Genomic DNA, 57,671 nt, shown 5'->3' with positions numbered 1-57,671 from the left:
AATAAAATCAACAATTATCGTCTATACTACAAACAGCGGAGCTCTGACCTGATGATTCCTTGTCCACTGTAATAAAAAATGAAATAAGAAGAAAGCCCTGGAAGCTGCAACTTCGAGGGCTTTTGATTTTTTTGTTATAAACACTTTAATTCTTTTTTGCCTGCGAGCATTATAGCATATGCGATTTTTCTTCGCAATATACTCTGTATACTTTTTAAGATGTTTCTGTTTTTACTGAACTCTTTGCTTCTATCATTGCAATAACTTTCTCCGCTGGTTTCCCAACTAGACATGTGATTGTTGGTATTCTTTAACCTGTTTTCACTTACCGCTTGTACCGCAACATACCATTTTTCAATTCAATAAATTTTCCGTTAAAGATTTCCTGCAACACCTGTCTGCATGGTATCCGTTGCAATCTTCTAACCTCAGACGCTTCCATTACTCGGAAAGTAGTTTGGTGATGATCTTGATAAAATGCAATGAGCGATTCAATATACGGCTCAGCATCTTCAAACGTCCAGTTTGCTTCCTCCTTCAAACGCGAGAATACCGATACCAGACTAATACATCGAACATCTTCAAAATTTGTAGCGCCATTCCGAGCATTTCGGTCATCGGAGCAGAACACATAAATCTGCTCCCCAAGCATCACCGACAAGACCTGCAACAGCACAAAAGACTTGATTTCTCCAAGATTATTTTTCTTGCCCACTTCGATATCGAGTCGTTCAAGCTCTTTCAAATAATCCTCTCTCGATATCGCCGTGTAATCAGCATCTTCCAATGCTCGATAATGTTCCGAAAAGTAATCTTTAGAAAAAACATCACAGGCCAATTTTAACATCTGTGTATAAGTCGCACACGCCAGCGGCCCTCGTACATGTGACAGGCTTTCAAGAATTTCTTGATCCGTGTAGCTTTTTATCTTTTGCGCGCCAATCTTTTCGCTCAACCAGATTGGCGCATCAGCATTATACCGATTAAGTTCTGTTACGATTTGCGCATGACAAAAGAACACATATTCCGGCAATTCCATGACCCGGTCAATCAAATGATTATCGCCGCCATCTTGAACAGAGTGCGTTTTGGAAATGAAATCGGTATCTAGCAGTGCATATTTTTTCACTTCGCTTTGACACCCCTCAATCCAAACCGTACTCTTTTTTCAGTTGAGTAATGTAAGCCACATCGTCATTTTCTCTGGATTCTGTCAGATACTCATGCTGTCTGTTATACTCAACTTTCTCAAGGAGTGTGCCAAAAGATTCTGTTCCCCTGCCATCAAGCTGCCAGCGCTTTGCCTTACCTATCAGTGATGCCCTTTTCATTACATTCGCAGAACTTATCTCCAGCAGCTTTTCAGCCTGCTGGTGGGATATGTTTCCACTTTCAAACAAGCGCAGTACAACTGCCTTGTAGGGCATAGCAAACATATCCATAAGTATCAAAACGGAATCTACCGAAACCAAATCTTTATCAATTCCATACAGTAGAATTTGCTCATGGAGAAGTTGATCCGGCATCAAAAGCAGACCTGCGAAGGCATTAGCTTCCAAGTCCTCCTGTGTTCTTCCTGTTTCATCACCTGTTGCCGAATCCAGCATAGAACCATTTTTTATATAGCTCTGGTCTGCATTTTCTACATAACAGTAGATATGATACAATTCATGCGACGCAGCGAAAAACTGCTTACATAGTGGAAGTGCCGTATTTACGCACACAAAAATCGTATCCTGCTTCAAAAAAGTCAATGCCCATAATTCATCATCATGAATTGGAAAACGAAGCAGTTCCAGTGCAATTTCTTTCTTTCTTGCATAGTTCTGTATAACAGCAAAAATATTATCTTTGATAATAGAATTACCGACATACTCTGCCGAAAACTGCCTGACAACAGATTGAATTTCATCAAATTTCCTGTTTTGGCTTACAAAAAGGCTATCTTTCAGAACATTGTTCATCACTTATCCTCCCAGAGCTGCTCCATCTTTTTGCCATTCTCGCATGCCCTAGTGTGGAACAGAATCATGTCGGACAGTTCATCCGCAAGCCGGATTCCCTTTCTTGCTTCTTCTGTTTTAACACGCCCCATAAACGCATGAATCACATTCGTATCCATCGGCTTTTCTGGCATCTTCATCAGAGAATCCATCGACACATGCAGATATTCAGAAATCTTATGAAGTTCAATCGCATTGATTGCTCTTGCACCATTCATAATTTTGCTCATTGTCTGTTTGGAGACTCCAATTCCTTCTGCCAGATCAACCTGCTTTTTGTTTTCTTTTTTCAGTTCAGCCTGAATGTTGTTTGCAATTATCATATTTACATCCAGCATATAATCGCCTCCTGTTCTTGTACTTATATTATACGCTCTTTCACATAGAATATCAATTATTTAGAGACTGATCTTAGTTTTTAATTTATTTTGTCGCTATTTTAGTTACAAGTCATCGCTAACCTTCAGAAGAGTGGTTTACACTAACGCTATAAACCTGTATTTTCCTCATTCAAAAGACCTTCTACAACCTCAACAGAGAGATTTCTATGATAGAACAGCTCATTGCCGAAGCAACAAAATTTGATTTCAAAGTTGCTCTCAAAACGAATCCACCAAAAAACCGGTTAAAAAACACCCCATTGCTTTGGTATGCTACCCTCATATAGGACAATGAAATATAAAAGTCCTATATGGGGGTATTTTCATGTTCAGAAAGAGTAAGATAGAACCAGTAGAAAAAGTAAAAATAGTCGAACGCTACCTTGCAGGAGAAATTGGCATACAGCAAGCAGGAAAAGAATTGGGAGTTGACCGTCATAGTATTCGAAATTGGATTTCTATTTATCAGTATGATGGACCAACTGGATTACTCAATCAACCGAAAAACAAATCTTATTCAAAAGATTTAAAAATATCTGCTATAAATGATTATCTTAACGGAGAAGGATCTCTTCAGGATATTTGCACAAAATACGGAATTCGTTCACACAGACAGCTTTCCGATTGGATTAAGGTGTATAATTCTGGTGGAATATTAAAAACATCCACTGGAGGTGCTTACATGAAAAAGGCAAAGAACACTACACTTGATGAGAGATTAAAAATAGTAACAGATTGTCTTGCAAATGATAAGAATTATGGTGCAATGGCACTCAAATATGATTGTTCCTATCAACAAGTTCGCAATTGGGTAATACGATACGAAAAGATGGGTCAAGCGGGTCTGGAAGACAGACGTGGACGTCGTATAGCTTCTCTTCCAAGCAGAACACCTGAAGAAGAGCTACGTGACAAGATAGCTGAACTGGAAAGAAGAAATCTAGACTTACAAATGGAGAATGATCTGTTAAAAAAAGTCAGAGAACTGGAAAGGAGGGGTCGCTATCTTTAATCCATCGGTTAGCCGAATATGAAGCCATCCAAAAACTATCGTCTACTAAGCATTATCCCATAGATAGACTTTGTAAATATCTTAATGTTACACGTTCTGCGTATTACCGCTGGGGAAAATATCCGAAAAGTAATAATGAACTTCGAAACGAAAGACTATCCACTGAAATCCAAAGGATTCATCACCAGCATCCAGATATGGGATACCGAAGGATTCGTGATGAATTAGATGGACATAAAGGAATTCATGTGAATGATAAACGAGTACTTCGTATTTGTAGGAAATACGATATAAAATCAAATATTAAATGGAAACCTAAGAGTTGTACCAGAGGAGACAGAAATCCTGATCACATAGCAAAAAACTATTTACACCGTGAATTTCACGCCGAAAAACCGAATGAAAAGTGGCTTACAGATGTTTCTGAATTTAAATACTACAACGGAATAGAAGTTCATAAAGTTTATCTGAGTGCTATTTTAGATTTATATGATAGAAGGATTGTTTCCTTTAAAATCAGCGATCATAATGATAATCCATTAGTTATGGACACGTTTGATGAGGCTGTTCGTCAGGAGCCAGATGCACACCCATTAGTTCATTCTGATCGAGGCTTTCAATATACAAGCGCACAGTTTTATACTAGATTAAAAAAACATCATATGAAGCAGAGTATGTCTAGAGTTGCCCACTGTATTGACAATGGACCAATGGAAGGGTTTTGGGGAATTCTAAAACGAGAAATGTATTATAAACAGCGTTTTAATGACAGAAGCTCTTTGATTACTGCGATAGCTAATTACATAGATTACTACAACAACCAACGACTTCAAAGGAAACTGCATGTAATGACACCAATGAAATATCATGAGCAATATACAAAAGCAGCATAAAATATCGCCAGCCATAGCATGGCTGACGATACAAAAATTTATTATTTTTTATTGTCCTCTTGACGGGGAGCATACCAGCTTTTCCAACGAGGCTTGTAATTGTTGCAGGTCGACAAAATGCTTGTTTCTACACCCCTTGACCTTTCCTTCTTGTTTATAATGAGAAAGAAAGAAAAAGAAAGGAAAGGCAACCTTTTCAAATCTGGATCGAACTGACAGAAGAGATTATCCAGAGGATGCAATCAGAGAATCTTTACTGAACAGCATTGTTCACCGTGATTACTCTTTCAGCGGAAGCAATCTGGTCAATGTCTATGAGGATAGAATCGAATTTGTCTCCCTTGGAGGTCTTGTATCCGGTCTGGAACTGGAATCCATGCCTTTTAGATTTTCTTCGCAATCGTAGACAGCTCCGAAAAAGAGCCTCATGACGGTGAAGAAAAAATCCAGAGCTGTGTTTCTTTCCACTTAGCCTTCGTTAGTTTCTTTCTGTCCCGAACACACCTTTTACCTGAATTCTGAAATCCAGCTTGTTGTTGGTCAATCCCTGCATGAGCTACACATTCTTATATCTGGGCAGGAAGATTGGACTGATAGACTGAATATCTTGCTCATTAATACAATGAGCCGTCATGAACTTTTTCGTCATATGGGGCTTTATATCTGACAGTACCTGTGACATAGAATCCTTTTTTTCTTCTATCACTCATCTATATTTTCCTATCATTGGTCAGTCAGTGACTTGCTCCCACTGGGCCCAAAAGCATTTTGCTGGAGCTGTCATATTCTTTTCCAGTGAGTTCAGACCGAACAATATCATCATTCAACATTTTAATAAATGCCGCTGCCTCTTTTTGTGAAGAAATCACAATATGATCTTCTTCAAACTTGAACATAGTTTTGTAGCGAGAATGCTTTTTCAGATTCTCTAACAAATCGTTCTTTTTCATCTGCAAAACAGGCGAATTTTTTGCCTTTAATAACTTCTTTGCATTTGTCAACTTACTTTTATTTTCAAACGCAACAAACTTTTCAAGGCTATCTACAATATCCAGATCGCGAATAATCTCAATCGTCTTCTGTGCCCCCGCTCGTATGTATTGCTCAAATCCAAAAAATCTCTGCATAAGATCCATTTTTGCCGTAACAACACTTGAAGAAAAGATAATTACATCTGCTCGTGAATCTATCTGCACAATATCGCTATCAATTTCATCGTATGTATCACCAACAAATAGGGCTATAACATTTTTACTTCGATCAATTCTTGATACAGAGTATATATGTTGATAAACCCAAAAGTACTTGTCATTCAAATTGATTCTAAAAAGAAATCCAGACAGTTTATTTCTATCGCTTTCCGAGTAGTACTCCGTACGCTTTTCAGCATCATCAAGAAAAGTAAAGGGTCTATAGTTCTCTATCAGACTAATCTCATAAAATTCTTTCTTATTGTCTGCAATATTTTCTGATGTATCAAATTCGGCATCATCTGCAAGATAGGTACAATTGATAAAACCTGCCACCTTATCTTTTGTGCTAGAAAGCAACTTATCTGTTGCTCTGATTTTTTTGGTTTGATATCCACTTTCATCGCGTAGGCAGGCATATATTTCAATACCGCAAACTGAACCAGAAAACATTATCGACTTAATCGATGCCTGAATTTCTTCCTTGGTCATTTGTTCATCTCCTTCATGTAGAGGACTGTATCATTAATCACTTTATATTCTACTGTACTAGGATTTTTTAAAAACCTGCCTTTAACTACAGCCAAACAAATTTCATTATTAGTAAAACTGGGAAGAGGAGTTTTGTATTGTCCATGAATGCTCCAAGGAACAAAACGCCATGTGAACCAAATATCTTTTCACCCCAGTTGTCGATTTTCCAGTAATGTAATTTGTGATCCACTTCTGGTTCTTCAAACTGGTTCCAATATTCAACATCACGTAGATATTTATCGATATCAGCCTTGGTCTTTTCCAACGCTTGCCCCTTCGCCTCTCTACTTTCTGTAATACAGATATTGAACTGCGATAACAGCCCTGCCAAGCTCATCAAAGACTTCAAATAACTATTGATTTTTACCGCACGGACGATATAAGTCAGATATCCCTGTTCATTGATGAACTTTGTAATTCCTTCACGATCTATTGTTGGAAGCATCGACATCTGCGATACAGCCGGTGTTAGCACTGGCTGCTCAGTTTCGTACCTTACAGCCATAATATAGCGATTTTCTTTTGTGAAGTGGTCGCATAGAAAACGACATTTCTTTGTCCTTATGCCCCGATCAGGCTCTGGTCAAAAGCAAACAATGCCTCGTTGATTTCATACACATTGTAGTTTCCCCGTTCGACAAAATATTCTACAATGATATCGAATTTGCTCGAGTGGGAAAGAGTAAATCCTGCCTTGCCGAGCATCTCCTGCATCTGGGCAAGCGGCAACTCCAAAGCGAGAGCAAATGCCAGCACTGTTGGTTTGGATGGCTTATAGAATTTATCAGAGCGAATTTTGGAAAAGAGTTTCCGGTCAATGTTTGCCTTCTTGTAACACTGGGCATCCGTCATGCCGCTTTCGTCAATCTTCCGCAGCAGCATTTCCGAAAAGCTCTCATCAATCTGCCCCAGTGCCTCCTCCAGAGATTGACTGCTGCAAGATTTACAGATTACTTCGGACGGCAGCGGGGCAGATGCAGCTTCAAAGCAGGATTCCTCTGACAGCGCTTCAAGCCGCCGTCTCTGTTCTACTCGACTGTCGGTATGTTCATCCACATACCAGTCATCTATGTACGCCGCGATATCAGCAAACAGTTTTCCGCTAATCTGATATGCCTTCTTATCAAAGATAACGATGTAGACCATCATCTCATTTTTCAGCAAGAATGCACTGATGGTATCGACTGCAACCTTCAGAGCCTGGTCTTTTGGATAGCCGTAGATGCCGGAGGAAATCAGCGGAAAAGCCACCGCCTGACAGCCATTTTCTTTTGCCAGGTTCAAAGATGTCCGATAACAGGATTCCAGAAGCTGTTGTTCCTGATGCTTGCCATCTCGCCAGCGCGGGCCGACTGCATGAATCACATATTTGCAGGGCAGGCGATATCCCTTTGTGATTTTTGCGCTGCCAGTCTCGCAGCCATGCAGCGTACTGCATTCTGCAAGCAGTTCCGGTCCGGCGGCACGATGAATGCAGCCGTCCACACCACCGCCGCCCAAAAGAGAAGTGTTGGCAGCATTGACGATTGCGTCAACGCGCATTTTTGTAATATCGTTTCTGATAATCTGTAACGGCATGAAGCATACCTCCCATTCGTCCGATCAGAGTCCTTGTCTGATCAAATATCTATTAAAGTGTCTCATACATTGCTTTCAATTTTTTCGGCGCTACACTGTTCCTGCAAATACACTGCCATAAAGGGCAAATATATTTGCTTCCCGTCCGTATTGTTCTATGCTATAATACTATTGTTGTCCAACCGAAACCCGGCAACGGGAGGAGGTGAACGTTATAGACACTTTAATTACCTTTATCATCACTGTTGCGGCAGGTGTTACTTGCCATCTCATCTGCAAATGGTTAGACAGACATGATAGGGACAACAAATAGCCTAGTGGTTTCTTATCCACTATAATAAAATAAGAAGAAAGCCCAAGAAGCTGCAACTTCAAGGGCTTTCACTCTTTTTGTTATAAACACTTTAATACCTTTTGCCTACTGGCATTATATCATACGCAATTTTTCTTTGCAATATACTCAATATATTTTTTAAGGTGTTTTGTGCGCTACGTGTGTTCTACACTTCAAAATCGCCCACTTTTTTAGAAAATCCAAGAACTTTCAGGCATAAAAAAACCCCGGAAAATCAAAAATTTCCGAGGTTTTGATAAATTTCCGTATTCGATTGGAATTATCGCTTGCTGAACTGCGGTGCGCGACGAGCAGCTTTGAGACCGTATTTCTTACGCTCTTTCATACGTGGATCACGTGTAAGGAATCCAGCAGCTTTAAGAGCTGGTCTGTAGTCTTTGTCTGCCTCAAGGAGTGCTCTGGAAAGACCATGACGGATTGCTCCAGCCTGTCCTGTGTATCCACCGCCGTGAACATTAACGATCACGTCGAATTTACCCTCTGTCTCTGTTAAAGCCAGTGGCTGACGAACGATAACCTTCAGAGTCTCAAGTCCGAAGTACTCATCGATGTTTCTTTTATTGATAGTGATTTTACCTGTTCCAGGTACCAGGTAAACTCTTGCGATTGATTTCTTTCTTCTTCCTGTTCCGTAGAATTTTGCGCTAGCCAATGTTTTCTACCTCCTATTAAAATGTTAAAACTTCAGGCTTCTGAGCCTCATGTTTGTGCTCTGGTCCTGCGTATACGAAAAGTTTCTTGTTCATAGCTCTTCCAAGAGGTCCTTTCGGAAGCATTCCCTTAACTGCGAGCTCGATAACCTTCTCAGGTTTCTTTGCTAACATTTCTTTTAATGTGGTTTCTTTCATTCCACCAACATAGTCGGAGTGGTTATAATAAATCTTCTGCTCAAGCTTCTTGCCTGTAACTTTGATCTTATCAGCGTTTACAACGATTACATAATCTCCTGTGTCAACGTGCGGTGTAAACTGAGGTTTGTTCTTTCCTCTTAAAACACTTGCAACACCGGATGCCAGACGTCCCAGAGTGCAACCCTCTGCGTCAACTACATACCATTTTCTTTCGATTTTATCCGGATTAGCCATATAAGTCTGCATGGTCCTACCTCCTGTTATTTATCAACGATAATGTTTCTCAAACCGCGGTACTTCCGCGAAAAAAAGTAAATGGAAACGCGGGTGCAAAATAAATCGCGGAAATGTCCGAAACCGCTGATAAAATGCCGTCGCCGGGGCTATTGGCTCAAGCATCTTCGCACTACGTCACATTGAGTTATTATATTATAAGGCACCTTGCCTGTCAACTGTTTTTTCTTGTAATTTTCAACAAAATTCCTGTTTTCAGAAAAACTCGATTCCCATCAGTGTCAGACCCTGAGCCGGAGCTGTGGGGCCTGCTGCCCCGCGGTCACAGGCTTTCAGGATCTTATCCATGCGTTCCGGCGGATACTGCCCGTTTCCGATCTCGATCAGGGTTCCGGAAATGATACGCACCATATTGTAAAGGAAGCCTGTTCCTGAAATGCGGATGGTCACCATGTCACCATCTCTCCACACGTCCATGGAGGTCACGGTACGGATGGTGGTCTTCACCTGTGCGCCGGAGCCGCAGAAGCTAGCAAAATCATGGCGTCCGATCAGATAAGATGTTGCTTCCTTCATCTTATCCACATCCAGTTTATAATGGTAAAAATAAGAGTACAAACGCTCCGTTGGCACCGGAAAACGCCGGTTCAGGATACGATATTCATATGTTTTTTCACTGTCACAATAACGGGGATGAAAATCCGGCTCCACCTCCTCAGAAAGCTGGATACGGATATCCTCCGGAAGTCTCTGGTTCAGTGCATAGGAAAATTTTTCCCCGGGGATCCTGGATTCGGTATCAAACACCGCCACATTTCCAAGAGCGTGCACTCCTGCATCTGTACGGCTGGCACCGATGGTCTCGATTTTTTCCCCAAGCAGCTCACTTAAGGTATCGTTTAAAACGCCCTGAATGGTGATTCCATTTGGCTGTGTCTGCCAGCCTGAGTACTTGGTTCCATCATAAGCTACAACAAGTCCTACTCGTTTCATAAAATATATTCCCTCCTGATACAGACATCCCTGCAGTACTTTCTATCCCAAAACAGACATACCGTCCTGCAAAATGCCTGCCTGATCCGGTTACAGTTCCGCTGTGCAAAATGCAACGCTTCGGACCGTTCCATGTCTGAGTACCGGCAGGATTTGGCTACAGTCCCGCCACACGGAATGCAACACCCACCGCAAGATATGCCACAAGGATCCCATAGGCCGCATAATCTCTTTTTTCATAATGCAGCGGCTTCATTTGAGTTCTGTGCTCTCCACCATGGTAACACCTTGCTTCCATGGCCATTGCCAGATCATTGGCGCGACGGAACGCCGAAATAAACAGCGGCACAAGAAGGGGTACCATATTTTTCGCCTTCTGGATCAGGTTTCCGTTTTCGAAATCTGCACCTCTGGCGATCTGTGCCTTCATGATCTTATCCGTCTCCTCCAGAAGGATCGGGATAAAGCGAAGGGCAATGGACATCATCATGGCGATCTCATGTACCGGCACCCGGATCTTGTTCAGCGGACGGAGCAGTCTCTCCAGACCATCTGTCAGCTGATTCGGCGTGGTAGTCAATGTCATGATGGAAGATCCGATCACAAGGTAAACAAGACGGATCGCCATTCTTCCTGCAAGAACAAGGCCTTCCCTTGTGACCTTGATGATCCCGAAACGCCACAGCACTTCGCCAGGCGTCAGGATGATATTGAACACAACCGTGATCAGAAGGATCATAACGATAGCCTTCAGACCCTTGAACATGAATTTCACCGGAACCTTGGATATTGCGATCATAGCTACCAGAAATGCTGTTGCCACCGCATATCCGAGAAATGTATGGAACAGGAACACAGAGATCAGAAATCCCAGAGTTCCCAGAAATTTGGTCCGTGGGTCCAGTCTGTGAAGAACGGATTTGGCCGGATAATACTGGCCAATGGTAATATCTCTGATCATTTTTCCGCCCCTCCTTTGTTCAGTAATGGAGAGTTCGCCTGCGCAAGTGCGGCAAGGATACTGTCTCTGGCTTCCTCCACCGTTGTGGCATCTGCATCCACATGCAGCCCATGTCCCTTCAGCGCATGCATGATATAAGTGATCTGCGGTGCGGCAAGTCCCATGGTTTCCAGTTCCTTATAATGGGAAAAAACCTTCTTCGGCTCATCATCAAATACAGCTTCTCCGTGATTCATAACAATGAGGCGCTCCACGTATTTCGCAATATCCTCCATGCTGTGGGAAACCAGAACAATGGTTATCCCTCGCACCTTATGAAGCTCTGCGATCTGATCCAGGATATCATCCCTGCCCTTCGGGTCAAGCCCTGCTGTGGGCTCGTCCAGGATCAGAATCTTCGGGTTCATGGCAAGAACCCCTGCAATAGCTACCCTTTTTTTCTGGCCTCCGGAAAGCTCAAAGGGTGATTTTTTGAAATTGGACTCTTTTACTCCAACCTGAGTCAGAGCCTGCTTCGCTTCTTTCTCTGCTTCTTCCCTGGAAAGTCCCTGATTCATAGGTCCGAAGCATACATCCGAGATCACATCATTTTCAAACAGCTGATGCTCCGGGTACTGGAACACCAGACCAACCTCGCTGCGGAGCTGTTTCCGGTCATATTTTTCTGCCCACACATCTTCTCCGTTATACAGAACCTGGCCGGATGTTGGCTGTACCAGCGCATTCAGATGCTGGATCAGCGTGGATTTTCCGCTTCCTGTGTGTCCGATGATCCCGATAAACTGGCCGTCCGGGATCACAAGGCTGACATCCTTCAGCGCATGGCTCTCATAGGCTGTCCCGGGGCTGTAGGTATAGGTTACATTTTTTAATTCGATTGACATAATGCGCTCACCAGCTCCTCTGTAGTCAGTATTCCATCCGGAACATCCACGCCGGATTTCTTCAGTTCATATGCAAGAAGTGTTACCTGTGGTACATCCAGTCCATACGCCTTAAGAGTATCCACCTGGGAAAAGATCTCTTTGGGATTTCCCTGCATCACAACATTTCCGCTGTCCATGACATAAACACGGTCAGCATGGATCACTTCCTCCATGTAATGGGTGATCAGAATGACTGTTACCTTTTCCTTACGGTTCAGCTCCCGCACTGCCTCCAGGACTTCCTTTCTTCCGTTAGGATCCAGCATGGCGGTAGGCTCATCCAGAATGATGCACCGCGGGCGCATGGCCATCACGCCTGCAATAGCCACTCTCTGCTTCTGCCCTCCGGAAAGCTTGTTTGGGGACTGATAACGATAAGCTGTCATACCGACTTTTTCCAGGCTGTCATTCACCCGTTTCCAGATATCATCTGTAGGAACTCCCATATTTTCCGGACCAAAGCCTACATCCTCTTCCACAACGGTTCCTATGATCTGGTTATCCGGATTCTGAAATACCATTCCTGCCTTCTGGCGTACCTTCCAGAGTTTGGTCTCTCTGGCGGTATCGATCCCGTCCACCAGCATCGTTCCCTCTGTTGGGATCAGAAGCGCATTCATATGCTTCGCCAGTGTGGATTTTCCGGATCCGTTATGTCCCAGAACTGCCACAAATTCTCCTGCTTTAATGTCCAGGTTCACATCATTGACTGCACGCTGCATGTCTACCACATTGCCGTCATCATCGTATCTCTGATAGTCAAATCCCAGCTTAAGCGCCTTGATAATTCCCATCTTTTCTGCTCTCCTTAATCCTCTGTAGCTGCCGGTTCACCAAGGCCGGTCAACTCATCGATCAGTGCCCATATCTCGTCTCTTCCCTGCTTCGTCTCCGCAGAAAACGGAAGGATCTTTCCCTCTTTCGGAAGGCCCAGTCCGATGCGGATCTCCTTCAGGCTTTTTGCCACCTGGCTGCGTTTCAGCTTGTCAAGCTTGGTTGCGATGATCACCGGCTCATATCCGTTGTGACAAATCCAGTCATACATCTGCTTGTCATTGGCGGAAGGCTTGTGGCGAATATCCACCAGGAGAAAAACCGCACGGAGCTCTTTGGAATTATGAAGATAGCCCTCGATCATTTTTCCCCATTTTTCCTTCTCTGCTGCAGAGACCTTGGCGTAGCCGTAGCCCGGCAGGTCTACGAGATACATTGCTTCATTAATGTTATAAAAATTGATCGTCTGTGTTTTTCCCGGCTGTGCGCTGGTTCTTGCCAGGGCCTTGCGGTTCATCAGACCATTGATCAGGGAGGATTTCCCTACATTTGATTTTCCCGCAAAAGCTACCTCCGGCCTTCCTGTGTCCGGGATCTTGCTTGTGATGCCGCAGACGATATCCAGCGATACGTTTTTGATTACCATTCGTTATTCCTCCCTTTTCTTTTAAAAGCCCTGTCCTGAAGGTCAGGGCAGGGTTTTTCTGTTTTTTGTTTATGCAAGAGCTTCACCGAGAACTTCTTTCATGTTATCCACAAACCGGATATCCAGTCCCTGGATGATCTCTCTGTCCATCTCCTCGATATCCGGACGATTTTTTTCCGGAACAAGGACTTCCTTGATCCTGGCATATTTAGCTGCAAGCAGCTTCTCTTTCAGTCCGCCGATCGGAAGCACACGGCCTCTTAAGGTGATCTCACCGGTCATGGCAAGATCCGCACGTACCGGTTTTTCGATAATTGCAGACAGCATGGCAGTTGCCATTGTAATACCGGCGGACGGGCCATCCTTCGGAACGGCACCCTCCGGAATATGTACATGCATATCATGCTTCTGGAAAAATTCCGGATCGATCTCATATTGGTCAGAAACCGAACGGATATAGCTGATACCTGCCTGTGCAGATTCCTTCATCACATCTCCAAGCTGTCCGGTAAGAAGCAGCTCGCCTTTTCCGGGCATGATATTGACTTCGATCTGCAGGGTATCACCGCCTACCTGTGTCCATGCAAGACCGCGGGCGATCCCGATCTCATCCTTCTCATTGGCCATTAGATAGTTATATCGTTCTTTGCCAAGGAATCTGGAAATATTTCTGGATGTGACAACTACCTTATCCTTACCCTCTTCCATGATAGCACGTGCAGTTTTTCTGCAGATACGTCCGATGCCTCTCTCCAGAGAACGGACTCCTGCTTCCTTGGTATAGTTGTTGATCAGCTTGCCAAGAGCTGCCGGCTGGATCACCAGCTTGCCTTCCGGAATACCGTTGATCTCCATCTGCTTCGGGATCAGATGCTCCCTTGCGATATGTTCCTTCTCATTTTCCGTATATCCCGGGATTTCCATCAGCTCCATACGGTCAAGAAGAGGTCTCGGGATTCCCTGAACATCATTTGCAGTGGCAATAAACAGTACCTCGGAAAGATCCTGGGGAATCTCTACATAGTGATCATTGAACTTACTGTTCTGCTCCGGATCCAGAACCTCCAGAAGTGCTGCGGAGGTATCTCCTTTATAATCGCTGCTGGTCTTATCGATCTCATCAAGAAGCATCAGCGGGTTGCTGACTCCGGCTTCCTTCAGTGCGACTGTGATCCTTCCTGGCATGGCACCGACGTAAGTCTTTCTGTGGCCACGGATCTCTGCCTCATCACGGACACCTCCAAGACAGATGCGGACGTATTTCTTGTTCATGGCCTCTGCCACAGAACGTGCAATGGAAGTTTTTCCGGTTCCCGGAGGTCCCACCAGACAGAGGATCGGACTCTTTCCCTTGTGGGTCAGCTTACGTACAGCAAGGAATTCCATGATACGTTCTTTGACCTCTTTCAGTCCGTAATGACCCTCTTCCAAAACCTTCCATGCGTTCTCAAGATCCTCGGAATCCTCGGATTTCTTATTCCACGGAAGTGCAAGAACGGTTTCCAGATAGCCTCTCTGCACCGTTGCCTCTGCAGCACTGGCTGCCATTCCTTTAAAACGGCTGATCTCCTTGGAAATCTTCTCTTTTACTTCATCAGATGCATCCAGCTCCTTCAGCTGTTTTTTTAATTCATCGATATCATCAGCAGTATTCTCCTCGCCCAGCTCCTCACGGATGGTTTTCAGCTGTTCCCGGAGAATATACTCTTTCTGATTCTTGTCGATATGGGATTTCACCTTGCGCTGAAGATCTTTAGTGATGTGGATCACCTCGATCTCGCTGCCAAGAAGCGCTCCAAGGATCTCATAACGGTCATTCAAAGACACTGCTTCCAGAAGCTTCTGCTTGTTCTGATACGCCATCGGAAGATTTACTGCGATCTGGTCGATGGTTTCCTGCACATCTTCGATGTTCATGATCTGGGTTACCAGATCCTTGCTTACTTTTCCGCTTTCTCTGCAATATCTCTGAAAAAGCTCCCGGATGCTGCGAAGCATGGCGTCCTTTACCGGTTCCGGGTAATCCTCTTCCTGTGCCGTAACGATCTCGCATTCCGCCTTCAGATATGGTTCCTCCTGCTCCAGGCCCAGAACCTCTGCCCTGTCCAGTCCCTCTACCAGAACCCGGTAAAGATCCTGCGGAAGCTTCACCACCTGCTTGATATAAGCGACGGTTCCTACCTGATACAGATCCGTAAGTTCCGGTATTTCCACCTCAGGATCCTTCTGTGTCAGCAGAAAGATCTTCTGGTCATGGAGCATGGCTGCTTCCACGGCACGGATAGATTTCTCCCTGCTCACATCAAAGTGTACGATCATATCCGGAAGGACTGTAGTCCCACGGAGAGCGATCATTGGCAATATATTGACCTGATTTGTCATTTATGTCATTCCCTTCATCAAGCTGTTTCCGGCTTGCCTTTCTTTCTCGAACGGGATGTTTTGCGTCCTGCTTTTTTTGCAGGAGCCTTGGCCTCCCCGTGGATGATCTCCGGCTCTCCGGTTCCCTCCACTGCCTCTTTTGTGACGATACACTTACGGATGGTGTCGTCCGATGGTGTCTTGTACATCAGATCCATCAGGGTATGCTCCATGATGGCACGAAGTCCTCTGGCACCTGTTTTTCTCTCAAGAGATTTCCGGGCAACTGTCTCAAGTGCTTCATCCTGGAACTCAAGCTGCACGCCATCCAGCTCAAAAAGCTTGTCGTACTGTTTTGTGAGGGAATTCTTAGGCTCCTTCAGAATACGGATCAGTGCTTCTTCATCCAGAGAATCCAAGGTTACCACGACCGGAACTCGTCCGATAAACTCCGGGATCAGACCGAATTTAATAAAGTCCTCCGGCATAACCTCCTTCAGAACTTCGCCCACATTGCGGTCTTCCTTCTCGGAAACCTCTGCTCCGAAACCAATGGATTTGGTATCCTGTCTTGCCTCGATGATCTTCTCCAGTCCGTCAAAAGCACCACCGCAAATGAACAGGATGTTTGTAGTATCGATCTGGATAAATTCCTGATGAGGATGCTTTCTTCCTCCCTGAGGAGGTACGCTTGCAACGGTTCCTTCCAGAATTTTCAGAAGTGCCTGCTGTACGCCCTCACCGGACACATCTCTGGTGATGGAGGTATTCTCGGATTTTCTTGTGATCTTATCGATCTCATCGATATAGATGATTCCGTACTGGGCACGCTCAATATCATAATCGGCTGCCTGAATGATCTTCAGAAGAATGTTCTCAACATCCTCGCCAACATAGCCTGCCTCTGTGAGAGTAGTGGCATCTGCGATGGCAAAAGGAACATTCAGCAGTCTTGCCAGTGTCTGTGCAAGAAGTGTCTTACCGGAACCGGTCGGACCAAGCATCAGGATATTACTCTTCTGCAGCTCCACGTCCAGGTTTCTTGAAGCAAGAATCCTCTTGTAATGATTGTAAACAGCTACGGAAAGTGCCTTCTTGGCATCATCCTGTCCGATCACATACTCATCCAGGATACTGTGGATCTCTTCCGGTTTCAGAAGGTTGATCCCTGTTTCATAATCTGCCTCATGATCATACATACTGAATTCTTCTTCCATGATCTCGGAGCAGATCCCGATACATTCATCACAAATATATGCTCCATCCGGACCTGCGATCAGCTTGCGTACCTGATCTTCAGTCTTATGGCAAAAGGAGCATCTTACCTTTCCTTCTTTTACTTTATCTGCCATATCTTTTTGTTTCCTTTCTAAGCGTAAATGTCCGTCTCTCGCAGACATTTAAAATTCCTTTTTAAAGCAAGATAAGACTCCTGTGTCTTTACAGGAGTCTTTTCTTACGCATTATTTGTGGATCACAACACCGTCGATCAGGCCGTATGCCTTAGCTTCTTCCGCTGTCATATAGTTGTCACGGTCAGTATCTTTTTCCACAATTTCAAGAGGCTGTCCGGTATTCGCAGAAAGAATCTCGTTCAGCTTCTTTTTGGTTTTTGCGATCTGGTCAGCTACGATCTGGATCTCTGTAGCCTGCCCCTGTGCACCGCCTGATGGCTGATGGATCATGATCGTCGAATTCGGCAGTGCATATCTTTTGCCTTTGGCACCGGAGGACAGGAGGAAAGCTCCCATGCTGGCTGCCATTCCAAGGCAGATCGTAGATACATCGCACTTGATATACTGCATTGTATCATAAATTGCCATTCCGGCAGTTACAGAACCACCCGGGCTGTTAATATAAAGCTGGATATCCTTGGAAGGATCTTCTGCTTCCAGGAAGAGAAGCTGCGCAACGATCAGGTTCGCACTGACATCGTTTACCTCTTCTCCAAGGAAAATGATTCGGTCCTTAAGAAGTCTTGAATAGATATCATAACTTCTTTCTCCTCTGCTGGTCTGCTCAATGACGTAAGGTACTAAACTCATTTTACCCTCCATTTCCGAGGTTTATTACGCCTCTACAGCTGCATCGGCAACTAATGTAACAGCTTTCTGAACAGCCATATCTTTCTTCATCTGCTCCATCTCGTTCTCACCGATGAGATCTTTTAATTTGTCTGCTTCCATCTTGTACATCTCTGCCATCTTGGAGATCTCTTCGTTAACCTCTTCCTCTGTTGGCTGGATGTTCTCTACCTCAGCGATCTTCTCAAGAACAAGTCTTGTCTGGATTCTCTTAAGAGCCTGTGGCTTCATGTCTTCCATCATCTTGTCAACGCTCTGGCCTGTGAACTGGAAGTACTGCTCCATGGAAAGACCCTGGGACTGCATTCTTCTTGCGAAATCGTCAAGCATCTGACGTGTCTGTGTCTCGATCATTGCCTCCGGAATATCCATCTGTGCATTCTCGATCACTTTATCTACTGCTGCGTCTTCTTTTGCACGACGTGCATCTTCTGCTTTCTTCTCTGTCAGGTTCTTCTTAACGTCTTCCTTGTACTCAGCAAGTGTATCAAACTCAGATACATCCTTAGCGAAGTCATCGTCAAGCTCCGGAAGCTCTTTTGCTTCGATCTTCTTAACATCGCACTGGAATACAGCTTCTTTGCCAGCCAGCTCTTTTGCCTGATACTCCTCCGGGAATGTAACCTTAACTTCTACGTGATCACCTGTGTTAGCACCAACAAGCTGCTCCTCGAATCCCGGGATGAAGGTGTTGGAACCAAGTGTCAGCGGATAGTCTGTTCCTTTACCGCCCTCGAATGCCTCACCGTCTACGAAGCCCTCGAAATCGATAGTTGCTGTATCGCCGTTCTGTGCTGCACGATCCTCAACTGTAATGGTTCTGGAGTTTTTCTCCTGCTCTTTCTTAATCTCAGCCTCAACTTCCTCGTCTGTTACCTCTGTCTCAGACTTCGGAACCTCAAGTCCTTTATAGTCACCAAGAGTTACCTCTGGTTTAGTAGCTACTTCTGCTGTAAAGATAAATGGTTTGCCAGGCTCAACCTGTGTTACATCGATCTTAGGCTGGGAAACGATCTCAAGATCACACTCAGCAAGTGCTTTGCTGTAATGCTCAGGGATCAGAGCGTTTGCAGCGTCCTCAAGGAATACTCCCTTTCCGTACATCTGCTCGATCATTTTTCTTGGAGCTTTTCCTTTACGGAATCCCGGAATAGAAATTCTGCCTTTTGCTTTCTGATATGCATTCTGCATTGCTTTGTCAAGATCCTCGGCGGAAACCTCGATTGTAAGTTTCGCCATGTTTTTCTCCATTTTCTCCACCTGTAAACTCATGTTTCTTGTTCCTCCTTAATCATATCGAGTAAATACCTTATATAAAATAGTTAACACTCGCATTATATATTTACAGTCATTTCTGTAGTATAGCATAACCACTGTAAAAACGCCAGTATTTTTTTCAGTTTTCCATATGCCCCCACAGGGCATTTCTCAGCTGCCCACGTCCTCAATGTTAAAGTAATTTTCTGTCTTTCTTATGTTGTTAAGACAAAATGTAAAAATCCTTTTATAAGTTTTAGGCGTATAATGAACACCATCGTCTGTACCGTCTCCCGTATTGGATACAGTACCATATCCGGTCCGCATCAGATAACTGTAAACATCAATATAGTGGTACTGACTTCCAAGCTCACCGGCAAGACCGCTGTTAAAAGTCCGGACATCCTCACATTTACGATTCTTGGTACTTCCCTTTTCCCCTCCATTGATCGGATTCACAGACATATAATACAGACTGCAGTTTTTCATGGAAAGCTTTGTTCCCAGCTTTTTCATATAAGACACGTACTGTGAGAGTCTATCATTCAGATCCTGTTTTCCGTTAATATCTCTGAGATCATTGATACCATGATTAAACACCACTGCGATCTTTGCGTATTTTTCATTTTTACGACATTTTTCTATTTCTTTCAAAAGAGCCTGTGCGCCCGTTGACTTCAGCCAGCCCAGTTCCGTATTAGAACGGCATACAAAGCTGACATGGCTGTCCACATACTCCTTTCCAAACTGTTCGTACAATACCTTCTGAAGACCATATGTCCTGGAATCTCCCACAAAGATGATCCTTTCATAATTCTCAGGATAATGAAAGCTGTTCCTGACCAGATTCGGTTCCTGATACCGCCAGAATCTCACCGCATAGAGATGCATGGTTCCACTGACTGTGATCACCTGTCCGGCTTCATACCTTGGTGCGGTCTTCTGACCTGCCCTGGTAGACCATCCAAGGAATGTATAATTCTCTTCATTGGCCATCACCGGTAGTTTCAGTTTTCCGCTTGGAGCCTGGATGATCTTGTAGATATCTCCGTCATTCCTGTGCAGGATCAGTTTGGGATTGTTCTTCTTTTTTATCACTGCATAAAACGTTACATTTCTTTTTACAAAATATTTTTTTCCCGGCTTATATCCTGCCTCCGCTCCTCCTTTTTTCAGAGACCATCCTTCTGCCTGATATCCTGCTGGGACCTGCGGCACTTTGGGAATCGTGATCATGGAACCATATTTCTGTTTCTTTTCCAATTTTTTATATATAGCAGAGGAGGCTCCTCCGCCTGACCTGAAAGATACGGAATACACTTTTTTGCAAGCATTCCCGAATGTATCATCCGACCAGTCAAAGCCGGCAGCTGACACCAAATTTCCTGTGCCTGTCATCAGTATAACAAAAAGCGCCACTACCCACAGGACCTGTTTCATCTCTTTTTTCATGCTCTTACATACACCACCGATTCAGCGATCTCTTCTGCCTTTGCGCTTCCCTCCAGCTGTCCGATCAGGGAAAGGCTGAAATCGATGGCTGTTCCAAGGCCTCTGCTGGTAGTTACATTTCCATCTACCACTACAGGCTCCAGAGATGTTCTGGCACTTTTAAGCTGTTCCATAACAGATGGGTACGATGTAGCATTTCTGCCTTTCAGGAATCCAAGTCTCTCGAATATACCTGGTGCCGCACAGATAGCTGCTACCTTGCCGCCATTCTGATAGAAATCTGTCAGAAGCTCAGTCAGCGGTTTATATTCCTCCAGATATTTTGTTCCCGGCATTCCTCCCGGAATTACAAGCATATCCGCATCGGAAAAATCACATTCTCCAAAGGTACGGTCTGTAAGAAGATCGATCCCATGAGAGGTTCTGATCTCTTTTGTCTCTTTGATAGATACTGTCTGGATGTCGATCCCGGCTCTTCTCATCAGATCTACCACGGTCAGTCCTTCAATATCTTCAAAACCATCTGCGAAAAAAATATATACTTTACTCATGATCCTGTTCATCCTTTCTTTTATAAAATCCATAAATATTTTCTGTATTCCCCATTCCCTTCCATAATGCTTTTTCCATCTGAAAATGTCAAGAAATTTCAACAGATATGCCATTGCAAATCCTGTTTTTTTCCTGTAGACTGAACATAATATCTTTTCATTTCACAAATCCGGAGGTTTTTTATATGGAGATCGAACGTAAATTTCTGATCCGGAAGGATGACCTTCCGCAGGATCTGGCTTCTTATCCCTGCCACAGGATCGAGCAGGGGTATCTTTGCACTTCCCCTGTCGTCCGCATCCGCCGGCAGGATGATGACTATTTTCTTACTTACAAATCCAAGGGTCTCATGAGCCGTGAAGAATATAATCTTCCGCTCACCGCTGAAGCCTATGAGCATCTGAAGCCTAAAGCAGACGGTATCCTCATTACCAAGGACCGCTATGTGATCCCGGAAAAAGACGGACTTTTTATTGAACTGGATGTGTTCCACGGAGAATACGAGGGAGTTCTTCTGGCTGAGGTGGAATTTCCTACAGAGGAAGCCGCCAATGCCTACACTGCGCCGGACTGGTTCGGAGAAGATGTAACTTATTCCACCAGATATCATAACAGTACCATGAGCCAGGGCTGGCAGAGCGATTACTGTTCACTCCGTTCTCAGTAACATGCTTCGCGATGCACACAATTTATGCTAATCGCACTTGTATTTCTTATTTCAGGTGCTATAATTAGTAATGTAGGCAGATATAGTTCATCGGTAGAACATCAGCTTCCCAAGCTGAGGAGGCGGGTTCGATTCCCGTTATCTGCTTTCATTGCCAAAGAGGGCACGCAGTCAGGCGTGTCCTTTTTTATAAATTTCAAGGAGGATTTTTGTTTATGAAGATTGGATTTATCGGATGTGGAAATATGGCCTCTGCCATGATCGGCGGTATTCTCCGTCAGGGGATCTTTTCAAAGGACGAGATCATTGTTTCCAACCTTACAGACGAAGGCAGAGCGCGCAGTGAAAAAACTCTTGGTGTTGTCACCACTCTGGATAACAATGAAATAGTCAGATCTGCAAAAACTGTCGTTCTTGCAGTAAAGCCGCAGTTTTATGAGGAAGTTCTCACAGAGGTCCACGACAGTCTCACGACAGAGCACACCATCATCGGAATCGCTCCCGGCAAGACTCTTGCATGGCTGGAAGAAAAAGCCGGTCTTCCTCTGAAAGTTGTCCGTTTTATGCCTAATACTCCTGCACAGGTTGGGGCCGGAATGACTGCTGTATGTACCAATGACCGGGTTTCGGAAGACGAACTGGCAGAAATCCTTAAGATCACAGACAGCTTTGGCTGTACCGAAGTGATACCGGAGCGTCTGATGGACGCCGCAGGCGCTGTAGGCGGCTGTTCACCGGCTTATGTGTTTATGTTTATCGAAGCCATGGCAGATGCCGCTGTCAGCCAGGGAATGCCTCGTAAGCAGGCTTATAAATTTGCTTCCCAGACTGTTCTCGGCAGCGCAAAAATGGTTCTGGAAACCGGCAGACACCCGGGAGACCTGAAAGACATGGTCTGCTCACCGGCAGGAACTACCATTGAAGGTGTCCGCACCCTGGAAAAGAGCGGCTTTCGCAGTGCCATATTCGAAGCGCTTACCGCAGCTGCTGAGAAGGGTAAGAAGTTATAATTTTCGAAAACAAAAACTCCGTGAGGTCTGCATTCACCCGGACCTCACGGAGTTTTTCCATCTCATCTCTTTTATCGTCTGCCGACAGCCCTACAGCAACTCGATCAGCGCGTCAATATCTTCCATTTTTGTTCCCCAGCTTGTAGCAAAACGGATCACTGTATGATCTTCATCATATTTTTCCCAGAAATCAAACTGAACTTCTTTGCCCAGTTCTTCTTTCTTTTTATTTTCCAAAACTACAAACTGCTGGTTCGTGGGAGAATCCAGGAAAAGCTGATATCCTTTTTCCTGAAGGGCTCTTTTCAGCTTCATAGCTGTTTCAATAGCATTTTTGCTGATCCTTGTATACAGATCATCGGTAAACAGTGTGTCAAACTGGATTCCCAGAAGACGGCCTTTTGCCAGAAGGGCTCCCTGCTGCTTCACCATAGTCATAAAGTGCTTCGGAGCTTTTTTCGTAAAGACCACTGCCTCACCGCAGAGTGCTCCTACCTTGGTTCCGCCGATGTAGAACACATCTGTACATCTGGCGATATCCTCAAGTGTCACATCTGCTTCCGGACTTACCAGACCGTAGCCAAGTCTTGCTCCGTCCAGAAACAGTGGAAGCTCGTATTTATGGCATACCTCGGAAATTTCCTCCAGCTCTTTCTTCGTATAAAGTGTTCCGTACTCTGTCGGATGAGAAATATAAACCATTCCCGGAAATACCATATGGTCGTGACTTTCATCCCCATAAAAAGTTTCCACATAATCTGTGATACTTTCTGCTTTGATCTTTCCGTTTTCTGCCGGAAGTGTCAGTACCTTATGTCCTGTATACTCGATTGCTCCGGCCTCATGACAGCTTACGTGTCCGGTCTGCGCCGCAAGAACACCTTCATAACGGTTCAGGACAGAACCTATGACCGTGGCATTGGTCTGGGTTCCTCCCACCAGGAAAAACACCTCTGCATCCGGGCAGCCACAGGCTTTACGGATCTTCTCCTTGGCAGAATCACAGTATTTGTCCGTGCCATAGCCGGAAAGCTTCTCCATATTGGTTTCCAGAAGCTTCTGGAGGATCGCCGGATGCGCTCCCTCGCAATAATCATTTACAAAAAATAACATTTTATTTTCTCCTCATCTGTATTTTCATTTTATTTGACCGTCTTCCCCGGAATGATCTTACAGGTGGAAAACGATTTGACACTCCCCACAGCTAAAGCAGGGGGATTCTTGCTTCTCCCACTACTGCATTGGCAAACACCTTACGGTACTGCAATGTCTTACACAGTGTCCACAAGCTATATTTATACTGTTCCCGTATGCCCTACGGTACAGTTTTTATCTTTATGCAGACTGCATCTGCAGTCCTTTTTTCAGAATATTGATACTTGCATTCGTATCCCGGTCATGAACCGCATGGCATTTGGGACACTCCCAGATACAAATGCCCAGATTTTTTATCCGTGTATTTCTGTAGCCACAACAGCTGCAGGTCTGACTGCTCGGATACATCGTTGGTACTCTGTGAATTTCATTTCCATACCAGCCAGCTTTATATTCCAGCATTTCAAAAAATTTTGCCCAGGAAACACTCGCTATCGATTTTGACAGTTTATGATTCCGGATCATCCCCTTAACATTCAGATCTTCAATACAGATGGTTTAGTTTTCACGCACCAGCATCGTTGACTGTTTCTGCAGGAAATCATTCCGCTGATTGGTTACTTTCTCATACACTCTTGCCACCCTGATCCGCTGCTTCTCGCGGTTATAGGAATCTTTCAGAAAGGCAAACTCCTCTTGCTTTTTCAGTTCAGTCAGCATGGCGGAAGTCTGGGAATAGCCGATCTTTTCCCCATTTTCATAGCCTTCCTTACGCATGGCAAGTCCCCGATTGTAGATGAACCGGCAGCATCCCAGGGTCTGATGGATGAAGTTTTTCTGTTCTCTGTTCGGGTAGATCCTGAATTTAATTCCTTTTTGCATTATCCCATCTTATCCTTTTGTCTCTGCGATGTTTTCTGGTTTTCAATATACTGTTTTACTGTTTCCAGCGGAGCACCGCCCACCGTCGATACAAAATAGCTGTTTGTCCAGAGAGTCGGCATTTTCGTTTTAAGATAGGGAAATTCCTGTCTTAAAATTCTGGACGTATAGCCTTTAAATGACTTTACAGCTTTGTGGATGCCAAACTGAGGATCTACTTCCAAAAGCATATGAACATGGTCTGGCATGATCTCCATTTCCAGAATGTCTACAGAAAGATTTGCAGCATACTCTGTGAGCAGCTCCTTCAGCCGGACGTCCACACCATTAATTAATACTTTTCGTCTATACTTTGGACACCATACTACATGGTATTTACAGGAATAGACGACATTGTTGTTTGATTTATATGTTGTGTTCATATTTATATTATACTATGGTTTGTTAGTTAATACAATTACTATTTTGTCCATCTTCAATTACTTGCATAAATTCGATGGACGCGTCTTATATCCCCATAGCTGAAACAAGGGGTTTTACGACGCATTGGATAAATGCCGCAGGTTTTTCCCATGTTTTTTAAACTTTCTAAACTATTTTTTAATTTTCACATGCTTTCTGTGCATACTCTGTCTGCACCAGATTTTCATACGCTGTACGATCCGTCAGCTCACCTGCATCTTCCAGGATATCCTGCAGAAGCTCAAAGCTGTCTTTTTCAAAAATAAGATTTTCTTTCCAGGTATCCTGGTCATAATAACGTTTTACAATGGCAGTAATGGTTTCAAGATCTGTTTCTTTGAACTGCGGTGCGATCACTTCTGCGATTTCCTCCGGCGTATGACTCTGCACATAGTCCATTCCCTTCTGAAGTGCATCGGTAAATTTCTGGATGATCTCAGGATTTTCTTTCATGTAGCTTGCTTTTGCACTGTAGGATGTATATGGTACATAGCCGGATGCCTCTCCGAGAGATGCAACTACATAGCCCGCTCCTTCTTTTTCCAGAATGGTCGCAGATGGTTCGAATTCTACTGTATATGCCGCGGAATCATCACTGGTAAAAGCTGCTGCTGTGGAACCGAAATCAACGCTCTGGTCGATGGTCAGATCCTTTTGCGGATCAATGCCGTTTTTCTTCAGTATATATTCAAATACCATTTCCGGCATTCCGCCCTTACGACCGCCAAGAACCTTCTCTCCTTTTAGATCCTCCCATTTGAAATCAGGCATCTCTTCTCTTGCCACTAGAAAATTCCCCGCACGCTGGGTTAACTGTGCAAAATTTACGACAGGATCCGTGGCGCCCTCCTGATAAGCATAAACAGATGCCTCTGCGCCCATAAATCCAATATCTGCCTCACCGGAAATCACAGCAGTCATCGTTTTATCTGCTCCGAATCCCGTCACCAGCGTCAGATCCAGACCTTTCTCCGCAAAATATCCCTCCTCAATCGCCACATACTGCGGTGCGTAAAAGATTGAATGTGCGACTTCATTCAGTGTAACCTTTGTAAGCTTCTCTTCTGTGCTGTCTTTCTTCGCAGCAAATACTCCCATTGGCAGCGCCGTCACCGCCAGCACAACTGCTGCCGCCAGTGCAATCCATTTTTTATTTTTCATGCAGATACTCCTTTACAGACTTCTTCTGTTAGAGTATGCATAATTAATTAATTGGTGACCAGGGAAACATACAAAGTATCGTAAAACACAGTCTCCATGATTCCTTTTGTTAGGATATGCCCAAAAACCAACTGCTGATCACGATCAACTTTCCCATCAGTTAAAAAATATGAATTTTATTTAACAACAATTCAATTGTGTTCAATTTCCAATCCTGCTATGATTTAATCACAAAAGCTTTTGAAATTTCAATCAGGAGAGAATTAGGATGAATATTGGAAATGTGATAAAAAAATATAGAAAAGAGTCTGGTTTCACCCAGGAGGAAATGGCAAACCGCTTAGGAGTAACTACTCCAGCGGTGAATAAATGGGAGACGGGGAACTCCAATCCAGATATTGAACTGTTAGCACCAATTGCAAGACTGCTACATATTTCCCTTGATACCCTGTTGTCTTTTCATGAAAATCTGACAGACGTTGAAATTACAGAACTTATTCAGGAAATGGACAAAATGTTTTCAGCAGAAGGTTACGAAAAGACCTATCAATGGGCAGTAAATATCATAAAAGATTACCCTAACTGCAACATGCTTATCTGGCAGGTGGCGGTGATGCTTGACTCGCGAAGAATCATAGGTCAGTGTGAGCATCCCGATAAGTACGACGAACAGATTAATTCCTGGTACGAAATGGCACTAAATGACAAGGACGAAAAAATCCAGCACCATGCGGCAGATTCTCTGTTCGGATTCTACTTGCGAAAAGGGAATTATGAAATGGCAGAAAAATATCTGAACTATTTTTCCGACTATGATCCCATGAAAAAACTAAGACTTGGGCAATTATACATGGAACAGGAAAAAACAGAAGAAGCATATGAAAAACTGGAAAATATAATTCTTTCAGAGTATACTACTTTGAATCTTGCCTTTGGCATGATGATCACAAAAGCTCTTGACAATAAAGATCATAAATCCGCAAGATTCCTGGCCGAGAAAATGTATGCATTAGCAGGTATTTTTGAGATGGGAAAATACAATGAATGTGCAACCATGTTTAATGTTGTGGTGGCAGAACAAAATGTAGAAGATACTTTTAAGGTAATAAAACAACTGCTGGAGAATGTCGATACAATCTGTGATTTTCAGAAATCAAGATTATATAAACATATAAAATTCCAAGATGTAGAAAATCCATATGCTGAAGAAATGAAAAAAGAACTGATTGCAGGCTTCCAAAATGAAGAAGACTTTGCTTATATGAAAGGCTATAAACCCTGGAAAAAATTATTAGCAAAGTATTGATCCTGATTATGTTTATTGCAAAATAAAAAACCTATTCATTCGCAATAGATCACATTTATAGATGAAAGAGATGCAGGCGTCGCGGCTCCTGCATCTCTTTTAACCCATAGGGTGCGTGATTGCAACGAAATTTACCACCTCAATGGATGATAAATTGCAATATATTTCAAAAATAAAAGAAGAACGTAATAAGGCACAGGACGAACTTGCTGAACTAAGGAAAATTCTTGAATTGCCAGATGATATTTCTTTGACAGAACACATTACAAAGATAAAAATAAATATTGACAAGGAGTAATTGAACCAGTATCATATAAGTACAAAGAAGTCTTTTTCCGGAGTGAGAAAGATATTATTACTTATTCAAAGGAAAGGGGCTCTGGACGAGTTCCTTTTTACATTTCATAAAATTTGATTTTATAACATATACTATGAACACAAAGTAGCTCTGGATAGGATATTCGGAGTTGTAAAACGGCGGAAATATCATTGCTGGTATTTCCGCCACTTCTTTTATAGATTATTCGCACTATTCAATCCATCCACTCAATTACACAAAATCAAATCGTCTCATAATTTACATTAATATATGTACGCCACCCCCAAAATATGATAAGGTGAAGCAAATAGAATTTTTCAGGAGGTTATTAACAGTTAAATATAAATTATAAAATCATATAAGTACATGTTGAGTTTTATAAGATATTAGAGCAGAATATTATTGAAAGGAGTTGATGCTTTGAGTAAATATTATTCTATACATGAATTTTCAAAAATTATAGGCGTATCCGCCCAGACATTACGAAATTGGGATGCCAATGGAAAACTTCATCCGCATCATACTACAGTAAGCGGCTATAGATATTATTCTGACGAGCAACTCAACCAGGTAATAAATGTAAAGCCTAAAAATCGCATTACAATTGGATATTGTCGCGTTTCCAGCCATAAACAGAAAGATGATCTGGAACGACAGATTGATAATGTTAAGACATATCTTCTGGCAAAAGGACAGCCATTTGAGATAATAAGTGATATCGGTTCCGGAATTAATTATAAGAAAAAAGAACTCCAGGAATTGATCAGGCGAATATCTCAAAATCAGGTTGAAAAGGTTGTTGTTTTATATAAAGATCGGCTATTGCGATTTGGTTTTGAATTGATAGAATATATCGCTTCGCTTTATAATTGTGAGATTGAGATTATTGATAATACTGAAAAATCCGAACAGCAGGAACTTGTTGAAGATCTGGTTCAGATGATCACAGTATTCAGTTGCAAATTACAAGGAAAACGAGCGAATAAAGCCAAGAAACTTATCCGGGAACTGATACAGGAGGAAGTAGATGGTAAAAGCCATAAAAGCAATGTTGATACCAAACAATGTACAGAAAACTAAGATGTTTCAGTACGCAGGTGCTTCAAGATTTGCTTATAACTGGGCTTTGGCAAGGGAAATAGAAAACTATGAAAAAGGCGGAAAATTCATTTCAGATGCAGAACTCAGAAAAGAATTTACAAAGCTTAGACATTCTGATGAATACGCATGGTTATTGAGTATTTCAAATAATGTAACCAAACAGGCAATCAAAGATGCCTGCACTGCTTATAAGAACTTTTTCAAAGGTTTGCAGAAATTCCCAAGATTCAAGTCAAAAAAGAGATCAATGCCGAAGTTCTATCAGGATAATATTAAGATACAATTCAGTAATACTCATGTTAAGTTTGAAGGATTTTCTTCAAGCAGGAAAAGAAATAAACAAAAACTAAATTGGGTAAGACTTGCAGAGCATGGTCGTATTCCTACAGATGCTAAATACATGAATCCGAGAATATCTTTTGATGGGTTGAACTGGTGGATCAGCGTATGTGTGGAATTTCCTGATCGCATAGAAAAACTTAATAATGATGGAATTGGTATAGATCTAGGAATCAAAGATCTGGCTATTTGCTCTGATGGAGCTAAGTATAAGAACATCAATAAAAGTCAGAAAGTAAAGAAACTAGAAAAACAGAAACGCAGATTACAGCGTAGTATCTCTCGCTCTTACGAGAAAAATAAGAAAGGAGAAAGTTACTGCAAAACAAATAATGTAATCAAAAAGGAAAAACTTTTATTAAAACGAAATCACAGATTAACAAATATCCGTAAGAACTATTTGAATCAGACTACATCTGAAATTGTAAGTCGAAAACCAAGATTTATTTGTATTGAAGATTTGAATGTTAGTGGAATGATGAAAAATAGACATTTATCAAAAGCAGTTCAGAATCAGGGGTTTTTTGAGTTTAGAAAGCAGCTTGAACACAAGTGCAGCGATAAAGGGATCCAGCTTATTGTGGCTGATCGGTTTTATCCATCATCAAAGCTTTGCAGTTGCTGTGGAAACATTAAAAAAGACTTGAAATTATCTGACAGAATTTATAAATGTGATTGTGGAAATGTCATTGATAGCGATTTTCAGGCATCTATAAATCTCAAGGCTTATGGAGAAAGATTTGCAAGCTAACACTAAAACGTTAGTGCAAATATGTACGGGTACGTTAATCCGGAATTTACGCCTATGGAGAGTACAAGAACTTGTGAGTAGATAGATATTTATATCATCAAAAGCATACTCGTTGAAGTAGGAATGAAACATAGAAGTTTATAACTTTTTATAAGTTTTCAGTAACGGAGCATTCATATGAAATACGACTTCACTTCCATCATTGACCGACATAGCAGAGATTCCATCGCAGTAGACGGCCTGAAGGGCGATGGTTTCTCTCCTGCCCCGCCGAAGGAGGGCTTCGATGCCATCCCGATGTGGGTAGCAGACATGAACTTTCCTACTGTACCTACCATACAGCAGGCGATCATCGAACGGGCCAGTCACCCGGCCTTCGGTTACTTCGAAGCCCCGCCGGAATATTATAAAGCCATCATCCGCTGGCAGGAAACACGCCACGGTGTCACCGGTCTGAAGCCCAGGCACATTGGCTACGAAAATGGCGTTCTGGGCGGAGTTATCAGTGCACTGAACTGCATCTGCTCCCGCGGTGATAACGTCCTGGTCCACAGCCCGACATACATAGGCTTCACCTCAAGCCTGAAAAACAACGGCTACGAGGCCGTACATTCTCCGCTGGTAAGGGATGAAAACGGCATATGGAGAATGGATTATGCAGACATGGAAAAACAACTCCGTGAAAAGAAGATCCACGCTGCCATTCTCTGCAATCCACACAATCCCTGCGGACGCGTGTGGGAACGCCGGGAGCTGGAAAAAGCCATGGAGCTGTACCGAAAATATGATGTCTACGTCATCTCAGACGAGATCTGGTCTGACCTCATCCTGAATGGCCATAAGCATATCCCCAGCCAGTCCGTCAGCGAAGATGCCCGCCAGCGTACAGCGGCCTTCTACGCTCCATCCAAAACCTTTAATCTGGCAGGACTTGTTGGCAGCTATCACATTGTATACAACAGCTGGTGGCGGGATCGTATTTTGAAGGAGTCCAGTCTGAGCCATTATAATATGATGAATGTTCTGTCCATGCACGCTCTGCTTGGCGCTTATCAGCCTGAAGGCTATGAATGGACCGATGAACTATGCGAAGTACTAAGCGGAAATGTAAGCTTTGCCTGTGATTACATTGACCGGCACTTTAAGGGTGTCAACGTTTCCAGACCGGAAGGCACCTACATGCTCTTTGCCGACTGCACCGACTGGTGTACTGCCCATGGCAAAACAATCGAAGATGTGGAAAAAGCCTGCTGGGATGTCGGCGTTGCCGTCCAGGACGGCAGGATGTTTTTCGGTCCCTGTCACCTAAGAATGAATCTGGCCTCACCCCGTTCCCGCATAGAAGAAGCCTTCCGCCGAATGGATCGGTACGTCTTCAACAGGTAAAAATCCACTCTGCCATTCATTACAATCTATGCTATAATAGAGCTCATAACATCAGCGTTCCATCCTGTCACTTTCCGGAACGCTGTAAACAGGAGGAAATCAATATGGATATTAAAGAGGAAATCCACGCATTATCAGAAGAAATGCTCACAAATCTTGGCAGACTGGTTGCCATTGACTCCCAGCTCGGTACCCCTTCCGAGGGAAAACCATTTGGTGAGGGTCCTGCAAAAGCCCTGGAAGAGGGACTGAAGATTGCCGAAGAACTTGGCTTTAAAACCGTAAACCTGGATAACTACTGCGGTTATGCCGAAATGGGTGAGGGCGATGAGATCGTCGGCATCGCCGGTCATCTGGATATCGTTCCTGTAGGCGGAGACTGGACCTACGATCCGTTCCGCCTTACCCGTGAAGACGATCATGTATACGGCCGCGGGACCACTGATGACAAAGGCCCTATCCTGGAAGCGCTCTATGCCATGAAGCTTCTCCGCGACCACGACGTGAAGCTGAACAAAAGAGTCCGCCTGATCATGGGCTGCAACGAGGAAACAGGTTCCAAATGTATGGATCACTACAATCAGGTAGCAGAAGAGCTTTCCTGCGGTTTCACACCGGATGCCAGCTTCCCGTGTATCCACGGTGAAAAAGGTCAGCTTGCCATGATCGCCTGCTCAAAAAACACCCGGATTATCTCCATGAACGGCGGTTTTGTATCCAATGCAATGTGTGACACCTGTACAACCATTGTTCCCGATGAGGACGGTCTGAAGGAAAAGCTGGAATCCGCACTTTCCCGGACGAAGCTCCAGGAATATAAGGTAACCGAAGAAAATGGCAGACTCACCATCTACGCCAAGGGTGTTCCGGCTCATGCCAGCACTCCTCATCTCGGTGTCAACGCTGCAGGAGTAACCTTTGAATGTCTGGCAAAAGCAGGCTTTGAAGATGACTTTGTGGAATTCTATAACTCCCATATCGGCACTGCATGTGACGGCTCCGGCATTGGTCTGAAATTTGCAGATGAATACGGCGATCTGACGTTATGCAACGGAATCGTCAAAACAGAAAACGGTGTCATTTCCTGTACCATCGATATCCGTGTTCCGGTAACTCTTAATGAGACCGATATCCGCAGAATGTGCCAGGACAGACTGGAAGATAAAAACGGCCGTATTGAGATCACAAATATTGTTGCCCCGTTATTCTTCCCAAGAGAATCTCCGCTGGTAAATGCTCTTTACAAAGCGTACACAGATGTGACTGGCGATACCGAACACAAACCAATGGTCATCGGAGGCGGCACTTACGCAAAATCCCTCAAAAACATCATAGCCTTCGGACCTGAAAAAGAGGGAATTGACTACCGCATCCACGGAGCCGATGAATTTATCCTGGTCTCCGGCATGGAAGAAGCAGTACTGATCTATATGGAAGCGATCAAAAATATGCTTGCAATCTGAAATCAGGAGGATAAGAAATCATGAGTACAAAAGCTGAACACGCTACAAAATTACACGAGAATGGCTGTAACTGTGCACAGGCAGTTGCCTGTTCTTTCTGCCGGGAATTTGGCATCGATGAAAACGAGATGTTCCGTATTGCCGAGGGCTTCGGCCTTGGAATGGGTGTTATGGAAATGTGCGGTGCTCTTTCCGGTATGGCTATGATCATCGGACTTTCCAACAGCCGCGGAAATACCGAAGAAGGTTCCGGCTCCAAAGGTGACACTTACAAAAAGCTCCGCACCTATATCCAGAAATTCAAAGAAAAAAACGGTTCCTGTATCTGCCGTGAATTAAAAGGTGTAGAGACAGGCAAGGTTCTCTGCAGCTGCCCGCAGTGTATCACCGATGCGGTTGCTCTTACAGAAGAATATCTTGCGGAAAACAGATAATCTCATAAAATAAAACAGCAGAATTGTATATTCCCTGTAATCCTGGGACATACAGCTCTGCTGTTTTCTGTTTCTATTCGCTTTTCACTGTCAGATCCTTCACACATCTGTATTTCTTATAATTCAGGTACACAGCCGGGATCTTTACAACTTCATCCAGACTGATGAGCTTTCTGGTAAAAATGCCGGCGCTCTTTTATTTTCCATTTATTTTTGCCCACGCCTCTTCGTCAAACTTACGGTCTTTCACGCTTTTCTATTTCATCTCGATCTTAAACAGTCTGGCCGCTTTTTCCTGTGGCATCTTCACTACAAGATTTCCATTTTCGATCTTATATCCGCACATCTCTTCCTTCGGATAGATCACGGATACTCTGCGGATCTGCTCTGCATTTTCCAGCGGGATCACTGCTTCTGTTGTTCTCGGTGTCCATACCGAAAGATAGGTATTCTTCTCTGCTTTCACTCCGTAAGCAAGAACTTCAGATTTCAGAGTTCCAAAACCAAGCGGGAAGAACGGCACGCCGTCACGGACTTCCTCACGGATCTCCTTATACAGGGAGATTCCCTCCTTCATACGGTTCATGGAATTTTCGCCCAGCTTCCATACCATACCGCTGATATATGGGCGGAGAAGCATACCATTTACTACATTGTAGATCACATGCTCTTCTTCATCCTCATACGGATATACCCACATACCACCCTGCTCCGGAGTTACCGCACTGGCTACATTGGCAGCGATATTGGCATTGTAGAGATAATCTGTCTGATCACTGGTAGACTGCAGGCTTAAGATCTTCAGCATACCATAATCCATACGCTGTCCGCCGGAACCGCAGTTCTCCACAACAAGCTCCGGATGATCCCGGAAGATTTCCTCATACCACTGGTGAAGACATTCATAATGCTCACGGATGGCATCTGCACAGCTGTCACTGTTCAGATCACTTCCATATCCCATGGTTACGTTATAGTCCACTTTAAAGTACTCTACACCGTAATCATTGATCAGCCTGTCTACTACATCACGGCAATATTTCCGTACCTCCGGATTGCGAAAATCCAGCATATAGCGTTTATTGTCAATGTGGCGTTTTCCATAACGGCAAACAAACCAGTCATCCGGAAGCTTGTTTGCCAGTTCGCAGGCAACTCCCATAACCTCGATTTCCAGCCAGAGTCCCATTTTCAGGCCTTTACTGTGTGCATGATCGCAGACTTCTTTCAGACCATTGGGGAATCTTCCGGATGCTTCTTTCCATTCCCCGACACGGTCCCACCAGAATCCGTCGTCATACCAGCCTGCATCCAGGCAGTAATATTCGCATCCGAGCTCTGCTGCCTTATCAATGATGGAAAGCTCCCGCTCCGTTATAGGGTCTCCCATCAGGCAATTCATGTAATCATTAAATACCACGTTCAGCTTCTCATCGTCCGTATTCGGTCTGCGTACTTTTCTCCGATATCTGGTCAGTGCCGCTGCTGCCGGATTCAGGCCACCTTTTACAACCGCTGCCCCTGCCGGAACGGTTGTAAAGCTTTCTCCCGGTTTCAGATTCTTATACCAGCCATGCTCCTGCTCTGTGGCGCCGCTTAAGGCAAGATACAGATTTCCGCCCTGTGCAGAGCCATATTCTGCCAGCCACTGTCCGGAGCTTTCAATCTGGAAAATATACGTCTCCCCTGTTTCTCTGTCCTCGGCAATTCCCATGGGAAGATACTCACAGGTAGACCAGGTGCCCTTTCCACTGTAACAATAACGGTTCAGGCCATATCCCTGATGATTGAAGCCATCTACGACCATTCCGTTTAAATTCAGCGTTTCTGCATCGTATTTCTGCCACTGTGCCTCACAGCACCAGCTGTTAAACGGCACATAGATATCTGTTTTTTTATAATAAGGCTTCTCGCCGCCTCTGGAGATTCCCTGATACATAAAAGAAGAAACATAGGTCAGCCCCTGATCCGCGCTTCCCTCATTGATGATCTCTGTCCAGGTCTGTACTGCCGGCACTCCGTCAAACAGGCGCATATGATATACTGCCTTCAGCTTTTCCGAGGAAATCATTACGATCTCCAGCTCTTTTCCACCGTCCTGTGCCTTCAGCTCATGGTTCTCATAAACAAAATCCACAGAGGACTGATTGATGTTGTTTTTGTAGGCATGCATGTTTAAGCTTCCTGTGCCGCTTCTGTGGATCTCAACAGCCGGATAACAGATATCCTCCTTCGGCTCCATGACTGCTTTTTTTACTTCCTGTGAAGAAAAATCTGCCAGCTCTACCACGCCGTTTTCCCGGATACGAAACTGGATATCCAGGCCATTCTCATGTAATTCGATCATTTTCATGTTTTCATTTTTATAGCTCATAGAAAATACCCTCCGTTTTTCTGATTCTGATCACAGTATAATATCTGTTTTTTTATAAGGTGACAGGTATCATCCCCTGAATGTAAAAATGCAATATATTGTCGTATTTATTTTTGCGTGATATACTGTTTGCTGACAGTAAAGAGTACAGTCAGTCAGACATGTAGGGCGATTTCATCGAATATCTGCATCTGTCCGACTCGCAATTTACAGCTGAAATATTTACATTCCGCTTCGCAGTATACTCAGGAGGTTTTTTCATGCCAGATATTTTCCAGAACTCTTCCCGATATTTCCATATTTCTGCTTTTTATGCTCTCTCCCTGCCTTATTATCATATGGAGCATCACACACATTCCAGCTATGAGATCATGTATATCACCTCCGGTTCCTGCCGGGTTTTCTGCCTGGATGGCACACAGGACACGGAATTCCCACTGAAATCCGGGCAGTTTATCTTTATCCGGCCGGATGTACCTCACAGGCTGGAGATTCCGGATGGTTTTCCCTGCTCGATCCTGAATCTGGAATTTTCCCTTACTCCCGAAAAAAGTCCGGTTGCTCTAGAGCTTCTCCTGAAAAAGGATCCCGGATTTTCCCAGTTCTGGAATTTTATGGAATCCTCCCAGGGCTTCTGCTCCGGTGCGGATTCCCGCAGCTTCGGATACAGCCTGAAGGATCTGCTCACCTTTTTACAACAAAATTCCGGTCAGATACAAAAGGAAGAATTTCTCTTCTTTCTTCTTTTCAGCCGCATGCTTACAGAGCTTGCATTCTGCGCCCGCTCCAGCCGGAACACCCAGGGAATCGTCTATCTGAAAAAAGCGCTCCGCTATATTGACGAGCATTATCTGGAAGACATTGATATTCCTGCCATCTCCGCATATGCAGGGATCAACAAATCCTACCTGCAGGCGCTCTTTACAGAAAAAAACGGCTGCACCATCAATACCTATATCAACCGCAAGCGTATGGAACAGGCCGCCTTTCTTCTGTGCAACAGTACTCTGCACATTACGGATATTGCCTTTTCTTCCGGATACAACAGCCGGCAGCATTTTGCACATACCTTCGAAAAATTTTATCATATGAGCCCCTCCAGGTACCGAAGCCTTCATACCCGGCCTCTCCGTTCGGATACCCAAAAGAAACGCTATCATATGACTGACGGACTGATGTTGGAAAGCGAACCCTTTCCTCAGAAATAAAACTTACTTCATACACCTACACTTTCAGGCTGATACCTGCGATCCACGTCTGAGCAGCCTAAAAAAACGGCCAGGTACGAAGCTCTTATCTCTTCGATAACCTGGCCGGCTTTTTATATTTATTGTCAAGCGGATATTCGCAATCCTGCAGGGGACTTACTTGCTTCGGTTAAAAATTTTCTATGGAAGCAGATTCTGCATACTCTTCAGGCTGATCGCCAGTGTGGAGGTATTATGCAGAAGTGCGGATGAAGTCGGCTGCAGGATACCTGCAACGCCACAGGCGATAAGACCTGCGTTAAAGGTAATAATAAAACGGTAATTGCGTCTGATACGCTTCATCAGTGCATTGCTGATCTCTTTCAGAACAACAAGCTCCTGAAGATCATCTGCACCTACAGTAATATCTGCGATCTCCCGGGCAATTTCAGCACCATCACTGATGGCGATACCGACATTGGCTGCGGAAAGTGCCGGAGAATCATTGATTCCGTCACCTACCATGATAACCTTTCTTCCGGCTGCCTTTTCTTTTTCGATGAAGTTGGCCTTATCCTCCGGAAGTACCTCGGAATAATATTCGTCCACTCCCACACGTCTGGCAATGGCTGCTGCTGTACGCTCACTGTCCCCTGTCATCATAACGATCTTGGAAATTCCTGCCCCGCGCAGTGCTTCTACAGAAGCTTTCGCCTCCTCACGAAGAGGATCTTCAATACAGATCACGGCTGCAAGACGTCCGTCAATGGCAAGATACAGATGGGAATACTCTTCCGGAATATTGTCAAATTTCTCCTTGCCATCCTCCGGGATCAGACATTTCTCATCTTCAAATACAAAGTGATAGCTTCCGATCACGGCCTTATGGTCTTCGATCGTAGTGGAAATTCCATGCGCTACTACATATTCAACCTTTGAATGCATCTCCTCATGGGCCAGATGCTTCTTCCTGGCAGCACTGACAACAGCCTTGGCCATAGAGTGTGGGAAATGCTCTTCCATACATGCGGCGATACGCAGCATCTCCTCCGGATCATTGTTGTCAAAAGGAACCACATCCACAACGGTTGGCTTCGCCTTTGTCAGAGTTCCTGTCTTATCAAATACGATGGTATCTGCCTCAGCCATTGCTTCCAGATATTTACCGCCCTTAACTGTAGCCTTATGTGTACCGGCCTCACGGATCGCAGACAATACAGAGATCGGCATTGCAAGCTTAAGCGCGCAGGAGAAATCCACCATCAGGATCGCAAGGGCCTTGGTGGCATTTCTGGTAAGGAGATATGTAAGTGCTGTTCCTCCAAGAGTATAGGGAACCAGCTTATCTGCCAGATGCTCTGCCTTTCCCTCCAAAGAAGATTTCAGCTTCTCAGACTCCTCGATCATGGTAACGATCTTGTCATAGCGGCTGGAACCACCTACCGTCTTTACGCGGATGGTGATCTCACCTTCCTCCACAACAGTGCCTGCATAGGCAACGCTGCCCTCTTTCTTGCATACAGGTACAGATTCACCGGTAAGAGAAGCCTGGTTGACCATAGCCTCTCCATCTGTAACACTTCCGTCAAAAGGAATTACGGTACCCATACGTACAACAACATCATCTCCCGGCTGGACCTCTCCGGACTCTACCAGGATCTCCTGATCCTCTCTCTTCAGCCATACCCTGCCAACATTCAGGGACATGGTTCTTGCAAGATCACCTACGGATTTCTTATGCGTCCACTCTTCCAGGATCTCTCCGATTCCAAGCAGGAACATGATGGAGCCTGCAGTACCAAAGTCCTGACGTAATACAGACACTCCAATTGCAGTGGCATCCAGGACCGGCACCTCGATCTTACGGTGAAGAAGTGTATCGATTCCCTTCCAGATATATTTCAGGGAAGTAGCTGTTGTATAAATGGCATTCAGCGGATATGGCAGAAAAAGCTTTCTTCCGTAATGGCAGATCACCTTGGAGATCAGCTTCTCCTGATATTCTGCATTCAGTGCTCTCCCTGAGCTCTGCAGCACCTGTGAAGGAACCTCTACATCCTGATAATGAAATTCGCTGATACCACGGATAACCGCAGCTCTGCTGCCCCGATAATTTACAACTGCGTCACAGGTTCTCTCGTATACCTTGGCAGAAACCACTCCATCAAGATTCTCGAGATAATACAACAGCGTATCTGCCTGCCCGTAGCTCATCCTCTTCTGAGCAAGATGGATACGAAGCCGGCCTCTTGTCTCATGTTTGATATAAAATTTCACGGAAAATCGCCTCTTTACTCAGCTGTCTCTTCTGCTGTTTCTTTGAATGCATCCTCATCTGCAGTTTCCTCTGCTTCTGTCTCAACATCCTCTACAGCCTCTTCAGCTACTGATCTTTCCTCATTGATCTCCTTAGCTTCAGCATAAATATCTTCAGCATTCTCCTGAAGATTCGTAGCTGTTTTCATGATGCAGTCCTTAGCTCTTAAAACAGCTGCTGTGCATCCTGTGTAAAGCTTCTTCGCATCCTTGCTTGTGAGGATCTTGATTCCTGCTGTACCGAAAAGAACGCCTGCTGCAAAAAGTCCTGATTTCTTGAATTTAAAGTCTGCCATAATAATTTCCTCCTGATATATGATTTTTATTTTTTTCTGATTCCCGGTGAGGATTTTTCATGTCCGCCCCGATATTTTCATTATTATAAAATGTCTGTAAAAAAAAGTCCAGTGTTTTTTGTGTGAATTCAACACAATTCGTTAAATTTTCAGTTATTTTTGCCTAACAGTTAATTTTTACTAATAGTTTAATCTATCTAATTCTTAGTCTGTACAAACCTCTTCTTTCCTATTATATTGTGCCATAGCTTTTCCATACTCACCCGACCTCATGAACAGGCAGCAGCGCCAGGGTACGGATATTCTGTTCACTGATCTCCCCGCAGGCCCGAAGTCCTGCAAGAATCACTTCATTAAGCTTCTGTCCGGACAGATGGCATATCGTATCATCATCCAGTTCTACTGTGCAGACGCCTTTTGTGCTGCATGCCACGCGATACATATTCTTTCGGCTGATAGCACCAATGGATTCCAGCGTATTGACCATACGGTATACTGTAGCTACACCGATCTTCGGATCCAGTGCGGAAGCCCTGTAATAGATTTCCTTACAACAGGAGCACTCTCCCTCCAGGATAATGTCCAGAAGAATCTTTCTCTGTCTGGTGATGCGGAGCCCCTTCTCCTTCAGTTTCTCTATAATAAGATCCCTCTGCATCTCTGTATGTCGGTAGCATCCTGTTTTTTTCTCTTCTGTTTCGGCTTCTGCAATATGCATTCTGATCCCTCCTTTATTGAGAAAACTTTTCTTTTATCTAATAAGTTAGTATACTCCAACTTAGGTTAGTTGTAAATAACTCATTTGAACTTTTTTACATATTGAGGATTCTGCCTGAATACCATATAATGTTTCGTGAACCTGTACATAGGAAACCGTCGTTTTGACAAAATGACGAAAAATCCCCTTTCGTTTTTTCGTCAGAATGACAAGAAACTGCCGGAAACTTTGTAAGATTCAGCTCTAGCCCTTTTCTCTCATTTTCGATATACTGTTAACCAGCAAAGGAAATTACGTAAAAACAATATATTAATTTTGGAGGGAAACAACAATGGCAAGTTTATCATTATCTCACATTAATAAAACTTATCCGAACGGCTTCCAGGCAGTTAAAGATTTCAACCTGGAGATTGAAGACAAAGAATTCATCATCTTCGTAGGACCATCCGGATGTGGAAAATCTACAACACTTCGTATGATCGCAGGTCTTGAGGAGATCAGCGGTGGTACACTTAAGATCGGTGACAAAGTCATGAACGATGTTGAGCCTAAGGACCGTGATATCGCAATGGTATTCCAGAACTACGCTCTGTATCCTCATATGACAGTTTATGATAACATGGCATTCGGACTTAAGCTTCGTAAAGTTCCGAAGGACCAGATTGACAAGGCTGTTCGTGAAGCAGCAAGAATCCTTGACCTTGACAAGCTTCTTGATCGTAAACCGAAGGCTCTTTCCGGTGGTCAGAGACAGCGAGTTGCTATGGGACGTGCTATCGTTCGTAATCCTAAGGTATTCCTTATGGATGAGCCTCTTTCCAACCTGGATGCTAAGCTTCGTGTACAGATGCGTATCGAGATCTCTAAGATCCATCAGAGACTTGGTGCTACCATCATCTATGTAACACATGACCAGACAGAGGCTATGACACTTGGTACCAGAATCGTTGTTATGAAAGACGGTGTTGTTCAGCAGGTTGATACACCACAGAACCTGTATCAGAAACCAGGCAACCTCTTCGTTGCAGGATTCATGGGATCTCCGCAGATGAACTTCCTTGATGCTGTTATCTCCGAGAAAGGCGGCAATGTAGTTGCTACGATCGGTGGTGAGCATGAGGTTATTGTTCCGGCAGCTAAGGCTAAAGTCCTGAAAGACAAAGGCTATGTTGGAAAGAAAGTTGTTCTTGGTATCCGTCCTGAGGATATCCATGATTCTCAGATGTTCCTTGAGACATCTCCAAGCAAACCAATGAACTCCGTAGTTAAAGTTTACGAGCTTCTTGGTGCTGAAGTATTCCTGTACTTCGATGTTGACGGAACTCAGGTTACAGCACGAGTTGATCCTCGTACAACAGCTAAGACCGGTGATCCGATCAGATTTGCATTCGATATGGAGAAAGCTCACTTCTTCGACAAAGAGACAGAGCTTACTATCACAAACTAATTCTCGTCGAATCATAAAAACAGAATGTAACCCCGGGGGATATGATTTCCCGGGGTTTCTTTTTATTTCACTAGTTTTATTTCACATCAGAAAGGACGCTTTTTATGAAAATACAGCAAACAATTCAAAAATGTCTGGATGACTGGAACCGGATCAGCGGTCTTGATTTCTGTATTCTGGATGAAAATGACCAGATATACATTTCCACAGGGGACCGCCGACTTCCTTCTTCTGAAAAGCTTGCTCAGTTTCGGGAGGATCCTGCCTTATGCATCTCCAACCGCAGCTGCAGTCTGTACAAGCTGAACAACATACCTCAGAGCAATATGCTTCTGATCGTATGGGGCTCCGGAGAGCAGGCTTCTACCATCGGAGAGCTTGCTGTCTGCCAGGTAGAAAGTCTCCTCACTGCCTATACGGAAAAAACAGACAAGAACTCCTTTATGCAGAATCTTCTCCTGGACCGCTATTCCCAGGTAGAAGCTTTTAACAAGGCTGCCCGTCTTCATATCACACCTTCTGCCCGCCGTGCGGTATTTCTTGTGGAAACCAAGCAGCACAAGGACGAAAATGCCCTGGCTACCATCCGCAACATCTTTTCTGCCCGCACACGGGATTTTATCACTGCACTGGATGATTCCGGCATCATCGTAGTACGTGAGCTTCAGAGCACCGAAAGCTACGAAGAACTGGAGGGTATCGCCTGCATGCTGGTGGATATGCTCAATACAGAGGCCATGACCTCTGCCTGGGTTTCCTACAGCAATGTTGCAGATGATATCATGGAGCTTTCCGATGCCTACAAGGAAGCCCGCACTGCTCTGGAGGTCGGCAAGATCTTTTATGCTGACAAAAACGTTTTCGGTTACAACCGTCTGGGCATCGGACGTCTGATCTATCAGCTTCCCACTCAGGTTTGCAACATGTTTGTAGGCGAGATCTTCGGAGAAGAATCCCTGGAATCTATTGACGACGAAACCCTCAATATCATCCGGACCTTCTTTGAAAATAACCTGAACCTTTCTGAAACCTCCAGACAGCTCTATGTGCACCGGAATACTCTGGTGTACCGTTTTGAAAAGCTACAGAAGCGTTTTGGCCTGGATATCCGTACCTTTGAGGATGCACTGGCCTTCAAGCTTGCCATGATGGTGTCCGATTACATTACCTATTCCGGAAATCATGGAAAATAGATTCTGCTCGTAAAAATCCATCCAAAATGCAGGAACACAAAAAATCCCCGGAAACAGCAGATAATGTCTGTTTCCGGGGGTTCTTTATTTCAGCAGCATCAGATGCTCCGATGGAAAATACAGATATTCCGGAAGATCTTTGTCCGGATCCTCCGTAAAGCTGTTTTTGGGACGCATCCACCATAATCCGGCAGCATTCTCTTCCGCTTTGTTTCGGATCATATACTGATGTTCAAATGTAGTTTCTATGTATTGGTCTACCTGCACTGCCATACAGTTCTCACCCGGCTCTGATTCCGGGCGGATCCAGTGGCCACGGATCCCTACATGGGTAATATCCTCATCTACATTTTCTTCGGTATGGAGCTTCATTTTCCAGTCCGCCGCATAGATCTCGTGAGGTCCCAGCCTCTCCGCTCTGGAAAAATTCTTACAGCCGGTAAGCTTTGCTGCCTCCAGAAGTCCCGGTCTCTCAAACAGCTGCTTTGTCTCCCCGGTCACAAGGATTCTGCCTTCATGTACAATGGAAAGCTCCCTGCAGAATTTATAGGCCTCATCTCTGCTGTGTGTCACAAGGATCATATCTCCCGGATAGTCCTTGAGGAAATCCTGCATCTCCCGCTGGAGCACATCCTTCAGGTAACCGTCCAGTGCGGAAAACGGCTCATCCAGAAGAATAGCTTCCGGCTCTCCAATCATCATTCTGGCCAGTGCCACTCTCTGCTGCTGTCCGCCGGAAAGCTGTGAGGGCAGGCGCTTCTCCAACCCCTCCAGATGATATCGCCGGATCAGATCTGCCACTTTTTCTCTGGCGGAGGATTTTTCCCCACGATAACCGCAGCGGATGTTCTGTTCCACTGTCATGGTTGGGAACAGCGCATAATTCTGAAACAGATATCCGATCCGTCGCTTCTGCGGTTTCAAATTGATCCCTTTTTCAGAATCAAACACTGTTTTTCCATTGATAACGATCCTTCCCTTATCCGGTGTTTCGATCCCTGCAATACAGCGTAAGGTCATGCTTTTTCCGCTGCCGGAAGCACCAAGAAGCCCAATGGCTGCCGAACTGCCTTCAAAATCTACCTTCAGGGAAAAATCACGGAAGTTTTTTTCGATATTTACTTTGACTGCCATCAGATCCACCTTCTTGTTTTCATTCCTCTTCCGGATACGATATTGATCAGCGCTACGATCACAAAGGAGATCAGCACGATCACAACGACCCAGAAGCCTGCAGTTCCGTAATTTCCGGCTGCTGTCTCTGATGCAATGGCAACAGAAACTGTTCTGGTTTTTCCAAGGATATTTCCGGCAAGCATAGAGGTTGCGCCATATTCTCCGATCGCGCGTGCAAATGCCAGCACTGTTCCGGATGCGATCCCCGGTCCTGCCGCCGGCATGACTACCCGCCAGAAGATCCGGCTGTCGCTCATCCCCAGAGTCTGACCTGCATGGATAAGATTTATATCCACCTGTTCAAAAGCAGCCCGTGCATTGCGGTACATCAGCGGAAATGCAATCACTGCCGCTGCGACCACACAGCCCTTCCAGGTCTGCACGATCTTAATATCAAAATTATCCAGAAGAAAGCTTCCGAAGGGCCTTTTCAGACTGAAGATCAGTAGCAGAAAAAATCCAGCCACTGTAGGAGGAAGTACCAGCGGAAGAGTAAGGATCCCGTCCAGTACTGCTCTGGCTCCCGGCTTCAGCTTCATGATCTTCCGGGCGCAAAATATTCCCAGAAAAAAAGCGATCACTGTGGCTGCCAGACCTGTTTTTAAGGAAATCCACAGAGGACTCCAGTTTATTTCTCTCAAAAATTCTGTCATATTTCATTCCTGTGCCGGCATTTACTGTGTTTCAATATTTACTGCCTGCCGGTTTTCTACATCATACTCATTTGGATGTGCTGTCTGCGGAAGCTGTGCTGTCCTCAGCCTCCGTGTTGTCTGCAGAAGCTTCTGTGGCATCCTCGGAATCCTCATCCTCATATGCTGTAAATCCATAGCCCTCAAATACCTTGATCGCTGCATCAGACTCTACATAATCAAGAAAAGCCTCTGCTGCCCTGGTATCGTCTTCCGATGCTTCCTTGTCCTCGATAAGTCCCACAGGATAAAGAACCGGCGTCTTAAGGCTGTCTGCCGGCGCCTCTGCGATGATATCTACTTTATCAGTAACAGACGCAGCATCTGTCGCATATACAACACCAACCTCATTGCTTCCTTCACTGACTGCTGCAAGTACATCCGTTACATTCTTGCACTCGTTGATCTCCATTTTGTTTACATCGTCCATGATCCCAAGATTGTTAAAGATCTCACGGGCGTACTGTCCCACCGGAACATCCTCTCCTGCAAGCGCCATATTTTCAGCGTCTGTGATATTCTCGAATCCTGTTACCTTTGTCTCTCCGTCCTTTGGTCTGATCAGAACGACTTTGTTCTCAAGAAGATCCTTAACGGTGTCTTCCTTTGTCAGTTTTTCCTCTGTGAGGGCATCCATCTGTTTATCTGCTGCTGAAAAGAAAAGATCACAGCGTGCACCTTCCTCGATCTGTGTCTGCAGTGTACCTGAGCTGTCTGCACTGTAATAGATCGTTACATTCGGATAAAGCTCATTGAAATCCTTCTGGATCTCCTCCATGGAATTGCTGAGGCTGGCAGCAATAAATGCATAAACCTCTCCCTTCAGGTTCTCATCACCTTTCACTTCTGTGTCCGCCGCAAAAACAGTTCCGGTCATAAGGCCTGTTGTTAAAATTCCCGCGGTAAGGGCTGCTAAGATTTTTTTCTTCATCTTTTGTTTCTCTCCTTTTCCGTTTCGTTCAGTTTTGTTTAGTTTTGAATGGTTTTGTTTAATTTTACCGAAAGGAAAGTTTCTTGTCAAGCTATAAGGCATTGCTGTTTTTCTCTGCAAGTGCTATCATAAATACATAGTTGACAAGCCAGGCGGATGTTCACGATCCGCTTCGTTTCTTATCATGAGTGGCTTACAGCACTCCTGATACAGACAAATCCCACACAAGGTTCATTGCTCTGCACAACGGAAGCAGAGAACTTGCCTGATCCGGTTCATTCAATATTCAAAAAAAGGAGACTTACTTATGAAACTCAGTGCACGTAATCAGTTAAAAGGAAAAATCATCAACATCAACCAGGGAGCTGTAAATTCCATCGTTTCCATCGATATCGGTGGTGGAAATATCATCACTGCTACCATCTCCTGTGCGGCGGTGGAAGAACTTGGACTGAAAGTAGGCTCTGATGCTTACGCAGTTATTAAGGCAACCAATGTTATGGTAGGTATCGATGAATAAAGTCTACACAGCACAGGAAGTTGCAGATAAACTAAAGATCAAAAAATCCACAGTATATGACCTGATCAAACGCGGAGAGCTTTCCTCCTCCAAAGTCGGCAAACAGCTGCGGGTCAGCGAGGAACAGCTGTCTCAGTATCTTAAGGGTTCGGAATGTTCTGCGTCTTCTGCTCAGTCTTATGATCACCAGCCGGAGAGTTCTCTTTTGAAAAGGGATTATCTTCTGCATTCCAGTGGACTGATCATCAGCGGACAGGCTTCTCCGGCTCTGGATCTTCTCCTGAATCAGCTTCCCACACACCCGGACAATCTGCCGGTTCTGCAGTCTCACATGAACACCTACAACGGACTGTATTCTCTCTATTTTGAAAAAGTCCACATTGCCTGTGCATCCGCCTCACCAGAAGATATCCATAGCCTTATACCCGGTATCCCACTGACTGTGATCTCTCTGTGTCAATATCCTGTCGGCTTCTATGTAAAAAAAGAAAATCCCAAGAATATCCGGGGATTTTCTGATCTTACACGGGCAGATATTATTTTTGTGAACCGCGAAAAAGGAAGCAGCCGTCGTATCCTTCTTGACCGTACACTTCTGTCTTCCGAAATTTCACCGGATTCCATATCCGGATATCGAAATGAGCTTGTTACCGATCACTCCACGGCTGCTGCAGTGGCTGGCGGACAGGCAGACATAGCTCTTGGCGAGGCCTGTGTAGCGAGAAGCTTCCCGGAGCTGGATTTTCTTCCTGTTTGCCAGGAATCACTCTTCCTGGTTATGCAGACCAAAAATCTGAGCACCCCCGGCTTTCAGGCCGTAGCGGAAACCATTGCATCCGAACCTTTCCGCCGGTTTTTAGCTCTTCAAACTGGATACGATACTACTAACACCGGAAATATCCGGCATATTTAGGGCTAAGAAAAACGCTTATGTAAAAAATTCTTCCACAACCATTTCTTTGATAATACAAAATCAGCCAGCACGTCAATGATCACTCCTTATTTTTGCCCAATTAAGGAAGTTTCTTGATCCTATGACTGCTGGCTGATCTTTATTTATTCAGATATTGATATACTCTTGAAGAAATCGAACGAATTCCGTACAGTAAATGATCTTCGGAAGCGCCTTCTGAAAATATACATAATACATAATTTGTTTTCTTTCCATAGACGATTGCCATATCATGCTGAACTGAGCTTGTCTCACCAGTTTTGTTCGCGCATACTATACCTGTCGGAAGACCTGATGGAATTTTGTATCGTTTCGTCTGATGCAGTAAAAGATTTAGCATTTCTCTGGAATACTGTTGAGAAACACACTGACCTCGATAGATTTTTTCTAAGAGTATCCCACAATCTTTTGCAGATGCCGTGTTACGCCAGCCATCACTGCTCCAGGCAGAAGAAGACGGATGCAGGGAACTGTGACAACCGGTATTTTTGTAACCGTTCTTTCGAAGATATTGGTTCACTACAGCCGTTCCTCCTACAAAGCTTCCGCCTCCCTGACGCCTTACCAGTTCATTATAACATTCATTATCACTGACGGTGATCATATCCCACAGCAAGCTGTACACACCGGAGCTGTATTGCATTTTTCCCTGACGGATCTGATCATAGACCGACGCCATCACAAATGCCTTGATCGTACTTGCCGGATACATTTCCCGATCATTTATGTTTACAACATTTCCTGTTTTCAGATCTTTTATATAAACAGACCAGTTTCCACCGTAGGCAGAAACAAAACTCTCCAATTCCGATTTAAATGCACTTAAAGCATACTCTGATCTTGTACTTTTTCTTCCCTGCCAGTCCACATACTGACCATCCGGTGTTTTCATATTTTTCGCAATGGTTCCGTTCGATTTCAGGTAATAACCATCTTTCCACCGGTTCACCAGCATTTTTCCATTTTGGTCTACATAATATTGCTGGCCCTCACAGGTTACCCACCCTGCCTTCTGTACCATTCTCCCATTATCATTGCCAAAATAATAGATTCCGTTAAACTTTTTTCCCTGAACTGTTTTGTTCACTTTATGAAAAGACGGACGCATGCAGATTCTTCCGGTTCCATAGAAATAATAATAACCACTTTTAAAATTACGCCCACCGAATCTTCTCTGTCTTATATAGCGTACTGTTCCACGATCAGCCAGTTTTCCGTACGCTTCCACATAATAAATGCCTGCGATAATTTTTTTGCCCCGTACCTTCTGTTCAGCTACGTTTACAAAGCCACGCTCTCCCTTTGAAATTCTTCCATTGGAGTCTGTGATGTGGTATTTATCAAAGCGGACACCAGAAACTGTCTTTTTATCAAAATAATACACGGATTGTTTTCTCAAAAGTTTTCCGTTTTTATCAAACATATAAAATCCTGTTTTTAAAAACTCTGTCTTTGGAATTGACAAATAACGTAATCCGGTAAGTTTTCGCTTCTTAGAATCTTTCAAATACCAGTTCCCGCCAGATTTCTGAAGATAATTTCCACTGTTATCCCAAAATCGTACCGTTCTTTCAGCAGCCTCGACCTTTATCTCTGTACTTCTGATACCAATAATTCCTCCAAAAACCACTATTAATATCAACCAATATATACAAACTGTTTTTTTTGCTTTCATACTTTAACAAGACCTGCCACAGACAATGACAGGTCTTTCTCCTTTATCTTTATTATCCTATTTTCATGCAGATGTTCTGGATCAGGCGGTTGTAGCCGGTTACCTTTTTCAGCCATTCCAGCGCTATGGACACTGCCAGTGAAGCCAGCAGAAGCGTCAGTGTATTGGTCAGAAAATATCCACTCACATACACAAAAGAAGATTTTCTTATAAATGTATGTATCAGAAATATATTCATGGAATGTTTTCCGAGGAACAATAAAATCTGTCGCACTCCCGGAATGACATTAATAAATTCGCAGCAAAATGCCATAAATACAATTGGATACACACCCCAGTGGATCTCACTGTATACCGTCAGCGGCAAAGTTCTGTACGCTTTATACAAAATAAACACCGCAAGAAGCTCCAGAAGAAATTTGAAAACATGCTTCATTCCAGCATTCCATATCTTAAACCATCGGTTAAACAGATCATACTTGGCTACACACATTCCCATGAGAAATACCGGTAAAAATGCATAAATACCCGTAATTCCCATAACCTCCAGGGAAATTATCCGTGGAAATGCTGCAACAGCCACAAGAATAAATACCAGATATTCTTCCTTTATCATAAACAGTGGCACGCAGATGATAAAAATGATCGCCGCACTCATATACCACCAGGTTCCGTTCAGAGTCGAAGTTCCGAAAAGTTTCGCCAGACCAAAAAAATCCAGCACCATTGCGCTAACACCTTTGGCAATATTTCCGTTTCCGAAATATCTGGCCACGGCATAGCCGTTATAAAGCTGTGAGCTCACAACAGAAAGCCCCCATATAATCCAGAACCCTCCCATTGTTTTTATCAGTCTTTTGGCTGTCCACTTGCCAGGTGTAGAATTATTTTTTCTGTAACTGAGATACAGTCCGTATCCGGAAATAAATGCATAGATCGGTACACAGATCTTAAATGTTCTGCACAGATACATGATCCGATCTGCTGAAAACGGAGTGAAAACAACATTCAGCCCCTCAAATCTGTCTTGACTCAGATACATATGATGGAACAGCATTATAACAATGGCAATGCCCTTCATCGCCTGAGAATTATATTTATCAAACTTTATTGCCTGCTTTCCTTCCAAAATCCAACCTCCATATTACCGATTCTCGATGATCCTCTCATAAACTCGTTTGGAACAGTTACGGTCATTAAATGCAAAGGTCTCATCCATTCGTTTCCGATATTCCTCTTTCATCTGACAGCTGTCTGCCATATATTCGATGATCCGGTCCACAGTTCCGTCCAGTGTATGCTCCACCTCTCCGAAGCCATCTCTCTCATAGTCAAAGTATCCCTCTGTGTAGGAATGCGCGCCACTGAAAAAGCTGTCTCTGTCAAACTGGGAGTATACGATGGGTTTTCTCAAATATGCAAAATCAAAGGCAACCGAAGAATAGTCCGTGATCATCAGATCTGTCTGGGCAAAAATGTCCTTGTAGGAATAAGACGAATCCATAAATTTTACCCGTGGATCATGACGGAACATATGCAGACCGTCAATGGTATTTGGGTGAGGCATGAAGCAGATGGTATATCCGTACTTCTCTGCCGCTCCCAGAAGTCTTTCGTTGTTGAGAAGATCATCATAAAAATGGAAATATTCGCTTTCCTGAAATTCTTTTCCAAGCTGCCATACCCCTCTGGCATCGGTTCCTGAGGAAAGGCTTTTGCGCCAGGTAGGCATCACCGTCACATACTTACGCTCATCATGAACCAGACGGTCATAACGCGGCATTCCCGTAAGCCAGATATTTTTTTCCGGATAAAAATAGTCATAGGTAAAGGCAGAATCATATTCCGGCTTTGTGCTGACGATAAATCCGAAAAGATTACGGTTGTATTTGTTCAGCCACTTGGACTGGTTATCTTTGGTCACACCATGCTGTAAAAATACCAGCTTTTTGTCATAGATGATATCGCGGTACAGATACTCCAGCTTTCCAAAAGGATTGATCACCGGTTTGTTAGCCTGGGAGGACAGTGAAAATTCATTCAGCAGGAACAGAAGCTTATGCTTCCAGGAGAAAGGCTCCACAACCTTTCCAAGCTTCTTCATTTCCACATAATCCTGTGTATCCTTGTTGACTACAAAGTACGGCTCCACCGTAGGGTCCGGATTGGCGCAGAGATAGCGGAACATCACTTCGCCGTTATCATCTCCGCGTGTTGTACGATCGGAGATCAGCCAGATCTGCTTTTTCTGCTTCGCCTTCTGCATCTCGTAGAGCTTACGCACGAGAACTGCCTTTTTTCCGGCCTTTCCCTGAGAAAATATTGCTTTGGTGCGTTTTTTCTTCAGCTGTTTCTCCCTGCTCTGACTGTATGGCTCTACCGTTACTTCATACTGATGGCCCAGAACCTTTGCATCTTCCTGATCCTCTCCACGGATCATCCGGACTTTTTCGTTAAGATACAGAAGCTTATCCTCTATATGCAGAAAAAGCGGCAGCTTCTTTGTAAATGGCACATATTTTCCGTAGGAAATATTGTACATTTTGTTTATATGTCCATCTGTGCCTGTGCCCCAGCTGATAAACTCCCGGATCTCGGAAAGCGGAATGTCCACGATATACAGCTTCTCAACGGCACTTTCTTCTCTGCACCAGCCGGTTCTTTCCAGAGTATATTTCCATCTGGCTTCATAGGTGTTGCCACCAGTCATCATATATGCACGGTTTGTCCTGCTCACAGGCTCCACAATGGAAAATTCACAGTGCAGCTGGTCTTTTTCCGGCTGGAATATCTTGACACGGAGATTGTCATATATGGGATTCAGGATCGTGTCTGCCTGATCCGGAAATTTTTTGCATATATCCGGATAATATTTCCGGAGAAGATATACTTTGTTTGCCCTGCTGATATGCTGATTGGACATCACGATCTCCGGAAACTCCATCTGCTTCAGGAAGCTTTCGATGCCTTCCTCATATCTGCACTTTTTCTCTTCATCAAGCTTCTCGTTATCAAATATGATATCAGCTATTTTTGCGCTGTAATACAACAGCACATAATCTGCATTTTTTTCATGAACAGGATTTTCTTTTATTCTGCAGTCTGCGATCTTTCGGAAAAATTCCTGATAAAATACCTCCAGCTGGTCCGGATCCTGCAGCATGTTCTTCCAGTCCTCCACCATAAGATGGTCCGCAAGGATCTGCACATAGATATCTTCCCCTGAAGCCACTCCCAGACTCCGGCAGCTTACAACGGACTGATATACCATGGTCATCACATCCAGATACCAGATCTCCGGACGGATCTCGGATACCCATTTCACCTGATCTGCGGCAAATGTGTAAGCGGTATACAGCTGATGCAGAAGATATACATTGTTATCCAGCGTTGTTTTTTCGGTGAAACGGTTACAGTAATTATTATGCTCCCGCACATGGATATTTCCTTTTCCACGGATCTTTGTTAGGACAACATCTCTGTTTTCTTCCTCAAAGCAGCGTCTGATCTCTGCACTGGATTTTGGGGAAAAACGGATTCCGGCTTTTGCAAAAACAACATAGCTTCCGGCTATCTTATCCTTCAGCTCCGCCACAAGATCCCCGCATTCCAGTCCGTCAATATATAAAAGATCCCGGTCATCCAGCATCTCCCGGAAACGAGGATCCTCCGGATTGAACTCTCCGTAGATCTTATCCAGCTCTTCGTCCTTGAGCTCTTTCTCCTTTTCTCCGGCTTCCTCCAGCTCCCGCATGTCCCGTTCATCAGGAATATCCATATCTCCTGCAATGCATACTGCAAGGATCTGTACCGTTCCTTCCGGTGTGACCTCACGTACATTTTTAAAGGTTCTGTAAAGCTTTGCAGTATCTTTTGCAAAAACAACTACTGAAAATTCATACTCCCTGTTCATATTGCTCCTTTTGTATCCTTACATTAAAATTTTTTCTCTTTCAGCCTTCTTTTCAGTTTGTCCGGTATTTGAGCATTGGCTATATATTCATAAATTCGTTTGCTGTTGTCATTGTCCCTGTAGGGAAGAAGCTCATCTCTTCTTCCTGAAAATTCCGGTTTTTCACGGAATCCGTTCCTCGCATATTCTCCGATAAGTTCTACCAGCTGGTTCTGATCCCATGCCAGATCTCCGAAAACATCTTTTTTGTAGTCCATATAGCTTCCCTGGACTTTATCATAGGTTTCCAGATCAAAGGGATAAAATACCACCGGTTTTTCCTGATAGTAGACATCCCAGGAAACAGAAGAATAATCGGTGATCAGCATATGACAGCTCATCAGAAGCTGATTCAGCGGCATAGTCCCAAATGGGATCAGACGGATATGCCTGTCTTCCACCTGAAAGCTCCGGATATGTTCCCTGAATTTCGGATGGATATAAAAATTCAGCGTGATATTTTCCTTTTCCAGAAGAGTCTTAAGCCTCTCATCCTGCAGAAATGCTTTATAACGCTGATAGTATTCACTTTTTTTGAACTGATCCTCGCTGATATCCTCCAGCCAGCTTCTCCATGTAGGCATCAGCAGGATCTCTTTATGAGCCGGATCCGACTTGTCCTCCAGCACATCCCATCTGGCCAGTCCGGTGATAATGATCTCTTCATTATCGTATCCGAAATAATCATGGATGATCTTCTGTTCATAACCCGAAGACACCACAAACAGTGCCATCTGATTGCCTCCGCCTTTATGAAAGGTCCTGTGGCATTGCTTGAAGCCCATCACTCCATGCTGGAGAAATACGATGTTCTTCCGTGCCTGATACAGAACCTTGTAGATGCTGTTGGGCGAATCCCAGATATAAAAATGCCGGATCGCATCGGTAGATATCAGATACCGTGCAGCGCTGAGATAAATCATGTACTTAAATGACATGAACTGGATCACATTGGCATCATACTCTTTTACAGCCTGATAATCCGGACATTTTTTATCTATTACATAAAAAATCCGACTTCTGTCCTTCTCCGGTGCATGCTCCATACAGTACCGGAAAAAATAGAGGCCGTTGTCCTGTGCCATTGTACAGTATTTCTCGCAGATCAGCCATAATTTCTTATGATCCCAGTAAGGTTTCAGGATAAAATAGCAGAATAATGCAAGAAATTCTTTTGCTATAAATGCATAGCTGTCATATTTCGGATCATATTTCCGGTATTGAATGGTAAACTGCCTTGCTCCGTTGACAAAGGGATAAACCATATGCCCATCCCCGGTTCTGGTCCATCTTGGAAAAAGGATCAGCTTAAGTTTAAGTTTTGAACTTAAGCCTCCCAGGATCGCATCCTCATAATTTCCTTTTCCTTCTTTATCCACAGATGCCACCACATCCCAGAATGCGGTTTCCATCGGATACTGATCTACATTGATCTGTGCATGATACACGATCGTATTTCCTTTTTTTGCTGTCTGCATTTCAAAAGGAAAGCTTGTATCCAACACTGCATTTCGCTGCTTCAGCTTCAGGGAACGAATCCTTCCTCTGGATCCTTCCAGCTCAAAACTGATCTTTATGGTTCCTTTTGTCAGCGAAAATTTCCTAGTTTTTACCTTGATCTCCGCCGGAGCTTCCATTAACTGCTGCAATTTTTCACCACCTGTTACATTTCTTTGATCGCTTTGTAATTTCTTTCACAGTTCTTTGTATCCCACAGATCAAAATATTTTCCGTGTCTTTCCAGATAGATCTCTTCATTGGCAAATCCCTGCTTATGCAGGCGGATCAGCCAGTCCGTTACTTCCTGTTCCGTTACACATACCGGACCGAAGCCATCTTTCCGGAAATCAAAATACCCGATCTGATGATGACTTTGCCGGAATTTTTCATTGTCAAACTGGTAGTAGACCAGTGGCTTTTTCATGTAGGCAAAGTCCATGGCCACACTGGAAAAATCAGTCACCAGCACTGCGGACTCTTTAAGGAGTGTCTGCACATCGTACTCAGGCCAGGACGCCACTGTGATCTTCGGATGATCCACATGAAAATATTTCAGGAACCGATGCATTTCCCTGTGCGGATAAAAGATGATCTGAAGATCGTTCTCCTCAATATAGCGGATCAGTCTCTCATCCTTGAGAAGTGCATCCCAGTACCGGTAATAATCGGTTTCCATGAATTTCTGTGCTTCCAGCTCGTGATCAGAGGCTGAGATCTCATTGCGGATATACATACGCCAGGTCGGCATGATCAGGATCTGGTTCTTTTTTACCTTCATATCATGAAGCTGGTCAAAACGACACAGTCCCAGCTCCTGCACATAGCCTTCCGGATATCCGTACCGGTCATTGACATATTTCCACTCATCATAGGTACTGGTAACAAAAAGGCTCATTTTTGTATGCGGATAGTACAGAAAACTAAGATCTGCCGTAATGATCCCATGCTGCAGGAACGCCCGCTTGTTCCGTAGGATTCCGTAAACCTCCAGCACATAGCAGATGGCTGCGTTTGGTTTTCCCATTTTCTGGGAGCTGATATTTTTTGATGCAGCCAGATAGTAGATCCAGTGGCGGAAGCTTCCATACTGGATCACAGGTCCCAGATTTTTTACCCGGGCATAATCCGGAGATTTTCTATTGATGGCGTACACTGCATCCTCACTGGTATTTTCTCTCAGATATTTGTACAGCCAGAATCCGTTATCCCGGCATTCATTCTCTGTATCACAGAGAAGCCAGAGATCCCTGCGAAAAAGTCTGTAGACCATCGCAATGGGAAATGCCAGGATAAACTTGATGATGTGAAGCAGATCCCCAGGTTTTACTCGTTTCAGTTTTTCAAGAAATGTCTGTTCCATGTTTCCCTCTGTTTACAGGATCCCGGTTTATTCCTCTGACCAGTCTCCGTTATCATCCCAGACAATCTCTCCGTCTCCGCTGTCATCTGTATCTGTACTGTTGTCAAGAGAATCGTCACCGCTTCCGCTGTTGCTGCTGTCATCTACATAGTCGCCGCTATCATCACTGCTGTCATAGTTTCCATCATCACTGCTGTTGTCGTAACTTCCGTCATCGCTGCCGTCATCGCTGTTGTCATAGCTTCCGTCATCACTGTTATCATAGCTTCCATCATCACTGTTGTCATAGCTTCCATCACTGTTGTCGGAAGAAGTATCCGTGATACCGGAAGAACTATCTGTCAGATCTGAAGCATCTGTGCTGTCTGCGGAATCACTGCTGTCCGCCTCACTGTTATCCGTTTCCACATTGCCAATAGTGCTCTTCTCACTCTTGTCACTGAGGCTTGTATAGGTCAGGTATGCTTCTCCGTTATCGATCATCAGTTTTGCCTTTTCCATATCGCTCAGCTGTACACTGTAGATCTCATAGGCATTTCCGTCTCCGTCTACGATCTTCATATCATAGATGGCATCTCTTGCAGAATCCGGGGTGTAATACATCTGCACCTGCTCCGCATCTTTGATGGTAGCTTCTGCAGGAACAAGACTTTTGCCCCATTCTTCCCCTCCTGCCGCGCGGAGATAGATCTCACGGATCTCTCCCTTCGTGCTGTTGGTAAGATAAACAAATTTTGCAGTACTGGTCTTTACACCGATCAGCTTCGGTGCAGGTGTAGATGTGGGAAGCGGTGTGGATGTAGCCGGTGCAGCCGTAGGTGCGGCTGTAGGAACCGGTGTTGGTGTCACCTCTGCTGTTTCCTTTGATGATTTTCCACAGCCGGCAATACCAAGCGCCGTCACTGCTGTCAGTACGATCAAAAGCTTCTTATATTTCATAATGATTACCTCCAGATTGCAGTTTTATGCTAAAAATGTTTTTCCAACGAAGTATCCGAGCACCAGGATACCAAGAATGATCCTGTACCAGCCGAATACTTTAAAATCGTGTTTCTTGATATATCCCATCAGGAATTTGATGGCAAGAACAGATACCACAAAGGATACCACAACACCTACGATCAGGATGATCAGCTCTGTGGAGCTGAAGGCAAAACCGAATTTAACCAGTTTCAGAAGACTTGCTCCGAACATAACCGGAATTGCCAGGAAAAAGGTAAATTCCGCTGCAACTGTACGGGATGTTCCTGCAAGGATTCCTCCGATAATGGTAGATCCGGAACGAGATGTTCCCGGAATCACGGAAAGCACCTGGAAGCAGCCGATGATCAGCGCTGTCTTAAAGGAAAGCTCATCCAGTCTGGTGCAGGTTGGTCTGCGGCGTTTGTTGTAGTTCTCGATAACGATAAAAAGCACACCATAAACGATCAGCATGATGGCAACGACCACATAGTTGTAAAATTTCTTTTCAATAATGTCATTAAAAGGAAGAGCGATGATGATCGTCGGCAGACATGCTACCAGGATCTTAAACCAGAGGATCCACTTATCCTTATCACAGTATTTTTCTACAAAAGTAAGGACAGTTCTGGGTACTGCCGGCTGTTTACGCAGTGCCATCTGTGTTTTCTTCGGGATTTTTCTTATGTAAAAAGGCCACAGCTTGTTCCAGTACAGTACAACAACTGCCAGGATCGCGCCAAGCTGGATCACCACCAGGAAAAATTCCATAAATGCCTCGGATACATTCAGCTTGATAAACTCATCCACAAGGATCATATGTCCGGTACTGCTGATCGGAAGCCACTCGGTGATTCCCTCCACAATACCGAGAAGGATAACCTTCAGTAATTCTATAAAAATCATGTTAACTCCTTTCTAAAAGCAAGATAAGGACAGGGCCGGTATGTGAACGACGGCCCCGTCCTTATCAGTATATTACATATTTGACAATTCGTAAACTTTTAATT

54 protein-coding genes and 1 tRNA gene are annotated in these 57,671 nt (G+C 44.2%); 17 read left to right on the top strand and 38 right to left on the bottom strand.

The genetic code is table 11. The features are described 5' to 3' along the window. Positions 1-325: 325 nt before the first annotated feature. From NQ489_RS04400 to NQ489_RS04390, 3 genes are read right to left on the bottom strand one after another with little or no spacing between them, the layout of a single operon-like run. Positions 326-1,129 (bottom strand): hypothetical protein, encoded by an 804-nt coding sequence (locus tag NQ489_RS04400; RefSeq protein ID WP_021652251.1) that lies wholly within the window; start codon positions 1,127-1,129, stop codon positions 326-328. A 16-nt stretch (positions 1,130-1,145) separates the two neighbouring features. Next, entirely contained in the window at positions 1,146-1,964 is an 819-nt protein-coding gene (locus tag NQ489_RS04395) for an ImmA/IrrE family metallo-endopeptidase (RefSeq protein ID WP_021652250.1), read from the bottom strand. Next, complete coding sequence (locus tag NQ489_RS04390; protein ID WP_015527351.1) at positions 1,964-2,341, bottom strand: helix-turn-helix domain-containing protein; 378 nt, start codon at positions 2,339-2,341, stop codon at positions 1,964-1,966. Before NQ489_RS04390 ends, NQ489_RS04395 begins: the two co-directional genes overlap by 1 nt. A 367-nt stretch (positions 2,342-2,708) precedes the next feature. Here NQ489_RS04390 and NQ489_RS04385 point away from each other — a divergent pair, with 367 nt between their 5' ends. Both NQ489_RS04385 and NQ489_RS04380 read left to right on the top strand, forming a co-directional pair. Next, positions 2,709-3,395 carry a helix-turn-helix domain-containing protein gene (locus tag NQ489_RS04385; RefSeq protein WP_021651303.1) on the top strand — a complete coding sequence of 229 codons (687 nt, stop codon included), beginning with the start codon at positions 2,709-2,711 and terminating at the stop codon, positions 3,393-3,395. Further along, complete coding sequence (locus tag NQ489_RS04380) at positions 3,395-4,288, top strand: IS3 family transposase (protein ID WP_226851847.1); 894 nt, start codon at positions 3,395-3,397, stop codon at positions 4,286-4,288. The genes NQ489_RS04385 and NQ489_RS04380 overlap by 1 nt, the downstream gene beginning before the upstream one ends. A 734-nt stretch (positions 4,289-5,022) precedes the next feature. Here the strand turns inward: NQ489_RS04380 and NQ489_RS04370 are convergent. The 16 genes from NQ489_RS04370 to NQ489_RS04295 all read right to left on the bottom strand — a co-directional run bounded on the left by NQ489_RS04370 (position 5,023) and on the right by NQ489_RS04295 (position 21,038). Beyond that, positions 5,023-5,970, bottom strand: coding sequence for a DUF4868 domain-containing protein (locus NQ489_RS04370; protein WP_021650599.1), 948 nt, complete (start codon positions 5,968-5,970; stop codon positions 5,023-5,025). Between the two features lie 85 nt (positions 5,971-6,055). After that, on the bottom strand, positions 6,056-6,517 hold the full coding sequence (locus tag NQ489_RS04365) for a hypothetical protein (RefSeq protein WP_021650598.1): 462 nt from the start codon (positions 6,515-6,517) through the stop codon (positions 6,056-6,058). A 56-nt stretch (positions 6,518-6,573) separates the two neighbouring features. Then, complete coding sequence (locus NQ489_RS04360) at positions 6,574-7,590, bottom strand: O-acetyl-ADP-ribose deacetylase (RefSeq protein WP_021650597.1); 1,017 nt, start codon at positions 7,588-7,590, stop codon at positions 6,574-6,576. Positions 7,591-8,204: 614 nt separating this feature from the next. Then, positions 8,205-8,597: a 30S ribosomal protein S9 gene (gene rpsI, locus NQ489_RS04355; protein WP_021650596.1), complete on the bottom strand. Its 393-nt coding sequence runs from the start codon at positions 8,595-8,597 to the stop codon at positions 8,205-8,207. Between the two features lie 16 nt (positions 8,598-8,613). Further along, a complete protein-coding gene (rplM, locus tag NQ489_RS04350) occupies positions 8,614-9,042 on the bottom strand; it encodes a 50S ribosomal protein L13 (protein ID WP_021650595.1) in 429 nt (142 codons plus the stop codon). Positions 9,043-9,285: 243 nt separating this feature from the next. After that, positions 9,286-10,023 (bottom strand): tRNA pseudouridine(38-40) synthase TruA, encoded by a 738-nt coding sequence (truA, locus tag NQ489_RS04345; protein ID WP_021650594.1) that lies wholly within the window; start codon positions 10,021-10,023, stop codon positions 9,286-9,288. 157 nt (positions 10,024-10,180) lie between these two features. Beyond that, the gene (locus tag NQ489_RS04340; protein ID WP_015527359.1) at positions 10,181-10,984 is read right to left on the bottom strand and encodes an energy-coupling factor transporter transmembrane component T family protein; all 804 of its coding nucleotides are present in this window, start codon (positions 10,982-10,984) and stop codon (positions 10,181-10,183) included. Continuing rightward, a complete protein-coding gene (locus NQ489_RS04335) occupies positions 10,981-11,868 on the bottom strand; it encodes an energy-coupling factor transporter ATPase (protein ID WP_021650591.1) in 888 nt (295 codons plus the stop codon). The genes NQ489_RS04340 and NQ489_RS04335 overlap by 4 nt, the downstream gene beginning before the upstream one ends. Next, positions 11,853-12,704, bottom strand: coding sequence for an energy-coupling factor transporter ATPase (locus NQ489_RS04330; RefSeq protein ID WP_015527361.1), 852 nt, complete (start codon positions 12,702-12,704; stop codon positions 11,853-11,855). The genes NQ489_RS04335 and NQ489_RS04330 overlap by 16 nt, the downstream gene beginning before the upstream one ends. 14 nt (positions 12,705-12,718) lie before the next feature. Next, positions 12,719-13,330 (bottom strand): ribosome biogenesis GTP-binding protein YihA/YsxC, encoded by a 612-nt coding sequence (gene yihA, locus NQ489_RS04325; RefSeq protein WP_015527362.1) that lies wholly within the window; start codon positions 13,328-13,330, stop codon positions 12,719-12,721. Between the two features lie 69 nt (positions 13,331-13,399). Beyond that, positions 13,400-15,712, bottom strand: coding sequence for an endopeptidase La (lon, locus tag NQ489_RS04320; protein WP_021650590.1), 2,313 nt, complete (start codon positions 15,710-15,712; stop codon positions 13,400-13,402). Positions 15,713-15,729: 17 nt separating this feature from the next. After that, positions 15,730-17,043 carry an ATP-dependent Clp protease ATP-binding subunit ClpX gene (gene clpX, locus NQ489_RS04315; protein ID WP_022426169.1) on the bottom strand — a complete coding sequence of 438 codons (1,314 nt, stop codon included), beginning with the start codon at positions 17,041-17,043 and terminating at the stop codon, positions 15,730-15,732. A 111-nt stretch (positions 17,044-17,154) separates the two neighbouring features. Continuing rightward, positions 17,155-17,736, bottom strand: a complete 582-nt coding sequence (clpP, locus tag NQ489_RS04310; protein ID WP_015527365.1) for an ATP-dependent Clp endopeptidase proteolytic subunit ClpP — start codon at positions 17,734-17,736, stop codon at positions 17,155-17,157. Between the two features lie 24 nt (positions 17,737-17,760). Continuing rightward, positions 17,761-19,047, bottom strand: a complete 1,287-nt coding sequence (gene tig / locus NQ489_RS04305) for a trigger factor (protein WP_021650587.1) — start codon at positions 19,045-19,047, stop codon at positions 17,761-17,763. Between the two features lie 156 nt (positions 19,048-19,203). Then, the gene (locus tag NQ489_RS04300) at positions 19,204-20,484 is read right to left on the bottom strand and encodes an InlB B-repeat-containing protein (RefSeq protein ID WP_021650586.1); all 1,281 of its coding nucleotides are present in this window, start codon (positions 20,482-20,484) and stop codon (positions 19,204-19,206) included. Then, the gene (locus tag NQ489_RS04295) at positions 20,481-21,038 is read right to left on the bottom strand and encodes a DJ-1 family glyoxalase III (protein WP_092068762.1); all 558 of its coding nucleotides are present in this window, start codon (positions 21,036-21,038) and stop codon (positions 20,481-20,483) included. Before NQ489_RS04295 ends, NQ489_RS04300 begins: the two co-directional genes overlap by 4 nt. A gap of 182 nt (positions 21,039-21,220) precedes the next feature. On the opposite strand from NQ489_RS04295, the gene NQ489_RS04290 reads away from it, so the two are divergent. From NQ489_RS04290 to proC, 3 genes are all read left to right on the top strand, one after another. Beyond that, the gene (locus tag NQ489_RS04290) at positions 21,221-21,703 is read left to right on the top strand and encodes a CYTH domain-containing protein (protein WP_021650584.1); all 483 of its coding nucleotides are present in this window, start codon (positions 21,221-21,223) and stop codon (positions 21,701-21,703) included. Positions 21,704-21,779: 76 nt separating this feature from the next. Beyond that, positions 21,780-21,850, top strand: a tRNA-Gly gene (locus NQ489_RS04285). 68 nt (positions 21,851-21,918) lie between these two features. Continuing rightward, positions 21,919-22,713: a pyrroline-5-carboxylate reductase gene (proC, locus tag NQ489_RS04280; protein ID WP_021650583.1), complete on the top strand. Its 795-nt coding sequence runs from the start codon at positions 21,919-21,921 to the stop codon at positions 22,711-22,713. Positions 22,714-22,803: 90 nt separating this feature from the next. On the opposite strand, the gene NQ489_RS04275 is transcribed toward proC, so the two are convergent. From NQ489_RS04275 to NQ489_RS04260, 5 genes are all read right to left on the bottom strand, one after another. Then, the gene (locus tag NQ489_RS04275) at positions 22,804-23,826 is read right to left on the bottom strand and encodes a threonine aldolase family protein (protein WP_021650582.1); all 1,023 of its coding nucleotides are present in this window, start codon (positions 23,824-23,826) and stop codon (positions 22,804-22,806) included. A gap of 222 nt (positions 23,827-24,048) precedes the next feature. Continuing rightward, positions 24,049-24,333, bottom strand: coding sequence for an RNA-guided endonuclease TnpB family protein (locus tag NQ489_RS17700; RefSeq protein ID WP_334303917.1), 285 nt, complete (start codon positions 24,331-24,333; stop codon positions 24,049-24,051). A 33-nt stretch (positions 24,334-24,366) separates the two neighbouring features. Beyond that, positions 24,367-24,690 (bottom strand): helix-turn-helix domain-containing protein, encoded by a 324-nt coding sequence (locus NQ489_RS17695; RefSeq protein WP_330671015.1) that lies wholly within the window; start codon positions 24,688-24,690, stop codon positions 24,367-24,369. Then, the gene (gene tnpA / locus NQ489_RS04265) at positions 24,690-25,112 is read right to left on the bottom strand and encodes an IS200/IS605 family transposase (RefSeq protein WP_059086115.1); all 423 of its coding nucleotides are present in this window, start codon (positions 25,110-25,112) and stop codon (positions 24,690-24,692) included. Before tnpA ends, NQ489_RS17695 begins: the two co-directional genes overlap by 1 nt. A gap of 178 nt (positions 25,113-25,290) precedes the next feature. Then, positions 25,291-26,313 carry an ABC transporter substrate-binding protein gene (locus NQ489_RS04260; protein WP_021652568.1) on the bottom strand — a complete coding sequence of 341 codons (1,023 nt, stop codon included), beginning with the start codon at positions 26,311-26,313 and terminating at the stop codon, positions 25,291-25,293. A gap of 268 nt (positions 26,314-26,581) precedes the next feature. Here NQ489_RS04260 and NQ489_RS04255 point away from each other — a divergent pair, with 268 nt between their 5' ends. The 7 genes from NQ489_RS04255 to NQ489_RS04225 all read left to right on the top strand — a co-directional run bounded on the left by NQ489_RS04255 (position 26,582) and on the right by NQ489_RS04225 (position 33,412). Further along, entirely contained in the window at positions 26,582-27,619 is a 1,038-nt protein-coding gene (locus NQ489_RS04255) for a helix-turn-helix domain-containing protein (RefSeq protein ID WP_015527374.1), read from the top strand. Between the two features lie 115 nt (positions 27,620-27,734). After that, positions 27,735-27,917 (top strand): hypothetical protein, encoded by a 183-nt coding sequence (locus tag NQ489_RS04250; protein WP_182465517.1) that lies wholly within the window; start codon positions 27,735-27,737, stop codon positions 27,915-27,917. Positions 27,918-28,358: 441 nt separating this feature from the next. Continuing rightward, positions 28,359-29,018 carry an IS607 family transposase gene (locus NQ489_RS04245; protein WP_227945590.1) on the top strand — a complete coding sequence of 220 codons (660 nt, stop codon included), beginning with the start codon at positions 28,359-28,361 and terminating at the stop codon, positions 29,016-29,018. Then, positions 28,966-30,129: an RNA-guided endonuclease InsQ/TnpB family protein gene (locus tag NQ489_RS04240; RefSeq protein ID WP_227945589.1), complete on the top strand. Its 1,164-nt coding sequence runs from the start codon at positions 28,966-28,968 to the stop codon at positions 30,127-30,129. Before NQ489_RS04245 ends, NQ489_RS04240 begins: the two co-directional genes overlap by 53 nt. A 177-nt stretch (positions 30,130-30,306) precedes the next feature. After that, positions 30,307-31,515 (top strand): MalY/PatB family protein, encoded by a 1,209-nt coding sequence (locus NQ489_RS04235; RefSeq protein WP_227945588.1) that lies wholly within the window; start codon positions 30,307-30,309, stop codon positions 31,513-31,515. Positions 31,516-31,619: 104 nt separating this feature from the next. Continuing rightward, the gene (locus NQ489_RS04230) at positions 31,620-32,978 is read left to right on the top strand and encodes a M20 family metallopeptidase (protein WP_021651938.1); all 1,359 of its coding nucleotides are present in this window, start codon (positions 31,620-31,622) and stop codon (positions 32,976-32,978) included. Positions 32,979-32,998: 20 nt separating this feature from the next. Next, positions 32,999-33,412, top strand: coding sequence for a C-GCAxxG-C-C family protein (locus tag NQ489_RS04225; RefSeq protein ID WP_021651937.1), 414 nt, complete (start codon positions 32,999-33,001; stop codon positions 33,410-33,412). Between the two features lie 256 nt (positions 33,413-33,668). Here the strand turns inward: NQ489_RS04225 and NQ489_RS04220 are convergent, their stop codons facing one another. Beyond that, the gene (locus NQ489_RS04220) at positions 33,669-35,786 is read right to left on the bottom strand and encodes a glycoside hydrolase family 36 protein (RefSeq protein ID WP_021651936.1); all 2,118 of its coding nucleotides are present in this window, start codon (positions 35,784-35,786) and stop codon (positions 33,669-33,671) included. Between the two features lie 260 nt (positions 35,787-36,046). On the opposite strand from NQ489_RS04220, the gene NQ489_RS04215 reads away from it, so the two are divergent. Beyond that, positions 36,047-36,994 (top strand): AraC family transcriptional regulator, encoded by a 948-nt coding sequence (locus NQ489_RS04215; protein ID WP_021651935.1) that lies wholly within the window; start codon positions 36,047-36,049, stop codon positions 36,992-36,994. A 180-nt stretch (positions 36,995-37,174) separates the two neighbouring features. Here NQ489_RS04215 and NQ489_RS04210 read toward each other — a convergent pair whose 3' ends face one another. The 3 genes from NQ489_RS04210 to NQ489_RS04200 form a co-directional block, all read right to left on the bottom strand. Further along, positions 37,175-39,250: a heavy metal translocating P-type ATPase gene (locus NQ489_RS04210; RefSeq protein WP_021651934.1), complete on the bottom strand. Its 2,076-nt coding sequence runs from the start codon at positions 39,248-39,250 to the stop codon at positions 37,175-37,177. A gap of 14 nt (positions 39,251-39,264) precedes the next feature. Then, positions 39,265-39,585 (bottom strand): DUF6110 family protein, encoded by a 321-nt coding sequence (locus NQ489_RS04205; protein WP_021651933.1) that lies wholly within the window; start codon positions 39,583-39,585, stop codon positions 39,265-39,267. 259 nt (positions 39,586-39,844) lie between these two features. Then, positions 39,845-40,303, bottom strand: coding sequence for a transcriptional repressor (locus tag NQ489_RS04200; RefSeq protein ID WP_021651932.1), 459 nt, complete (start codon positions 40,301-40,303; stop codon positions 39,845-39,847). A gap of 331 nt (positions 40,304-40,634) precedes the next feature. Here NQ489_RS04200 and NQ489_RS04195 point away from each other — a divergent pair, with 331 nt between their 5' ends. Continuing rightward, entirely contained in the window at positions 40,635-41,750 is a 1,116-nt protein-coding gene (locus NQ489_RS04195) for an ABC transporter ATP-binding protein (RefSeq protein ID WP_015527387.1), read from the top strand. A 104-nt stretch (positions 41,751-41,854) separates the two neighbouring features. After that, positions 41,855-42,943: a PucR family transcriptional regulator gene (locus NQ489_RS04190; RefSeq protein WP_021651931.1), complete on the top strand. Its 1,089-nt coding sequence runs from the start codon at positions 41,855-41,857 to the stop codon at positions 42,941-42,943. Positions 42,944-43,027: 84 nt separating this feature from the next. Here NQ489_RS04190 and NQ489_RS04185 read toward each other — a convergent pair whose 3' ends face one another. From NQ489_RS04185 to modA, 3 genes are all read right to left on the bottom strand, one after another. Next, positions 43,028-44,077 carry a sulfate/molybdate ABC transporter ATP-binding protein gene (locus NQ489_RS04185; protein WP_021651930.1) on the bottom strand — a complete coding sequence of 350 codons (1,050 nt, stop codon included), beginning with the start codon at positions 44,075-44,077 and terminating at the stop codon, positions 43,028-43,030. Then, positions 44,077-44,772, bottom strand: a complete 696-nt coding sequence (modB, locus tag NQ489_RS04180; protein WP_021651929.1) for a molybdate ABC transporter permease subunit — start codon at positions 44,770-44,772, stop codon at positions 44,077-44,079. Before modB ends, NQ489_RS04185 begins: the two co-directional genes overlap by 1 nt. A 67-nt stretch (positions 44,773-44,839) precedes the next feature. After that, positions 44,840-45,742, bottom strand: a complete 903-nt coding sequence (gene modA / locus NQ489_RS04175) for a molybdate ABC transporter substrate-binding protein (protein ID WP_044961707.1) — start codon at positions 45,740-45,742, stop codon at positions 44,840-44,842. A gap of 307 nt (positions 45,743-46,049) precedes the next feature. Between modA and NQ489_RS04170 the strand changes: the two genes are divergently transcribed. After that, the gene (locus NQ489_RS04170; protein WP_015527392.1) at positions 46,050-46,262 is read left to right on the top strand and encodes a TOBE domain-containing protein; all 213 of its coding nucleotides are present in this window, start codon (positions 46,050-46,052) and stop codon (positions 46,260-46,262) included. Continuing rightward, positions 46,255-47,175, top strand: coding sequence for a substrate-binding domain-containing protein (locus NQ489_RS04165; protein WP_015527393.1), 921 nt, complete (start codon positions 46,255-46,257; stop codon positions 47,173-47,175). The genes NQ489_RS04170 and NQ489_RS04165 overlap by 8 nt, the downstream gene beginning before the upstream one ends. Positions 47,176-47,314: 139 nt before the next feature. Here the strand turns inward: NQ489_RS04165 and NQ489_RS04160 are convergent, their stop codons facing one another. From NQ489_RS04160 to NQ489_RS04130, 7 genes are all read right to left on the bottom strand, one after another. Further along, positions 47,315-48,637, bottom strand: a complete 1,323-nt coding sequence (locus tag NQ489_RS04160) for a serine hydrolase (RefSeq protein WP_198013394.1) — start codon at positions 48,635-48,637, stop codon at positions 47,315-47,317. A 304-nt stretch (positions 48,638-48,941) separates the two neighbouring features. After that, entirely contained in the window at positions 48,942-50,018 is a 1,077-nt protein-coding gene (locus tag NQ489_RS04155) for an acyltransferase family protein (protein ID WP_021651925.1), read from the bottom strand. A 15-nt stretch (positions 50,019-50,033) separates the two neighbouring features. Then, entirely contained in the window at positions 50,034-52,802 is a 2,769-nt protein-coding gene (locus NQ489_RS04150) for a CDP-glycerol--poly(glycerophosphate) glycerophosphotransferase (RefSeq protein ID WP_021651924.1), read from the bottom strand. A gap of 23 nt (positions 52,803-52,825) precedes the next feature. Beyond that, positions 52,826-54,490 carry a CDP-glycerol glycerophosphotransferase family protein gene (locus tag NQ489_RS04145; protein ID WP_049947004.1) on the bottom strand — a complete coding sequence of 555 codons (1,665 nt, stop codon included), beginning with the start codon at positions 54,488-54,490 and terminating at the stop codon, positions 52,826-52,828. A gap of 14 nt (positions 54,491-54,504) precedes the next feature. After that, on the bottom strand, positions 54,505-55,701 hold the full coding sequence (locus tag NQ489_RS04140) for a CDP-glycerol--poly(glycerophosphate) glycerophosphotransferase (protein ID WP_021651922.1): 1,197 nt from the start codon (positions 55,699-55,701) through the stop codon (positions 54,505-54,507). A 27-nt stretch (positions 55,702-55,728) separates the two neighbouring features. Then, the gene (locus NQ489_RS04135) at positions 55,729-56,640 is read right to left on the bottom strand and encodes a hypothetical protein (protein WP_021651921.1); all 912 of its coding nucleotides are present in this window, start codon (positions 56,638-56,640) and stop codon (positions 55,729-55,731) included. 24 nt (positions 56,641-56,664) lie between these two features. Next, the gene (locus tag NQ489_RS04130; protein ID WP_021651920.1) at positions 56,665-57,567 is read right to left on the bottom strand and encodes an undecaprenyl-diphosphate phosphatase; all 903 of its coding nucleotides are present in this window, start codon (positions 57,565-57,567) and stop codon (positions 56,665-56,667) included. Positions 57,568-57,671 lie beyond the last annotated feature (104 nt).

Origin of the sequence: Blautia sp. KLE_1732_HM_1032, assembly GCF_025147905.1 — a bacterium.
Classification (GTDB): domain Bacteria; phylum Bacillota; class Clostridia; order Lachnospirales; family Lachnospiraceae; genus Blautia_A; species Blautia_A fusiformis.
Note: the sequence above shows the minus strand (reverse complement) of the source record. Positions and strands in the feature narration are given on the sequence as shown.

Bases quoted from the DNA above. Each gene is read 5' to 3' on its own strand.
- NQ489_RS04395 (WP_021652250.1), bottom strand. From the start codon at position 1,964: ATGAACAATGTTCTGAAAGATAGCCTTTTTGTAAGCCAAAACAGGAAA.
- NQ489_RS04390 (WP_015527351.1), bottom strand. From the start codon at position 2,341: ATGCTGGATGTAAATATGATAATTGCAAACAACATTCAGGCTGAACTG.
- NQ489_RS04385 (WP_021651303.1), top strand. From the start codon at position 2,709: ATGTTCAGAAAGAGTAAGATAGAACCAGTAGAAAAAGTAAAAATAGTC.
- NQ489_RS04370 (WP_021650599.1), bottom strand. From the start codon at position 5,970: ATGACCAAGGAAGAAATTCAGGCATCGATTAAGTCGATAATGTTTTCT.
- NQ489_RS04365 (WP_021650598.1), bottom strand. From the start codon at position 6,517: ATGGCTGTAAGGTACGAAACTGAGCAGCCAGTGCTAACACCGGCTGTA.
- NQ489_RS04360 (WP_021650597.1), bottom strand. From the start codon at position 7,590: ATGCCGTTACAGATTATCAGAAACGATATTACAAAAATGCGCGTTGAC.
- rplM (WP_021650595.1), bottom strand. From the start codon at position 9,042: ATGCAGACTTATATGGCTAATCCGGATAAAATCGAAAGAAAATGGTAT.
- truA (WP_021650594.1), bottom strand. From the start codon at position 10,023: ATGAAACGAGTAGGACTTGTTGTAGCTTATGATGGAACCAAGTACTCA.
- NQ489_RS04340 (WP_015527359.1), bottom strand. From the start codon at position 10,984: ATGATCAGAGATATTACCATTGGCCAGTATTATCCGGCCAAATCCGTT.
- NQ489_RS04335 (WP_021650591.1), bottom strand. From the start codon at position 11,868: ATGTCAATCGAATTAAAAAATGTAACCTATACCTACAGCCCCGGGACA.
- NQ489_RS04330 (WP_015527361.1), bottom strand. From the start codon at position 12,704: ATGGGAATTATCAAGGCGCTTAAGCTGGGATTTGACTATCAGAGATAC.
- yihA (WP_015527362.1), bottom strand. From the start codon at position 13,330: ATGGTAATCAAAAACGTATCGCTGGATATCGTCTGCGGCATCACAAGC.
- lon (WP_021650590.1), bottom strand. From the start codon at position 15,712: ATGACAAATCAGGTCAATATATTGCCAATGATCGCTCTCCGTGGGACT.
- clpX (WP_022426169.1), bottom strand. From the start codon at position 17,043: ATGGCAGATAAAGTAAAAGAAGGAAAGGTAAGATGCTCCTTTTGCCAT.
- clpP (WP_015527365.1), bottom strand. From the start codon at position 17,736: ATGAGTTTAGTACCTTACGTCATTGAGCAGACCAGCAGAGGAGAAAGA.
- tig (WP_021650587.1), bottom strand. From the start codon at position 19,047: ATGAGTTTACAGGTGGAGAAAATGGAGAAAAACATGGCGAAACTTACA.
- NQ489_RS04300 (WP_021650586.1), bottom strand. From the start codon at position 20,484: ATGAAAAAAGAGATGAAACAGGTCCTGTGGGTAGTGGCGCTTTTTGTT.
- NQ489_RS04290 (WP_021650584.1), top strand. From the start codon at position 21,221: ATGGAGATCGAACGTAAATTTCTGATCCGGAAGGATGACCTTCCGCAG.
- proC (WP_021650583.1), top strand. From the start codon at position 21,919: ATGAAGATTGGATTTATCGGATGTGGAAATATGGCCTCTGCCATGATC.
- NQ489_RS04275 (WP_021650582.1), bottom strand. From the start codon at position 23,826: ATGTTATTTTTTGTAAATGATTATTGCGAGGGAGCGCATCCGGCGATC.
- NQ489_RS17700 (WP_334303917.1), bottom strand. From the start codon at position 24,333: ATGATCCGGAATCATAAACTGTCAAAATCGATAGCGAGTGTTTCCTGG.
- NQ489_RS17695 (WP_330671015.1), bottom strand. From the start codon at position 24,690: ATGCAAAAAGGAATTAAATTCAGGATCTACCCGAACAGAGAACAGAAA.
- tnpA (WP_059086115.1), bottom strand. From the start codon at position 25,112: ATGAACACAACATATAAATCAAACAACAATGTCGTCTATTCCTGTAAA.
- NQ489_RS04260 (WP_021652568.1), bottom strand. From the start codon at position 26,313: ATGAAAAATAAAAAATGGATTGCACTGGCGGCAGCAGTTGTGCTGGCG.
- NQ489_RS04255 (WP_015527374.1), top strand. From the start codon at position 26,582: ATGAATATTGGAAATGTGATAAAAAAATATAGAAAAGAGTCTGGTTTC.
- NQ489_RS04240 (WP_227945589.1), top strand. From the start codon at position 28,966: ATGGTAAAAGCCATAAAAGCAATGTTGATACCAAACAATGTACAGAAA.
- NQ489_RS04235 (WP_227945588.1), top strand. From the start codon at position 30,307: ATGAAATACGACTTCACTTCCATCATTGACCGACATAGCAGAGATTCC.
- NQ489_RS04230 (WP_021651938.1), top strand. From the start codon at position 31,620: ATGGATATTAAAGAGGAAATCCACGCATTATCAGAAGAAATGCTCACA.
- NQ489_RS04225 (WP_021651937.1), top strand. From the start codon at position 32,999: ATGAGTACAAAAGCTGAACACGCTACAAAATTACACGAGAATGGCTGT.
- NQ489_RS04220 (WP_021651936.1), bottom strand. From the start codon at position 35,786: ATGAGCTATAAAAATGAAAACATGAAAATGATCGAATTACATGAGAAT.
- NQ489_RS04215 (WP_021651935.1), top strand. From the start codon at position 36,047: ATGCCAGATATTTTCCAGAACTCTTCCCGATATTTCCATATTTCTGCT.
- NQ489_RS04205 (WP_021651933.1), bottom strand. From the start codon at position 39,585: ATGGCAGACTTTAAATTCAAGAAATCAGGACTTTTTGCAGCAGGCGTT.
- NQ489_RS04200 (WP_021651932.1), bottom strand. From the start codon at position 40,303: ATGCATATTGCAGAAGCCGAAACAGAAGAGAAAAAAACAGGATGCTAC.
- NQ489_RS04195 (WP_015527387.1), top strand. From the start codon at position 40,635: ATGGCAAGTTTATCATTATCTCACATTAATAAAACTTATCCGAACGGC.
- NQ489_RS04190 (WP_021651931.1), top strand. From the start codon at position 41,855: ATGAAAATACAGCAAACAATTCAAAAATGTCTGGATGACTGGAACCGG.
- NQ489_RS04185 (WP_021651930.1), bottom strand. From the start codon at position 44,077: ATGGCAGTCAAAGTAAATATCGAAAAAAACTTCCGTGATTTTTCCCTG.
- modB (WP_021651929.1), bottom strand. From the start codon at position 44,772: ATGACAGAATTTTTGAGAGAAATAAACTGGAGTCCTCTGTGGATTTCC.
- modA (WP_044961707.1), bottom strand. From the start codon at position 45,742: ATGAAGAAAAAAATCTTAGCAGCCCTTACCGCGGGAATTTTAACAACA.
- NQ489_RS04170 (WP_015527392.1), top strand. From the start codon at position 46,050: ATGAAACTCAGTGCACGTAATCAGTTAAAAGGAAAAATCATCAACATC.
- NQ489_RS04165 (WP_015527393.1), top strand. From the start codon at position 46,255: ATGAATAAAGTCTACACAGCACAGGAAGTTGCAGATAAACTAAAGATC.
- NQ489_RS04160 (WP_198013394.1), bottom strand. From the start codon at position 48,637: ATGTTTGATAAAAACGGAAAACTTTTGAGAAAACAATCCGTGTATTAT.
- NQ489_RS04150 (WP_021651924.1), bottom strand. From the start codon at position 52,802: ATGAACAGGGAGTATGAATTTTCAGTAGTTGTTTTTGCAAAAGATACT.
- NQ489_RS04140 (WP_021651922.1), bottom strand. From the start codon at position 55,701: ATGGAACAGACATTTCTTGAAAAACTGAAACGAGTAAAACCTGGGGAT.
- NQ489_RS04135 (WP_021651921.1), bottom strand. From the start codon at position 56,640: ATGAAATATAAGAAGCTTTTGATCGTACTGACAGCAGTGACGGCGCTT.
- NQ489_RS04130 (WP_021651920.1), bottom strand. From the start codon at position 57,567: ATGATTTTTATAGAATTACTGAAGGTTATCCTTCTCGGTATTGTGGAG.